This is a genomic window from Pseudomonas sp. FSL R10-1339, assembly GCF_009600545.1.
Lineage (GTDB): Bacteria > Pseudomonadota > Gammaproteobacteria > Pseudomonadales > Pseudomonadaceae > Aquipseudomonas > Aquipseudomonas bubulae.
In genome coordinates, this window is sequence record NZ_WIVQ01000029.1 from 1 (window position 1) to 54,365 (window position 54,365).

Here is a 54,365-nt window from a genome sequence, read left to right on the forward strand (position 1 = left end):
GTTCGCGGGTGTTCGACGCACCGATCTCGGAAAGTGGCATCGTCGGTACCGCCGTGGGCATGGGCGCCTATGGCCTGCGCCGCAAGATCGCCCAACGCATGCAGGACGCCAAGCGCCGTGCCGCACACTTCAGCTATGTCGAGGAAGTGGACGTCACCGCCCTGGAAGAACTGCGTGCCCAGCTCAACCAAAAATGGGGGGACAGCCGCGGCAAACTGACCCTGTTGCCGTTTCTACTGCGGGCCATGGTCGTGGCCTTGCGGGACTTCCCGCAGATCAACGTGCGCTACGACGACGAAGCGCAAATCATCACCCGCTTTGGCGCCGCCCATATCGGCGTCGCCGCGCAAAGCGACGGTGGTTTGATGGTGCCTGTGGTGCGCCATGCCGAGACCCTCAACCTGTGGGGCGCCGCCGATGAAATCGCCCGCCTGGCCAACGCCGTACGCACCGGCAAGGCTACCCGCGAGGAACTCACCGGCTCGACCATCACCCTGACCAGCCTGGGAGCCTTGGGCGGAATTGTCAGCACACCGGTGGTCAACCTGCCCGAAGTGGCGATCATTGGCGTCAACCGCATCGTCGAGCGCCCGGTGGTGGTCAAAGGCCAGATCGTGGTGCGCAAAATGATGAACCTCTCCAGCTCCTTCGACCATCGTGTGGTCGACGGCATGGACGCGGCGCAATTTATCCAGGCCATGCGTGGCTTGCTCGAACAACCTGCCACCCTGTTTGTGGAGTGAACATGCAGCCAACCCAACACACCACGCTGCTGATTATCGGCGGCGGCCCCGGCGGCTATGTGGCAGCGATCCGCGCCGGCCAGCTGGGCATTCCGACGGTCCTGATCGAAGGCCAGTCGCTGGGCGGTACCTGCCTGAACGTCGGCTGCATCCCGTCCAAGGCCCTGATCCACGTTGCCGAACAGTTCCATGCCACCCAGCGCTACAGCACCGGTACTTCACCGCTGGGGATCAAGACCCAGGCCCCGACCCTGGACATCGGCCAGAGCGTGCAATGGAAAAACACCATTGTTGATCGCCTGACCAGCGGCGTCGGCGCTCTGCTGAAAAAGAACAACGTCAAGGTCATTCACGGCTGGGCCAAAATCCTCGACGGCAAGGCGGTTGAAGTCGGCGGCCAGCGCATCGAATGCGAACATCTGTTGCTGGCCACCGGCTCGCAAACGGTCGACCTGCCGATCCTGCCCATTGGCGGGGCGATCATTTCGTCCACCGAAGCCCTGCAGCCCACCACCATTCCCCGACGCCTGACCGTGGTTGGCGCTGGCTATATCGGCCTGGAACTGGGGATCGCCTACCGCAAGCTGGGGGCCGAAGTCACGGTGGTTGAAGCCCGTGACCGTATCCTGCCAACTTACGACAAGGACCTGACCTTGCCCGTGGCAGAATCCCTCAAGGCACTGGGGATTACCCTGTATCTGGAGCACAGCGTCGAAGGTTTCCAGGCCAGCAGCAAAACCCTGTCGATGCGTGACCGCATGGGCCAGAGCCAGACCCTGGAAACCGATCAGGTGCTGGTGGCGGTGGGTCGTCGGCCGCGTACACAAGGCTTCAACCTTGAAGCGCTGGCGCTGACCATGAACGGCCCGGCGATTCGCGTCGACAACCGTTGCCACACCAGCATGCGCAATGTCTGGGCGATTGGTGACCTGACCGGCGAGCCGATGCTGGCCCACCGGGCCATGGCCCAGGGTGAGATGGTTGCTGAAATCATTGCCGGCAAACAGCGCGAGTTCAGCCCTGCTGCGATTGCCGCGGTGTGTTTTACCGATCCCGAAATCGTCGTGGTGGGCAAAACCCCGGTTGAGGCGCAAGAGGCCGGTCTGGACTGCATCAGCGCCAGCTTTCCGTTCTCTGCCAATGGCCGGGCCATGACCCTGGAAGCCAAAACCGGCTTTGTGCGGGTTGTGGCGCGCCGGGACAATCACCTGATTGTCGGTTGGCAAGCCGTGGGGGTCGGTGTTTCGGAGTTGTCGACGGCCTTTGCCCAGTCATTGGAAATGGGCGCCTGCCTGGAAGACATCGCCGGCACCATCCACGCGCACCCGACCCTGGGCGAAGCCGTCCAGGAAGCCGCGTTGCGCGCGCTGGGGCATGCGTTGCACCTGTAATCCCCCCCTTACTGTGAGAGCGGGCTTGCTCGCGATGCAGGCGACGCGGTTTATCTGATAGACCGAGTGGCTGCTATCGCGAGCAAGCCCGCTCCCACAGCAAGTCAGGCCCTGCGCAATCCAGCACTGGGCGTAATGGCTCAACACCAGTAGAATCGCGCTCTTTTTTCCAGGGCGCTCGCCATGACCTCTCTTAAAACCCCGCTCGAAACCGAGTCCCAAACCAGCGAGCTGGTCTTAGGTCTTGAAGACCGTCCCAAGCCGTGGATCGCCTTTCTGGCCGCCCTGCAGCACCTGCTGGCCATTATTGTGCCGATCGTCACCCCCGGCCTGCTGATCTGCCAGGCCCTGGGTGTGTCCAGCCGTGATACCAACCTGATTGTCTCCATGTCGCTGGTGATCTCCGGTATCGCTACCTTTGTTCAGTGCAAACGCTTTGGCCCCTTTGGCGCCGGGCTGCTGATCGTCCAGGGCACCAGTTTCAACTTTGTCGGCCCGCTGATTGCCGGCGGCGCACTGATGGTCAAGCAAGGCACGCCGGTTGAAGGCGTGATGGCGGCGATCTTTGGCGTGGTGATTGCCGGCTCGTTTGTCGAAATGGGTATCTCGCGCATCCTGCCTTTTGTAAAACGCATGATCACCCCGCTGGTCACCGGCATCGTGGTGCTGATGATCGGCCTGACCCTGATCAAGGTCGGCCTGATCAGCATGGGCGGCGGCTTCACGGCCATGGGCAACGGTACCTTCGCCAACGGCGAAAACCTGATGCTCTCGGGTGTGGTGCTGGCCATTATCGTGATCCTTAACCGCATCCCGCTGGTGTGGATGCGCAGTTGCGCCATTGTTATCGCCCTGGCCGTGGGCTACGCCCTGGCAGGCTACCTGGGCCGCCTGGACTTCACCGGCATGCACCAGGCCGAGCTGTTCCAGGTGCCAATGCCCTTGCATTTCGGCCTGGGGTTTTCCTGGGCGCTGTTTATTCCCATGCTGGTGATCTACCTGGTCACGTCGCTGGAAGCCATCGGTGACGTCACAGCCACCAGCAAGGTGTCGCGCCAGCCGGTCGAAGGCCCGGTGTGGATGCAGCGCATCAAGGGCGGCGTGCTGGTCAACGGCGCCAACTCGTTTCTGGCGGGTATCTTCAACACCTTCCCGAGTTCGGTATTTGCCCAGAACAACGGTGTCATCCAGCTCACCGGTATCGCCAGCCGCCATATCGGTGTGTGGATTGCCAGCATGCTGATCCTGCTGGGCCTGTTCCCCAGCGTTGCCGGTGCGATTCAGGCAGTGCCTGAGCCGGTACTGGGCGGTGCGGCCATGGTGATGTTCGGCGCCGTTGCCGCTTCGGGCATCAATATTCTGGCCAGCATTACCCTGGACCGCCGCGCCCTGCTGATCATTGCCGTGTCCCTGGCGCTGGGCCTGGGCGTATCGCAAGTGCCTGAGTTCCTGGCGCATATGCCTGCAGCTCTGCGTAACGTACTGGAGTCAGGTGTGGCTACAGGCGGTATCTGTGCCCTGCTGTTGAACTGGTTCCTGCCGGAAACAGAGAAAAAACCGACGTTGTAAGCGACGCAGCCAGGCAGGAGTGCCTTTTGCCCTCCTGCTTGTGCTTACAAAAACGGGTCGTTATTCACCGCCCATCTTTCCCAATTTCTTCATTTGGCCTACTATTTTTTCAAACCCTTTATGCCTGACATAGGCGATGTTTATGAACACATACGGTGAGCGACTCAAACATGAGCGTTTGCGCCTGAAACTGACACAGGCACAACTGGCGGATGCGGGGGGTATAGGGCGCCATGCACAAAGCTACTATGAGCGCGATATCACCTTGCCCCGCGCCGACTATCTGGCGGCCATTACTCTGCTCGGTATTGATGTGGTGTTCATCATCACTGGCAAACACACCCTGCCTGTTTACGAGGAAATCAGTTGTGACCGAACCCGGCACCCGGCATCAAAAAGCACTTGATCGCTTTCTCAGTGACCACCCTGAACTGGTCGTGGCGCTTGAGACATTGAACCCATTGGCCGCCCGCGCTATCGGCCAATCGATAAAGGAATATCGCCAGGAACGCTTGAACGAAGCCTTTGAGGCCGAGGCTGAGCGTCTGGGTTTTTTCGCCTGGGAGCTGACCCTGCAATTGACCAGCGCAAGCCCGCAAGAATTCGAGGCCCAGCGCCTTGAAGTGCATCGCGAAGTGGCGCAAATGGCCGGCATGGAATGGGTTGAATACTGCGAACTGCATGGTCCGCTCCGTAGCAGTTGACGAGCCGTGCGAGGCTAGGGCAGCCAGATACTCGAACATACCTTCTGCAACAACGCCTTGTTGTGACTGAACACAATCATCCCCAGCTCCCGACGCCTGGTCTCTTCGAGCAAGACTTGCCACACCTGCGCCTGTACATGCGCATCCAGTTGCGCCGTCACTTCATCGGCAATCAGGTAGCGGGTGCGCGGATCCAGCGCCCTGAGCAAAGCGATACGCGCCAGTTCTCCGCCAGACAATTCGTCCGGGCGACGGGCCAACCACCCGGGGTTCACCGCCAGGCGTGCCAGCCAGGCGGCATCTGGCGACCAGGCATCACGCAGGCTCTCGCCCGTTGTGCGATAAGGGTTGAAGGTCTGTTCAGGATGCTGCGGCACCAGCTGCACCGGGCAATAGCCCTTTTTCGCAAGCGCTTTGCCATCCACGGTGATGCTGCCCGAGGTTGCTGACTGCCATTGCGCCAGCACCCGGCCCAGGGTGGTTTTGCCATAACCGCTGGGCGCCGAGATGCCCTGACGCTCCCCCGGCCGCACCTGAAACGACACACAGTCCCAGAGCTGCCGGCCATCCTGGACAATGCTTAATTGCTGGACCTCAAGCATATTCCGGCACCCGCCGGGCAAAAAACTGTTGTTCCGGCAAGGCTGCCCACAACGACTGCAACCAGGGGCTGCCGCCGTTTTCGCGCAGTTCCAGGGCACTCAGGGTTTCGTGCAGCTCGCCCTGATGCAACACAGCGATCCTGTCGGCAAAGCGCGCCGCCAGGGCCAGATCATGGGTCACCCACAAAATCCCCCGACCTTGCAGGCAAAAGCCCTTGAGATGGGTCAACAGTTGGCAGGCATGTTCGTCATCCAGCCATGAGGTGATCTCGTCAGCGAGGATATAACGCGCAGGAGTCAAGGCCGCGCAACTGGCCAGAACGCGCTTGGCCATGCCCCCTGACAACATGCGCGGGAATTCGTCCACCAGTTCTGGCTTGAGGTTGTAGTGCGTGAGCTGCTCGGCCACATCGCCAAGCCCCAGCCTGACCCCGCTCAAGTGCGCAGCACGCTGCAATTGCGGCCCGACCTTGATCAGCGGGTTCAGGGCGTTGACACCCTGGGGTACATAGCACAGGGCTTTGCCCCGCTGATTGACCTTGCCTGCCTCCCCCAGCACCTGCCCGTCGAGCACTATTTCGCCGCGACAGCGCATATTTTCCGGGAGCAAGCCCAAGGCACTTTGCAGCAGCAGGCTTTTGCCTTCGCCGCTGGAGCCCACCAGCGCCGTCAATTCTCCGGGGCGTACTTCAAGGGAGATATTGCTCAGCAGCGGATGCCAGGTTTTATGGCCCAACCAATGATAGTGCGCAACGTCGATCGCAAACCGGTCGAATTTCAGCATCAGGTAATCCTTATCCAGAGCTGCTGCAATGCCCGTGCAAACTGGTCAAAAACCAGTACCAGGCCCACCAGAATCAAACCCGGAAAAAACGCCAGCCACCAGGCACCACTGCTCAAGTACCTTAGCGCATCGGCCAGCAACAGGCCCAATGACGGATCATGGGGCGCCAGGCCGAAGCCCAGGAAACTCAACGCCGCCGAATGCAGAACTGCGTGGGGGAACATCAACAGGGTACCGACGATCCACTGCGGCATCAGCAACGGCAACAAGTGATGACGCCAGCGATAGAAGCTGCTGTTGCCCAGGCGATGGGAGAGCATCACAAAATCGGTCTCGCGGATACGCAGGATCTCGCCGCGCAGGATCAGGGCCAGGCGTGGCCAGTGGGTCAGCGCCACGGCCAGGATGACCCCCTGCTTGCCACCGCCCAAGGTGAAGCAAATCAATACCAGCAGCAACAAATGCGGCAACGCCAGCATGCTGTCGATCAGCCCGCGAATCAGGTAATCCAGGGTTTTGTTCAGCGCACACAAACTGGCCGCCAGCATCGCCAGAAAACCGCTGCTGAACGCTGCAGTCAGGCCGATCTGCAGGCTGGTGGTCATCCCCTGAAAACACCGCAGCCACAGATCACGGCCCAGGCTGTCAGTGCCAAACCAGTACTCGGCAGACGGTGGCAGGCGCCGTGCCAGCAGATCCATGGAGACATCAATATTGATGATTGAGATACCGTAGGCGATCAATCCCAGCAGCATCAGCAACGAGAGGCAGAGCCTTAGCAAGGCGCGATTGGGGTTGTAGGTCATACCTGGCGCGCCGCCCCGCGGTTAAGGCGCAGTAACAGCGCGTTGGCAATGCTGTTGCCGGTGAATACCAGCACCGCACAGAACATCACGATCCCCATCAACAATGGAATATCGCCGCGTAATCCGGCATCGATCGTGGCCTGCCCCAGGCCTGGATAAGCGAACACTTTTTCAGCCAGCAACGAACCGCCGATCAACTCCCCCACCGAGGCAAATTGCAGGCACAAGGCCGGGGTGATGGCATGGCGCAGGATATGAAAGTTGATCAGCGGCCAGCCTTTGTCGCCCTGGGCATGGGCGAAACGAATAAATTCGCTGTTCATCACTTCAGCCACCCGCGAGCGGGTATGCAGGGCGATATTGCCCACGCCCAGTACACCCAGGGCCAGCATGGGCAGGATCAAGTGTCGCAACTTGTCGCCCCAGGTTGCGGTTTCGGCATTGCTGCCGGGGGTCCAGGCGCAGCAGATCGGCGCCCAGTTGAGCGTCACGGCAAACAGTGACAGCAACAGCAGGCCAATCCAGAACGTCGGCATGGATGCCAGCACATAGGACAGCGTCGAAATAAGGCGGTCAGGCCAACGGTTCAAATAACGCCCGGCCGTCAGCCCCATGGCCAGGCCGACGATGCCGGAAAACAGCCAGGCCGAAAACAGCAGTGCAAAGGAGGTGGCAAAACGCTCTCCAATCACCTGCGAGACCGGCGCGTTATAGAGCATTGAGTAGCCGAAATCGCCTTGCAGCATTTGCCCGAACCAGCGCAAAAAGCGCTCCCATAACGGCAGATCGAGCCCCCAGCGCGCCGCAATCAATGGATATTGCTCGGGCGGTACATGCAACAGATCGTTACCTATATAGGCCCGGATCGGGTCTACCGGAGAAAAACTGAGCAAGGCAAAGGTGCCCGCTGCCGTTACCAGCAGCAGGCCCAGCAAACGCAGCACAAACAGCGATAGGCCGCGGATCACCGGCAGGTCCACTTCCAGTGATCAACGCTGTTGAGCAGCGACCAGGAACCGTGGATTTCCGGGGCGCCCTTACCCAGATCGATGCACTCATCGGTGAGGTAAGTGTGCTGAACATTGAGCAACCAGGCCCAGGCGGCATCTCCTTTAACGCCGACGCCGGTTTTGCCGTCCCACTCCACTTGCTGCCAGAACGGCACCGCCTGCTGCCAGGTCGGCGCATCGAGGGCTTGCTGCAGATGCTGATCGACAACCGGGTTCTGGTAATAACCGGGGTTGTAGTATTCCACGCCTGCCGCCTTGCTGCTGTAGTGATGGTAAAGCTCCATCGGGTCGAGGCTGCCCCAGCCAAACAGGGTCGGGTTGGCGTGCATGTTGCGCTCAACGGTTTCCCAACTGCCGGACTTCAGGTCTACGTCGATGCCCACGGGCTTGAGCATTGAGCGCACGGCCTGGGCCAGATCCCGGCGAGTGGCATCGCCACTGGCGTACCACAGGGTGATTTTGGCCGGCAGGCCGTTTTTTTCACGGATGCCATGGGCGTTTTCAATCCAGCCTGCGTCTTCCAGTATCTGCCGGGCTTTGTCGGTATCGCCATCCTTGAACAGCGCATCCGGGTTATCCCACGGTAAACCCTGCACGCCGGTGTAGGCCGGGATCGCGTGGCCTTCGAGGATCTGATCGGCAAGCAGTTGGCGATTGATGGCGTAGTTGATGGCTTTGCGGATGGCCACATCAGCCGTCACATCATTGCCAATCGGGTAGCCTTGGGCATCTTTTTTACCGGACGCGAGGGTTGGCATCACGATGCCACGGTTTTCCACACTGGGGCGAACCCACAGTTTCATGCCCGCGGCAGGCGTCACGGCCAGCGCAGGGGCGATGCGCACAATACCCAGCTGCTTGCTTTGGGCGGCAGCGAAAGCGCTGTCTTCATCCAGGAACACAAACACCAGTTTGTTGAAATCGTTCTTCTGCCCTGCGTAGTACGGGTTGGCCTCAACGATCAACTGCTGACCCGGCTGGTAGCTGACCAACCGATAAGGCCCGGCGCCAATCGGCTTTTGCGCGTAGGTTTTGGCGTCGTATTGGTCTGCCGAGACAATCCCCAGCGAACCGAGCACATTGACGAACGTGCTTTGCGGCGCCTTGAGCTCAATACGCACCGTGAGCGGATCAACCGCCTCGGCCTTGAGGAAGTTGCCCATATCGACCTTGCCACCACTGGCCGCCGCATTGTTGTAGGTGTAAGCCACGTCCTTGGCGGTCAGTGGCGAGCCGTCGGAGAACTTGAGGTCGGGCTTGAGCTTGAGGGTCCAGGTCTTGCCATCCGCGCTGGCCTGATAATCGCTGAGGAGAAAACCGCTCCAGGACAAATCATCGTTTTGCTTGAGCAAAGGGCTGTGCAACAGCAGATAACTGCCGTGGCTCCAGCCCAGCATCGGATCAAAGCCTTCGGTCGGCTCATCACCAATGGCCAGTTGCAGGGTGCGGTCCTGCGCTGAGACAACAGGCGCTGCCAACACACTCAACAAGGCCGCAGCCACCAGGGTGTTACGCATCCATGCGGGTTTTGACATCTATCCTCCTGATATGAAATGGCCTTGCCCAAACGGGCCGTACGCAGTTTATCGCGCCCCACAGTAATAGCAGGCTGATTTTAAATAGCCAGTTATGCATCTGATTTTTTAGGGGTTTTCCAGGCGATACGTCTTACCATGTAACAATTGCCACAGGTCAGGTTCCCCGGGCATGACTGTGCTATACCAATGGGTACGCTTATTCAGTCACGCCATACAGACACAGCTGACAGAGGTTCGCATGTTCAAAGGATTAGCCGGTCACCTCACAGAAAAAAACGTTCACTCGATCAACACCTTGCCGTCCAACAATATCGAATTGTTCGACTGCTATGCCGGTTTGATCCTGGGCCACCTGTACCGTAACTTCCCCTTGCCCATCACCCTGACTGCCGAGCGCTTTATCGACTACAAAGGCCTGGCGGACAGCAACCGCGAGGCGCTGGAAAAAGAAGAGAACCTGTTCCTGGCCACGGTCAAATGGCTGGCCGACATTGGCTACATCCACTTCGACGGCATGTCGGGCGTAGCCTTTTACGAAGTGGTTCTGACCAACAGCGGGCTGCTGATCCTGCGCGCTTACCCGGAAGGCACCGACACTGCGCCGACCCTGGGCGAAAAACTGGCGCAGTGCGTCAACAACGAAAACACCGCCGATATGAGAGCGCTGGTAACCCAGGCACTGAGTCTGGGCGTGCGCATGATCAGCCCGATGAGTCGGTCGGGGATTTAAGCCAGGCCCATCAATGCACTTGGCCATGAACGCTCACCGTGACCAAGTGCATTTAAACAGCCATTATCCTCCACTCACTACCCGCCGCCCTCCCACCCGCCACCCCAGCTGAATCCCGGCTGCCGCGATTAAAATCGCCGCCACACCCACCCATTGCAGCGGTTCCAGGCGATGGCCAAAGGCAAACCAGTCCACAAATATCGCTGCAATGGGGTAGATAAAGCTCAGTGCTCCGATCAATGCCGTGGGCAGTTTCTGGATTGCTCCGTAGAGCAGTACATACATCAAGCCGGTATGGACTACGCCAAGCGTCAGTAAGGCGCCCCACGCCTGTGCGCCAGCAGGCAGCTCAGTGACGTTGGCCAGGGTTGCCAGCAGCAGTGCGCCGGTGCTGACCTGGATCAGCGCGATCAGGTGCGGGGGGATCCCGCGCAGGCGTTTGATGATCAGCACGGCCACGGCGTACATCAAGGCCGCACTCAGCGCCAGGGCAATCCCCAGCAAGTACTCACTGCCGCTCTCCCCTTGCCCGTGGTGGGCGCTGACGATCGCCAACATGCCCACAAACGACACCACCAGCCAGGCCAGTTTGTGCAGGGTTATTCTTTCACCCAGGAACAACGCTGCCAGACCGAGCAGGATAAATGGCTGAACGTTGTAGACCGCCGTACCAATGGCGATTGAGGCCCTGGAGTAGGACGCGAACAACAACACCCAGTTGGCAACGATGGCCACGCCGCTCAAAACAACCAGCGCAAAGGTAGTGCGGTTCAGCAGACCGCGGCGTAAAAAACCCATCCGCGCACAGATCAGCAGCAACGTCACCGCGCCAAACACACAGCGCCAGAACACCACATCCAGCACTGCTTGCCCGCTTAGCAGGACAAGCCAGCCAATGGTGCCGGAGATAAGCATGGCTGCGACCATTTCCAGCGAACCGCGTTGCGTGGTTTTGTCCATATTTGCCTCCCTCAAAGTAGGAAACAGTATGGCAATCGCGATTCATGCAGCGCCATAATCCAGAAAAGGCAATTCGTCATTTTTGCCTTTAGTGTTAAGGCATTCTGCCAATTTGGCCTAAGGAGCAAAGATGAGCGACGAGATAGATCAGCTGTTGATCAGCGCACTGATGCAAGACTCACGCAGCTCCCTGAAAACACTGGCCAGCCTCAGCGGCCTGTCGTCACCCAGCGTCGCCGAGCGCATTCGCAAGCTCGAAGAGCGCGAAGTGATCAAGGGTTATACCGTGGAAGTCGATCCCAAAGCCTTTGGCTATCAACTCCAGGCCATCATCCGCATTCGACCGCTACCGGGGCAGTTGCAGGAAGTGGAGCGTCAGATCCAGAACATCCCCCAGTTCACCGAGTGCGACAAGGTGACGGGCGATGACTGTTTTATTGCCCGTCTGCATGTGCGTTCAATCGAGCAATTGGACAGCCTGCTTGATGGCCTCAATGCCTACGCCGAAACCAATACGTCGATCATCAAAAAAAGCCCGGTCAAACGCCGGTTGCCGCCCATGGCCTGAGTACGGCCACCCCTAGGCATGGGCCTGAACCACCCACTTCACTTTCGCCAGGCCCTCACGCAGGGCCGTCATGCCCACCGAGCCCAGCGCCAGCCTTATCGCATGGGGCACATGGGCCGAAGTTGCAAAGGGCTGCGCGGTCGACACCGAGACCTGCTCACGCGCCAACGCCGCAACAACCTGGTCCGCCCGGGCGTCCTCTGACAGAGGCAACCAGACAAAGTAGGACGAAGGATGGCGGATCCTGTGCAACCCCGCCAACTGCTCATCAGCAATGAGCTGCCTTGCCTGTGCGTCTTTGCGCTTTTGCGACTCCAGCCGGGTCACGGTGCCATCGTCGAGCCAGGCACTGGTGATAGCGGTCATCACACCGGGAGCATTCCAGGCAGTCACTCGGATTATCCGCTCAAGGACACTGACCTTTTCTGCGGGCGCGACGATAAAGCCCACGCGTAAACCCGCTGCGACACTTTTGGAAAACCCAGACACGTAAACGGTTCTTTCCGGCGCCAAGTCAGCCAAAGACGTCGGCGGGTTATCGACCAGAAAAGCGTAGGCCGCATCTTCGATGATATGCAGATCATGTGCCCGGGCGATCGCGACCAAGTGTTGGCGCTGCTCCAGGCTCATCACCCACCCCAACGGATTGTGCAACGTCGGCATGCTGTAGACAGCACGCACAGAGCGACGGCGACACAGCCTGGCGAGGGCATCCAGATCCGGCCCGCTTTCCGTGCTCGGGATGGGCAGCAATTCAAGGTGCAGGGCCAGCGCCAGTGCCTTGAAACCCGGGTAGGTCAAGGCGTCCACCGCGATCACGTCACCAGGCTGGAGCAGTGCCATCAGCACCACGCTCAACCCGTGTTGTGCGCCGTTGACGATCAACACCTGTTCGGCGGGCACATTCAACCCGCTCCTGGCCAGGTGCCTCGCGACCGAGGCGCGCTCATGCAGGCGCCCGCCATGGGGCTGGTAGCGCAACAACGATTCCAGATCGCCAGACAACGCCAACTGCCGCAGCGCAGTACGCAACAGTTCGGCCTGGCCCGGCAAGGAGGGATAGTTGTAATTGAGATCCAGCATCCCCGCGATCACGTCGGGCTGGTCTATACCGTGGCCTGGTGGTAGCGAGGTTTCCCGGACAAAAGTGCCACGCCCGGTTTCGCCACTGACCAGCCCCATGGCCTCTAGCTCGGCATACACGCGACTGGCCGTGACCAGCGCCAGCCCTTCGCTGGCTGCGAGCTGGCGATGGGTAGGCAAACGCGTGCCCGGCGGCAAACGGCCTGAGCGGATATCGTCGGCAAACGCGTCTACCAGCAGCTTGTAGCGGGAACGGGACATCGGGCTTTGTATCCATGACAATTTTTTGATTGTCATTAATCATCAGCCATAGGATGGACTGTATGCAATCCCGCGATTGGCCTTGAGCGTGAGACTCGATGGAACGTACTTCCAACTTGCAAATCCCCACCACTGAAAAAAACCTGAGCGGCTGGATAAACGGGTTTATCGGCGTGGTCATTTTCAGCGCTTCATTGCCTGCGACCAAGGTGGCCGTGCTGGAACTTGACCCGGTTTTTCTGACCCTGGCCCGTGCCACCATCGCCGGTGTGCTTGCCCTGGCCATGCTCGGGCTACTCAAGGCACGACGGCCGCAGTTCAGCCAACTGGTGCCCCTGCTGCTGGTGGCAACCGGGGTGGTGGTGGGGTTTCCGCTGCTGACCGCGCTGGCTTTGCAGCATGTGACTTCGGCCCATACCATTGTCTTTCTGGGCCTGCTGCCGCTGTCTACCGCAGCCTTCGCCGTGGTGCGCGGGGGTGAAAGGCCACGGCCAGCGTTCTGGCTGTTCTCGATCCTGGGCAGCGCGTGCGTCGTGGCCTATGCCCTGGCGCAGGGCCTGAGCGCAGCGCCCGAGGGTGACATCCTGATGCTTCTGGCTGTATTGATCTGCGGTCTTGGCTATGCCGAAGGGGCCAGGTTGTCGCGTACGCTGGGCGGCTGGCAGGTCATTTCATGGGCACTGGTGCTGTCACTGCCATTGATGGCTCCGCTGGCATGGTTGTGGGCCCCCGCTTCGTTCAAAGGCATTAGCGTACCTGCCTGGCTCGGCCTGGCTTACATCTCGATCTTCAGCATGCTGATAGGCTTTGTATTCTGGTACCGGGGGCTGGCCCAGGGCGGGATTGCCGCCGTTGGGCAGTTGCAGCTGCTGCAACCATTTTTTGGCCTGGCACTGGCTGCCACCTTGCTGCACGAGACTGTCAGCATGGGCATGTTTGGTGTTACAGCGGCGGTGATCCTGTGCGTTGCCGGGGCCAAAAAGTTCGCCCGGTAGCCTGTAGCCCCCGTGCTTGACCTCTGAGAAGTCGGTACTGACTATGCCGATGACACTTTTGGAGCGAATCGTTTCAGCCGCTGCCTCGATAATCACTCCTTACTGAGGACAGGTCGAGGTGCAGCATGACAAGCGTATCCATAGAGCAGGTCAGCCCTGAAACGCTGAGAAAAGTGATTGTCGCCGCCGCCATCGGTAATTTCGTCGAATGGTTCGACTTCGCCGTCTACGGCTTTCTGGCCACCACCATCGCTCAGCAGTTTTTCCCCAGTGGCGATGCCAGTGCCGCATTGCTCAAGACCTTTGCTGTGTTTGCGGTGGCCTTTGCCTTTCGCCCCCTTGGCGGGATTTTTTTCGGCATGCTGGGGGACAGGATAGGCCGCAAGCGTACCCTTGCCATGACCATTTTGCTGATGGCCGGGGCCACTACCTTGATCGGTATATTGCCCACTTATGCTGCAATCGGGGTTATGGCGCCGATCCTGCTCACCCTGATTCGTTGCGCCCAGGGCTTTTCTGCAGGCGGTGAATACGCCGGGGCCTGTGCCTATTTGATGGAGCACGCCCCCAGCGATAAAAGAGCCTGGTACGGCAGCTTTGTGCCGGTTTCGACATTTTCCGCTTTTGCCGCTGCGGCCGTAGTGGCCTACGCCCTTGAGGCTTCGTTATCCGCTGAAAGCATGGGCAGTTGGGGCTGGCGCCTGCCGTTCCTGATTGCTGCGCCACTGGGCCTGGTAGGGCTTTATTTGCGCTGGAAGCTGGATGAAACCCCGGCCTTCCAGGCCGTGAAGGAGGAGCATGCGGTCGCCCACTCCCCACTCAAGGACACCTTGCGCAACCATGGCGCAGCGATCTGCTGCCTGGGCGCCTTTGTGTCGCTGACGGCACTGTCCTTCTACATGTTCACCACTTACTTCGCGACCTACTTGCAGGTCGCGGGCGGCTTGAGCCGGGCAACCGCTTTGCTGGTGTCGCTGATCGCCCTGCTCTTCGCCGCCGCCATCTGCCCTCTGGCCGGGCTGTATTCGGACCGGGTCGGGCGGCGGGCGACCGTGGTGACCGCGTGCGTTCTACTGATGGTCGCGGTGTATCCGTCGTTCCTGATGGCCAGCTCGGGCGGGTTCGCAGCGTCCATCGTCGGTGTCATGCTGCTGGCAATTGGCGCGGTGTTGTGTGGCGTGGTGACCGCAGCTTTGCTCTCGGAGACGTTTCCGACCCGCACTCGCTATACCGCTTCGGCCATCACCTACAACATGGCTTACACCCTTTTTGGCGGCACCGCACCGCTGGTGGCGACATGGCTGATCAGCACCACCGGCAGCAATATGTCGCCCGCGTTTTATCTGATTGCAGTTGCACTGCTCGCCCTGGCTGGCGGCCTGGCATTGCCTGAGACCTCACGGATTTCCTTGCATGATGTGGCGACACCCGAAAATGCGGCGCAAGCCGTCGCTGCGGTCTGAGGGGCCAAGAGGCTGAGAGTGCCGGGGTGCCCGGCACTCTCTGCAGAAGATCATTCACCCTGCCCCCTTGAGCACCGGCAACACAACCCTCACCGCCAACCCGCCACCCGTGCGGTTGCTCAGGGTTAGCGAGCCGCCGTGTTCCAGCACAATCGCTCTGGCTGCCGACAGTCCGAGCCCCACTCCGCCGGTGCTTTTGTTGCGCGATTCTTCAAGCCGATAAAAAGGCACAAACACCTGCTCATGACTTTGGACAGGAATGCCCGGCCCCCGGTCAAGAACGAAAACAGTGACCTGCTCATCGTCCCGACTCAGCTCGATGGCCGGCTCGCCTGCGTACTTGATAGCGTTATCCAGCAGGTTGGTCATCACCCGTTTCAGGCCAAGCGGCCGGCCCAAATACACCAGGTGCTCAGGACCGTTGAAGGCAATGTCAATGGACTGGTCGCGGTAGTCATCAATCAGGGTTTGCAACAACCCTGCCAGGTCAAATTGCGTGGCCTGCTCGAGCCGGGCATCGTCGCGAAAGAACTCCAGGCTGGAGTTGATCATGGCCTGCATCTCGTCTACATCGCGAAACAGACGCTGTTGTTGGTCCGGGTCGTCAATAAACTCACCGCGCAGTCGCATGCGTGTCAGCGGGGTGCGCAAGTCATGGGAAATGGCCGCGAGCATCTGGGTACGGTCTTTTATGAAGTGTTGCAACTGCGCCTGCATGGCGTTGAACGCAAGAATGGCCTGTCGGATCTCCCGAGGGCCAACCGGCTCAATGGGCGGCGCACGAAAATCGACACCAAAACGCCGGGCGCCCTCGGCGAACTGCTGCAAAGGCCTGGCCAGATGGCGAGTGGCGATCAGCGCCACAAGCACCGTGGACAACAACACCAGCAGGATCAAAATCAGATTGCGCTGCCATTGGCCCAGGCCCCAGCTGCGCGATGCGATGCTGAACATAAGCCATGAGCCATCCTCCAGTTGCACCAGCAGGGCGTAATGCCCGTTGTGCTGTGGCCAGTCGTCGGGCTGATAGGCTTCGAGGCGTCGCTCAGGGCTATTGAACAGCCGCTGCGCCAGCGGCGTGGCAGTGCGACTGGCCGCTTCGGCCACCTGCGGCAAATCCAGGCCGGCACGGCTGGCATGCCAACTGATGCTCAGGGCGCTGTCAGTGGCTGCCGCAGCCAGACGTTGGCGCTGTGGCGCCGGCGAAGCTTCGATCAGCTTGGTCGTCAGGGAAATCTTTTCCAGCAGCCCGATTTCACTCAGCGGCGGGTAAGCCCAAACACCCGCCAACTGAGTAAACAGCGCATTGAATGCCAGCGCCGTAAGCATCGCGACAATGGTGGTCAAGGCAATCCAGCGTGCGATGGTGTTGCGTGAGCGCAGGCGCCAGCCTGAAATCCAGCCCGTCACTGACAGGTCACCCCGGGCGTGAACAGGTAACCGACATTGCGCACGGTGCGAATCATCTCGACCCCTTTGCTGTCGAACTCCAGCTTGCGCCGCAAACGGCTGACCTGTACGTCGATGCTGCGATCGAACGCGTCATGGCCAGCGCCACGAGCCAGATCCAGCAACAGTTCGCGAGTCAGAATGCGCTGGGGATGCTCAACAAACACCAGCAACAAATCGAACTCTCCAGCAGACAAGGGGATCATCACCTGATCCGGTGAGCGCAGTTCGCGACGGGTAAGGTCCAGTTGCCAGCCCGCAAACTTCATCAGTGGCCGCGGCACCTGCCCGACCGAGGGCTGGCCCTGCCCTGCCCGGCGCAACACGGCACGCACCCTGGCCAACAGTTCCCGGGCATCAAACGGTTTGCTCAGATAATCATCGGCACCCATTTCAAGACCGACGACCCGATCACTCAGCTCGCCCATGGCCGTCAGCATGATGACCGGCGTGGGGTATTGCTGACGCAAACGCTGACACAGCATCAGGCCGTTTTCGCCAGGCAGCATCAAGTCGAGAATGATCAGGTCCGGTGGTTGCAGCGCCATCGCCGCCCACAGTGACGTGCCATCGGTGGCCACCTCCACCGAATATCCGTGTTGTACAAAAAACTTCTTCAGAAGCGCGAGGACCTCCAGGTCATCGTCTACGATCAAAAGGCTGCTCACCGGCGCATTCCACTTAAGGTATGTAAAGGCTTCCATCTAAAACTATTCGTCCCGCTGCGTCATATATTTCAACTTGGTAACAAAGTTGCGGCCAGGCAAAAAAGCAGACATATCCAGGCAAACCGCGAATGCGAGGATCAGACCTCTTTCCTGCCAAGAACGCGTGTACCCATGCCTTGCGAAAACCCGGCCATGATCCTGGAACAGCGACTGGTAAAGCGTGCCAACGCCGCCCTGCACTGTCGCGAAACAAGCCTGCGCCTGTCGAGCGATCGCGACACGCTGGTACTCAGCCGCTATATCGAGCATTACAGCCATGAAGGTGTTCAGTGGGTCGAGAGCACCCATACAGTGCCGGTGAGGGCTTTGCTGAAATGGATGATCAGCCACGGCGAACCGCAAACCCTGAGCCAGGATAAAGACCTGTAGCCATCTGGTGACCCCGGCGCAATAGACTTAGCATGGTGCTCCCTATCCCCAGCCAGAGGAACGGCCATGCCCCTGATCAAATCCGATGCGGCACTGATCATCATCGATATGCAAAAAGGGATAAGCCTTCCCGGGCTTGGTCGCAGAAACAACCCGCACACCGAGCTCAACGTACAGCGCCTGCTGGAAACCTGGCGGCATGTACAGCGTCCGGTAGTCCATGTCCGGCATATATCCCGATCGCCTGCCTCGGTATTCTGGCCCGGCCAGCCTGGCTGCGAGTTTCAGGAGGGGCTGGCCCCGCTCGATAGTGAGCACGTGGTTGAAAAGAACGTACCCGATGCATTTACCAACACAGGCCTGGAACGCTGGTTGCGCACGCGCGGGATTGAGCAGTTGGTCATCGTCGGCGTGATCACCAATAATTCCGTAGAGAGCACGGTTCGCTCAGCAGGTTGCCTGGGGTTCAATGTGATTGTGGGATCGGATGCCTGCTATACATTCGATCAGATAGACCTGAATGGACGCCTGTGGCCTGCCGAGGATGTACATGCACTGTCGCTTGCCAGCATGGCAATGGATTACGCCAGGGTCCGGGACGTCAACCAGATACTTGAACAGCAGGGTTAGGAAGGAAGCCGCCGAACTTGCGTTCGGCGGCAGCCGGGGTCAGGAGACCGCGTCCAGCGCGGTTTTTTCCGCCTTGGCCAGCGAGCGACTGCGCAGCCAGCTGAAGCAAATGGCGAGGATCAGCGCAAAGCCTACGTAGCCCAGCAGCGGATACACGGTGCCCACCAACTTGCTGAAACCACCCAGGCTCAAAGCCAGACCGACACAAACGGTCACTGCACTAAACAACTTGAAACGGCCCGATTCCGGCTTGGCAAAGCGTGCACTGAAGGCAAAGAACATCCCAACCGCAGTGCTGTAGACCATGCACACCAGTGCGATGGACATCACCACCGAGAGCAGTGGCGAGATGCGCCCGGCCAGTGCCAGGGACGGCATTTCAATACCCTGCAGCTGGTTGATGTTGGCAAACAGGCCGATGTTCAACAACAGGATCAGGGCGCCCAAACCAAGCCCGCCGAGCACACCGCCGAGAGCGGCCGCCTTGGGTTGTTTGGTCATGCCACCGATCACTGCCAGCATCGGGAAACCTACCGCGATATTGAACGAAGCGTAGAGCAAGGCGCCGACAAACCAGTTGCCAGTGACCGTCTCGTTGTTTTCACGCGCCACAGCATCCAGGGTCTCGATTGGAGCGTTGTAGCTGAAAATCGAGTAGGTCGTGATGATTAGCACCATCGCCAGCAGAAAAGGCATGACCGCGCTGATCAGATCAATGATGCGCTTGACGTTCATGCACAGCGTGGCGATCACCAGCACGGTCATCAATACACCGCCAAACAATGGGGGCAGATCGTACTGCTGGGCAAAAATCGAACCGCTACCGGCCAGCATCACCACACCAACCCCATAGAGGAAGAATGACAGCACCACATCGACGACCCAGCCCAGACGTGCGCCGAACAGGGCGTAGAGTACTTCCTTGTGCGAGTTGGCCTGCATCTTCGAACTCATGCGGGCGATCTGCATACCGAGGAAGGCAAACATCAAACCGCTTACCAGGGTGCCCAGGATACCGATAAGCCCATAGCCGGTGAAAAACTGCAGCACCTCCTGCCCGGAGGCAAAGCCACCACCGATAACTACGGACATGTACGCAAGCGCAATCTGGATCGACTGTTTATTCATTACACTTTTTCTCATTCTTAGACTTATTAGCTGCAGGAAACAAGACGACGCGGACACCACCTCATTTACGCAGGGTGGCTATCGCCATAGCAGTTCGATCACTCATCGTGATTGGCTGAACTGTACAGGTACGTAGACACCGCGGGCAGTATAGGAAGTGTTGCGCAGGTAATTTCACCATATACACAACAAAATTCAGCTAAAACGTCATGCTGGAGAGGTTTTGCCCTATCAATTATCTCGCAAGCGGCATTATTGACCGCAAAACCATCAGAAACATTTAGATACATGCTTGTTTTTATAAATCAGTCACTTAGCTTATTTCTGTGCTGGCCTCTGCGCATTTTTGCACGCCCCCGGGAACAGCCAATGACCACAAGAAAATGATGGAATGAACGAACAACATAATAACGACACACTAAAAAAACATGACACACATTAAATTTCGCACAAATATGAAAAGAAATGAACCACACAAGTAACAGAAAAAAACTACATACCTTAGCGAGCCCAAAAATCTATTGTTTTTACGCGATAAACTTAAAACATGAACACCTACAAACGTCTGACTCGCACAGCCAATCAAGCGTCATAAACCGGAAATCAAATAATGAAAGGCACGCCCCCAGCCATATTTATGTTGAGTGCCGTCCTCTGGGCGGGAGCTGCCATCGCAGACATGCCAACACCCGCAAAGTCTGACGTGTTGCAACGAATCGACATGCCTGATACCCACTATCAAATGGGCTTGCAAAAAGCAGTACTCGCCCCGAACGAAGTCAAGGCTCGCCACATACATACAGGACCAGAAGTCGCCTATGTGCTTGAAGGCGAGGTCATCATTACAATGGATGGGCAGCCTGAAAAGCGAATAAAGGCCGGTGACAGTTTTCAACACCTGGCGCACGAACCCCACATCAGCAAAGCGGGCCCACAGGGCGCTACCGTTCTTGCCACCTGGGTAGTGGAGAAAGGCAAGAGCTTTTCTGTCCCTGCACCCTGATCCAGCGACTGCGCATCACACCGGGCAGCATCTTGCATTGCTAACATGAGGTAAATCATGGGGGAGGATATACTGCTTCTTTTGGCATGGTCACTGAAGACATTACAATGGATCCGTACTCTCATTGATGACCCCCCTGATGTTTAATCCGTTTCAATCAGCAGGCACAAAGTCCGCGACCTTTAACTTGGAACGCACATCCAAAAACCAACGACTCAGTTGCGAATCGAAACCCTGAGCAATCCGGTCTGCAGCATGGAGTGCCTCATCAGCGCTTCCCCTATTGCCCAGCCCTTGGCAAGCTTTAGACACTTGAAGCAGCAAGAATGCCCTGTCCACCTCCTCCACCCCGTTCGATTCGATAATGACCAGTGCCTTGCCAGCACTATCCAGAGCACTCTGCCACTGCCCGAACCGGTTAAAAGTCAACGCACATAAATAAAGGCTTCGCTCATGGTTCAACCAGGTTCCAAACTGCATCCAGAGCCGCTCACACACAACAGCCGCATCCATGATGACGTTTCGATGGGACAGCTCGTCACCCTGAAGGCGGGGGTTATCCACAGAACCTTGCAAACTTTGTACGCATAGCAAACCAACATGCGCCTTGGCCTCTATTAAAGAAGCGCCTGTAAGTTCGGCATATTCAAATTCGGCAGCAAACGCATTATTTCAGTGCATACCTTGCATAAGACTTTGGCCTATTCACGTCTATAGCGAGGTTATTTCGGTGCCGCGAGCGCACCAAAAACCATCCCGGGCTTCTGGTGCACTCAGTTGGGGCTTGCTGTTACTTATCCAGGCTCACCCCGTAGAACGGTGTCAGCCCAAAGGGGCTGATTTTGAAATCAGTCACTTCCTTGCGCAGGGGCTGGAAAACCGTCGAGTTCGCAATGGGTGTAATCGGAACTTGCTCCTTGAGGATCTTCTGCGCCTCTTGATACAACTTGATGCGTTGTTCGCGGTCGCTGCTGAGCTTGGCTTGCTGCACCAGCTTGTCATAGTCTGGGTTGCACCATTTGGCGTAGTTGCTGCCCTTGACCGCCGCGCAGCTGTAGAGCACGCCGAGCCAGTTATCCGGGTCGCCGTTGTCGCCCGTCCAGCCGTAAATCATCACGTCGTGCTCGCCGTTCTTGGCGCGCTTGATGTACTCGCCCCACTCGTAGCTAACGATATTGGCCTTGATGCCGACCTTGGCCCAATCCTGCTGGATGATTTGTGCCGACATACGCGCGTTCGGGTTGGAGGCACGTTGAACGGTCATCGCCCACAGGTTGATAGTGGTCCCTGGTGCAACCCCTGCTTCTTTTAAAAGCTGCCGGGCCTTGACCGGGTCGTAGGGGGCATCCTTGATTGTCGGGTCATAAGACCACTGCGCAGGTGGCAAGGCGTTCTGCGCCAATTGCCCTGCGCTCTGGTACACGGCCTTGATGATTGCCGGCTTGTCGATGGCCATGTCCAGGGCCTGACGCACCTTGAGTTGGTCCAGCGGCGGATGTGTCACGTTGTAAGCCAGAAATCCCAGGTTGAACCCGGCTTGCTGCAGCACTCGCAAGTTGGGATCCTGCTTCATCACTTCGATATCCGCCGGTCGCGGGTAACCGCTGACCTGGCACTCCCCGGCTTTGAGTTTCTGCAGGCGCGACGCCGCGTCAGGGGTGATGGCAAAAACCAGATTGTCGAGTTTCACATCCTCGGGCTTCCAGTACTGTTTGTTGCCGACGTAACGAATCTGCGAGTCCTTCTGGTAACGCTTGAACACAAACGGCCCGGTGCCCACCGGTTTCTGATTGATCTCTTCAGCCTTGCCCTGCTTGAGCAGTTGGGCTCCGTATTCGGCGGACTGCACCGAGGCGAAGCTCATGGCCAGGTTTTGCACAAAGGCGGCATCAACGTTATTGAGGTTGAAACGCACGGTGCGGTCGTCGAGCTTGTCGACGCTCTTGATCGTGGTGTTCAAGCCCATATCGGTGAAATAGGGCGATTCGGACGGGTAAGCCTTGCGGAACGGACTCTGGGCATCCAGCAGGCGATCGAAAGTAAACAACACGTCATCCGCGTTGAAATTCCGGGTCGGGGTGAAGAAATCGGTGGTATGGAACTTGACGCCATCGCGCAGGTGGAAGGTGTAGGTCAGGCCGTCATTGGAGACATCCCAGCGGGTGGCCAGGCCAGGTTCGACTTCAGTACTACCCCGTTTGAACTGGATCAGGCGGTTGAATACGGTTTCGGCGGAGGCATCAAAATCGGTACCGCTGGTGTACTGGCTGGGGTCAAAGCCGGCGGGGCTGGCTTCGGAGCAGTAAACCAGCGTGCTGGCGGCGTGGGCCATTGGCATGAACGCCAGGAGGCCGGCGACGAGAAGGAGCGGTTTGAAGGCGATTCTATCCATGGAGACCCTTGAAGTTGCAGACATAAATAAGCGCCTAAACGAAACCGGCACCCACCGAGATTAACGTCGTTGCCGAACATCAGATAGCGGAAACCTGAATTATTGGAAAACGGACGGCATACACGCCTGCAGAACTTCGAAATCAAGGGCGATAGAGTCGCCTCAGCGCCCTGGACACCTACAGCCCCGAAAAGACAGCGGCCAGGCTCATTTCGCTGTATGTACAGCGCAGGAGCCTTGAGTGGGCGGGAAGTTGGCGCACCCGGCTTTCGGCCCCTTATTTTATTTCGTACCTGATGCTTCCTTGCCACAGGCTTTCAGCGCGATCAGGCTGATCATTGGTTGAGCATGCGCTCGGTCAAGTCGGGCTCTATGGACACCCTAAATCACACCGCCGGCGAGGCGGGTGACTTGTAATAAATAAACCCCTCGAACTGTTTCATTCGTGCACTTTCAAGCGTAGGAATTCCTCTGAATAATCCACCATCGGACTGCGCACCCTCATGACCGCTTAGACCTGAACATGCCGATACCAGCGCTTGTATCCCCCTGCATACTTTAGACAGACGCCGCACAGGCCACTGCTTAGCGATGGCGCTGAGTGTTCTGTATCGCAAATCGTACAGGACACAATTAACAGCGGGCGCGGCAAAGTGCAGACAATCAACACCTTTATTCTGCAAGTGTGCCGCCTCCACTTGAATAGTGACCCCTCGAAACTTAATACATATTTGTCAAGACCACACCCGTAAAGTAATTACATCCGCCGCCGGACTCATCAAGAAGAGACACTTGCTGGCCTGTCAGCTTCGACAGGGACAGCATATTAAGCAGTGCATAACCTGTGGGATCATTCAGATTGCGCTCCCCATGAACTGCCCACCAGCGCGTTCCGGTCGAAGTTAACATTACGCTGATCCCATTGCCGCTGTCGTAGTTACCTGCCCCTATATGTATTTGCTTCACCGTGCCCTGCGCGCACTTTATATCCCGACTCACACCCATCAAGCCAGGCTCTTCGGCAAAAGCATTGACACTCAACACCAACAACAAGGCTGCAAGACGCATGCTCATACTCCTCAACGTTTATAGCTCATCATGGTTAATAATGGAGGTACTGCTGTTATAAACAGACTCCAGGGTAAACATTATTGCTGGAATATCTTGCTTCAGATCCGAACGCGACGCAGCCAGGCACGCCCCGACCATCGGGATCATGCCCAACCAGGTAGGCCTTCTTTCTCGTGGGGCTTCACCGTTGAAATAGGGCCTGTTCGTGGCTCGGGTATTATCGGCCACATAACGGGGGTTAACCTGAGCAGTTGAAACTTGCAACTCACCGTCGACAACAATATAGGACTCCACATCCCTGATATTTTGAGTAGGAATGAGGGTCGGCGTTATATATTCATTGGCTGCCCGTGAGGGATGGTAGTTCAAGGGGGTGATCGGGACTTGCGGGTTGTTGTCATGCAATGTCCGCAATGAGGCCTCGGCATTGAAGAAGTTGCTGTCCGGCCTGACGCGATAAAGATAAATACGCTGACCGGGTTGGGCAAAAGCCCTGGCAGCTGCGGCAGTGCGAATGAACTGAAAGTTTGCCGCGGTTGAGACAAAGCCTGAATCTCGCTGCCCCTGTTGCCTGTTGACGCATGACTCGCCGGTCACATGGTCATGAACATTAAAGTTACTACCCCAGGCCTGGAAACCAGCGTGAAATATCAGCTGTTCCGGCCGGGTATCCATTCGCCATACCGTACCTGGTGGCTCGGCCCATGAATAAGGAGCCTTTAATATAACTGTCACAAAAACCCATAGCAAAACCCCCAGCGTCTTCATGATCCCGCCCCCCGATAATTAAAGAAATGCCTGCAAAGCACACGCACTTAATTAATTTTACCGAAAAACAAATTACCCGCTATTCATTATGAGCCCCCACAGAACCATAATAAACTCAAAATATTGCATGACTGACCCCATACTTTTAATTACCCCCCACGCAGCACCTCGGCGTACAGAATCTCTATGACTGTTTCGTTAAAGTAGCAGGGCTACGTTCAATATTTAATTTAAAGCACAGACTGTGCGTGCTGGAACTCAAGCTCAAGACACCGCAGTACGTCGATGACCGCTGCAAACTACCCTTTTGCCTTGTGCTCATGCCCAAGAAGACGAGGCTCCCACCAACAACATCTCGTATCACCACAGCGCGTGTAGGTTGCGCTGGACGACCTTTAGTCTGAGTTTGATTGGCCGCGGCTTCCAAGAAGCATATGGGTATATGGCTGGCCAGCTCGAAGTCATGACGCTTCCTGCTCCTGCTTGCCAACCCGCTGATACGCAGCTACTGTCAGCTCCATGAATCAATTACGAGTTGCCTTGACCACGACTACCACGACCGCCGAAGGCGGGTCGTGAGAGGTATCGTGAGTCCATAACGCACGAACTTCAAAGGCCCGCCAGTGATGGTAAGGGCCTTTTCTTTTGCCCTTGTGTCACTGGCCAAAACGCAAGGAAAAGCCCCATGTATGCACTGTTGATTCTTGATATGCAGGTAGGATTGGTGCATGGCCCGGACAAGCCATGGGCTGGCGAGGCCCTGTTGGACACATTGATCACGTTGCTGGATAAAGCCCGGAGCGCAGGTGCCCCGGTCTTTCTCGCCCGTCATGTCGGCCCTACCGGTTCACCGATTGAACCGGGAAGCCCGTTGACCCAACTGATACCGGAACTGGTGCTACAGGGCAGCGAAGTGATTTTCGAGAAAAACCGCCCCAACGCCTTTGCCAGGACAAACCTGGCCGACCAGCTACAGGCTCTTGGTGTTGAGGGTGTGGTCATCACGGGCATGAAAACCCAATATTGTGTCGACAGCACCTGCCGCGCGGCACGAGACCTTGGGTTCGACGCAGTACTGATTGCCGATGGCCATACCTGCAGTGACACCCCTGCGTTGAAGGCACAGCAGATTATCGCTCATCACAATGCAACCCTGGCGGGGCCATTCTGTCGTGTCATCAACGCTGAGGACTGGGGGTTTTAGTCTCGGTCGACAGATCAGGCTGATCCAGGCTGATCTGTTGCTAAAACAATGAGGCACAGAGGTAAAAATCGAGCGCTAATACCTGTCGAGGCCGGCTGCTTTCAAGACTTCTATGGAGAAATACAGCACGTGGCCTGTAGGCCACATGCTATGCGGGAGTATTTTTCTTCTAGGCTGGTGTTTTTTTCAACTAAAAATCTATGGGGCAGTTGAATCAAGATCGAATTATAGACTCTCTCGATGTGCCAGGAATGGAGAAGTCTATTATTCTCCCCACAACAGATATCGGCCAAGCTCTAATGGCATATTCATGCTCCTTATGAATCAATCCAGACTTTATATTATTCATCGAACTCCCTACTCATACAAATTTATAAAGTCACAACATATGTTCAGACCGAAATTTTAGTGACGAGGTTTTTGGTACGCATAATACTAAATGGCGCCTTCATGAGTTCATGACAATAACGGCTCTCAAGTATATTGAATACTTTGCTTTCGTAGGCAAAACGAAAGCAGGTGAGGTACACGGGTATGCAGGTAGCGGCGACTGTTTACATACGGGTTGTGAAAATTGTGAAAGCTACCTGTTAAATCGGCGAAAAGTGCACAGCTAAAAAGCACTTTCCCTCCGACTCAAACACAGGCGTTAAAAACGCTGGATCGGGCTCTAAAATTGCCCCAGATGCGGACACGGTCTGAGGCTATGCGAAAACGACGAGCTCGGTGCAGCGCCCTTCCCCACCCCCCAGAAACGACAAAGCCCGCCAAAAGGCGGGCTCTGCGGTGTAGCAATATGGCGGAGGCGATGGGATTCGAACTCATGGACCTGTTACAGTCGACGGTTTTCAAGACCGTTGCCTTAAACCACTCGGCCACACCTCCTATACGTTGTTTCGGGCGCCATAATACCTGAATGAAACACGTTGTCAAACTCTCTTGATCGCTTGTTTCAGAGCCTCTGCTATGATCTTTGCTACTTAACATTTCTAAACACAGGAGTATCGCCATGCGCGAACAGGATTACGCAGTTAATAGCAGCGTGCAGGCCGAGCAGCTAGAGGTTAGCCGCGTCCTGCGCAATACGTACGGTTTGCTGGCCCTCACCCTGGCTTTCAGCGGTGTGATGGCTTATGTCTCGCAGCAGCTGCGGGTCGGCTATCCCAATATTTTCGTTGTGCTGATCGGGTTCTACGGCCTGTTTTTCCTGACCAACAAGTTGCGTGACTCCGCGTGGGGCCTGGTTTCTGCCTTTGCCCTTACCGGTTTCATGGGCTTCTTGCTGGGCCCTATTCTCAACCGTTACCTGGGCATGCAGGGCGGCGCCGAGGTGGTCAGTTCTGCCTTTGCCATGACGGCTCTGGTATTTGGCGGCCTGTCTGCCTATGTATTGATCACTCGCAAGGACATGAGCTTCCTCGGCGGTTTCATCACTGCCGGTTTCTTTGTTCTGCTGGGCGCTACGCTGGCGAGCTTCTTCTTCCAGATCAGCGGCCTGCAGTTGGCTATCAGCGCCGGTTTTGTACTGTTCTCGTCGGTCTGCATTCTGTTCCAGACCAGCGCCATCATTCATGGCGGCGAGCGCAACTACATCATGGCTACCATCAGCCTGTATGTATCGATCTACAACCTGTTTATCAGCCTGCTGCAAATTTTCGGCATCATGAGCCGCGACGACTGATCAACAACCGCTATACAAAAGCCCGCTTCGGCGGGCTTTTTGTTGTCTGCCACAAGCATCTTTGGGCATCTGGCTTTATCATTGCCCCAGATTTGCCGACAGAGCCCACCATGAAATTCGCCATTGCCCTTTATTCAGCGGCCCATGCCCCCTCCTCCCGTCGAGCCTTGCGCTTTGCCGAGGCAGCGCTGGCAGGCGGCCATGAAATTGTCCGTTTGTTCTTCTATCAGGACGGTGTTCATATTGCCTCGAGCAATATCGTCACGCCGCAAGACGAGCAGGACCTTGCGCAACAATGGGCAACTTTTGTCAGCCAGCACCAACTCGATGGTGTGGTCTGTATTGCCGCTGCCTTGCGCCGCGGTGTACTCAATGAAGACGAGTCCGCACGCTATCAGCGGCCCGGGGTCAATGTTCATGCACCCTGGGAGTTGTCCGGACTGGGCCAATTGCACGATGCCATTCAATCGGCCGATCGATTGATCTGTTTCGGGGGACCTTGAAATGCCCAAGTCACTATTGATTATCAGCCGTCAGGCACCGTGGTCGGGGCCCGGCGCCAAAGAAGCACTGGATATCGTGCTGGCAGGCGGTGCATTTGATTTGCCGATTGCCCTGCTGTTTATGGATGACGGTATTTTTCAGCTGCTGGCGACTCAAAATGCCGCAGCCATCCAGCAGAAGAATCTAACGGCCAATCTGCAGGCCCTGTCCATGTTCGGCGTTGACGATCTGTTTGCCTGCAACCACAGCCTTGACGAACGCGGCATCTCAACCGAGGGGCTTGCGGCAATTGATGTGCAGCCCTTGTCGACTGAAGCTGTCCGCGCTCTTATTGACCGTTATGACCAAGTGATCACCCTCTGATGTCGACTCTACATGTTGTGAGCCACTCACCATTTTCTGACATACGCCTGAGCAGCTGTCTTCGCGTGTTAGGCAGCGACGATGCCCTTTTGCTCTGTGGCGACGCGGTGTATGCCCTGCAGCTTCAAAGCACTGCTCTCACAGCCCTGACTGGAAAAACCGTATTTATCCTTGAAGAGGACTTGCAGGCACGCAACCTGGAATGTCCGCCATGGGCGGCCTGCGTTGATTACCCGGCTTTCGTCGAGCTGTCGATTCGTTACGACAAGGTCAACGGCTGGCTATGAATACGCTCACCCTCAACGGTAAAAATATCGAGCTGGACAAGGACGGTTATCTGCTCGATCTCAACGATTGGTCCGCTGATGTTGCTCAGGCACTGGCGGCGCAGGCAGGTATTGAGTTGAGCGCCGAACACTGGGAAATCCTCGAGTTGTTGCGCAGCTTTTATCAGGAGTTCGAGCTATCGCCTGCCACTCGCCCTCTGATCAAGTACACGGCACTCAAATTGGGTCCAGAAAAGGGCAATAGCCTGCATCTCAACCGACTGTTTAACGGCACCCCTGCCAAACTCGCCGCCAAGCTGGCGGGCCTGCCCAAACCGACCAATTGCCTATGAACACTCCCGCTGCGCTGACACTTGAAACTCCCGCCGAACACCCTTTTGCGCAATTTGTACGCATCCTGGGCAAAGGCAAACGGGGTGCCCGCAACCTGACTCGGGAAGAAGCCCGCGAAGCCATGGGCATGCTGCTTGACGACAAGGCAGAAGACACGCAACTGGGCGCCTTCCTCATGTTGCTGCGGCATAAAGAAGAAAGCGCAGAGGAAATGGCCGGTTTTACCGAAGCCGTCAGGGAGCGACTGACACCTCCCGCGATCAAGGTCGACATTGACTGGCCGACTTACGCCGGTAAAAAACGCCACCTGCCCTGGTACTTGCTGGCAGCCAAGTGCCTGGCACAGCACGGTGTACGCATTTTCATGCATGGCGGCGGCGCCCATACGGCGGGCCGAATGTACAGCGAGCAGCTTCTCGACGCGCTGGCCATTCCACTGTGTCGCAACTGGCAAAGTGTCAACGAGGCCCTGGATGCGGGGAATCCGGCCTTTATGCCGCTGCAGGACTGGGCGCCACAATTGCAACGCATGATCGATCTGCGCAACACCCTCGGGCTGCGCTCGCCGATTCATTCATTGGCTCGCATACTCAACCCGCTGGGTGCGCGCTGCGGCCTGCAAAGCATCTTCCATCCGGGCTATCAAAGCGTGCATCGCGAAGCCAGCGGCTTGCTGGGTGACACCAGTATTGTGGTCAAGGGTGATGGCGGCGAAGTCGAAATCAACCCCGATAGCGCAAGCCATCTTTACGGCACTACAGCTGGTGTTGACTGGGATGAAGAATGGCCAGCACTGTCTTCACAGCGCCATGTCAAACCAGCGTCACTAGACCCTGAACACCTCAAGGCATTGTGGCGTGGAGAAGTCCAGGACAGCTACCCGCAACTGGCCTTGCTGTCGACCATGGCCCTGGCATTGCGCGGTCTGGGCACACCCCGGGCGCAAGCTTTTGAACTGGCTCAGCATTACTGGGACAACCGCAACAAGGCGATTTAAGCCCAAGGCCAACCACCTCAACACGCTTGCTTACGAGAGCCCAAGATGCTTATCCCCTACGACCAGCTTGAACCTGACACCCTCACCCGCCTGATCGAGGACTTTGTGAGTCGCGACGGCACGGACAACGGCGATGACACTCCCCAGGAAACCCGTGTACTGCGGGTTCGACATGCATTGAGCAAAGGCCAGGCAGTAATTTTCTTCGATCTGGAAAGCCAGCAATGCCAACTGATGCCCAGGCACGCGGTACCGAAGGAATTTTTTGATTAAACCTTGGCCGAAGATCCGGTTGCCTGCTGCCCGACGGGCTGGTTTTTTATCCGCTCATAAATTTCCGAGCGATGCACGCTGATATGCCTGGGAGCTTCAATCCCCAGGCGCACGTTGTTGCCGTTAACGGCGATGACAAACAGCGTTATATCTTCCCCGATTGAAAAATGCTCTCCGACGGTTCGACTCAGTATCTGCATGGCTCTCATCCTCAAGGGTGGGGAGCCACAAAGACTGCACGGCATAAAAACCGGCTTCAATACTTACAAGTTAATTCAGTTACAACCTACTGCATACAAGGCTTATTCCTACGTACTCCCTACGGAATTTTCCCTTTACGAAGGGGTAAAACGCGGTCCCAGCAAGATGATGGTCGCGCCAATCACGCACAGTCCTACCCCGAGCCAATCTGAGCCCAGTGGCCGGATACGTTCCACCACTGCCAGCCAGGCAATGGATGTCACGATGTAAATCCCGCCATAGGCCGCATAGGCCCGCCCGGCATAGGCTGCCTCAACCTTGGTCAGCAGCAGGGCAAACAGCACCAGGCTCAGAATAGCGGGCAAAGCCCACCAGGCACTTTTGCCCTGACGAAGCCACATCCAGAACCCGTAGCAGCCTGCAATTTCAAACAGAGCAGCCAAAAAAAACCAAACGTAATTGAGCATGTGCAGTGTTTCCAGGTGGGCAGCGCGCCACCCTACCTGCGCACCTGCCACCGATCAAGGCAGAACTGTTTTTGAGTACGGCATGAAAAAAGTTGAATTATTCATCGAGCTGGAGAGTCGGATTTTATAAGCACTGCCCATCCTTGTTCCTGAAGCGGCGCCCCGTAAAACTGAACGTTGGCGGAACACCACAAAAAGGAAATGCTCATGACCACAATTCTTCTGATCGTCCTGATTCTGCTGTTAATCGGCGGATTACCTGTGTTTCCGCACTCCAAAAGCTGGGGCTATGGCCCCTCAGGGATTATCGGTACCGTACTGGTTGTACTGTTGATATTACTGTTGCTCGGCAAGATTTGACCCAATAAAAAAGAGGCCCTGAGGCCTCTTTTTTATTTAACTGGCTGATTATTTCGGATCAGCCACACCTGCGGTGTTGTCCAGCAGGCTCTTGGTCGCGGTCTGCAGGAAGGATTCGAGCTTTTTCTTCAGCTCGGTCGCTTCAGGCGAGTCAGTGACCACTGTCGCTTCAGGGTTGGCACCCAATTTGTACTGCCAAACCTTGGCCGGCATGTCTTTAGGCTGCACCAGCAAGTGGTCGTCACTGATGATCGCCACGGTCTGGTCACTGCCAGACGGCTTGATCACACCACTGCCTTTGTCACCCTCAGGCAGAGTCAGCAGGTCACGGCCCCAGCATTGCTGACGGAACTCACCACCCAGACGCCCCATGATGGTTGGCACGATGTCGACCTGAGTGCCCACGATATCAGTGCGTGTACCAAACTTCTCCTGGATACCAGGGCCGATCAGCAGCAACGGCACGTTGAAACGCCCCAGGTCCATCTCGGAAATCTGCTGCTCGTTACCGAAACCGTGGTCGCCCACGATCACAAACAGGGTTTCCTTGAAGTAGGGTTCTTTGCGCGCTTTTTCGAAGAACTGCCCCAGCGCCCAGTCGGAATAACGCATCGCCGTCAAATGCTCGTTGAGCGAACCGCGATCGGTTACCGGCTCGACCGGCAATGGCGTAGGCAAGGCATACGGCGTGTGGTTGGACAGGGTTTGCAGCAGCGCATAGAAAGGTTCTTTGCCTTCACGCTTTTTCAGCTCTTCCAGGCCGCGGTTGAACATGTCCTGGTCGGACACACCCCAGGTAGGATCAGAGAACACCGGGTCAACGAAATCGTTACGACCTACAAAAGTGGTCATGCCCTGGTTACTGAAGAAACCAGACTGGTTGTCCCAGGCAAAGTCGCCGTTGTAGACATACACGTCATCGAACTTGCGAGCGCTGAGCAGTTCCGGCAAGCCGGACAGCTTGTGGCTGCCTTCCGGGGTCTGCATCAGGTATTCAAAACCCGGCAGGTTCGGGAAGCACGCCATGGTGGCGAACATGCCCTGGTGGGTATGGGTGCCATTGGAGAAGAAGCGCTCGAACAGCAAGCCTTGCTTGGACAGCTCATCGAAGTACGGGGTGATATTGCCCGGACGACCCAGCGCACCCACCGAGTGACCGGCGAAGCTTTCCATCAGGATTACGACGACGTTCTTGATAGGCAGGGTTTTTTCCGCAGGCGGCGTGGTATCGCGACGCACAGGAGCGGTATCAGGATCAACCAGCTTGTCATTTTCAGTCAGCAGCATGTCGCGCACGGTCTGCGTCGCTACGGGCTGCTCAAGGGTAGCCTTCCAGATATTGGTGCGATCGTCACCGAAGCGGCTTTTCGCAGCGGCAATCAATGACAGAGAGCCGTTGAGCCCCAACTGATTGGCGAAGTTGGAGTCGGTTGTGTAGGCATCACCCCAACGCAGCGGAGGACCCTGACGCAATGTGCCACGGGCCAGGACCACACACACCAGCAGCAGCACGACAAATACCGCTGCACGGCCGTACCAGGGCGCCACCGCACGCGAAGTGCCAGCAGCCGCGCGGGTAGCGCTGGAACGGGTCACGCGGTCGGCGCCGCGGAAGGCAAAGTACAAAATGACAGTGCCGACAGCCCAGGACAGCAGGTAACGCACCACCGGGAAGCCATACCAAAGCATGCTCATCACGGTTTTCGGGTCTTCCTTCACATACTGGAAAACCAGACCGTTAAGACGCTGATGGAACTCACGGTAGAAGTCCATCTCCATCAGGCCCAAAAACAGCGCCAGGCTGGATGCTGCAGTCAGCCAGAAACGCAGCACACCGCGCATGGCCATGGCCTTGACACTGAGCACCGCCAGCAGCAGCGGAATACTGAAGTACACGACAATCCGGGCGTCAAAGCGCAGACCGTTGCCGAAGGCTTCAAGGAACGTCGATGCCGGGGTGTCGAGGATCATTTCCCGGTTGTAAACCAGCAATGCCACCCGCAACAGGGTGAACATCACCATCATGATCAAGGCACAGAGCAGCGTAAACGCCAGATGCGATTTGACGGTCGGTTGCAACACACGCGTGGCCGCGTGCTGTTGGCTTGGGGCGTCCGGGTTTGCCATGTCGTTTTAGGACCCATTGGTTCAAGTTGAAGTGGCTTTATCACCGGTGGCTTGCCACGGGTGCATCGCTCTTTAATTACACAGATTTTGGCCCGAGACCCACCAGAAACGCCTGAACTGAGGCGTTTACGAGTAGACAGGCAAAATTTTGCGTGCGAATTGTCTTAAAGGTACCGTGAAAATTTCGTGCAGAGCACATCTTGAAACATAAGAAAGGGCGCTCATTCCCTGTGGGAGCGGCTTGTTAGCGATTGCAGCAACGCGGTCCAACTTTAAACCGCGTCGCCTGCATCGCGGGCAAGCCCGCTCCCACAGTTCTACAACTGACGCCCTGCCTTGCTACTGCACAGCCTCAGTCGTTGCTTGGCTTGTTGATAGCCTGCAAAACATATTGCGGCAAGGCGAAAGCACCGATATGAACTTCCGGATTGTAGTAGCGGGTCACGATACCGCTACCGGCAAAACGTTGACGCAGGGTCTCAAGCGGCAACTTGCGATAGCTCGCATCAGTCGAACCCCAGGCGAAGGTCATGGAGCCGCCGATATAGGTAGGCACGGCAGCCTGGTAGAAATGCCAGTCAGCAAACAGGCTGCGCATGCGCCCGGCGGTGGTCTGCACTTCCTGCAACTGCATAAATGGCGTGCCGTTCTGGGTGACCAGTACACCCCCTTCATTCAGGCAACGGTGGCAAGCCTGGTAGAAGTTCTCGGAGAACAGCACTTCGCCCGGCCCGATCGGGTCGGTGGAATCCGAGATGATCACGTCGAATTTTTCTTCGGTGGTGGCGACAAAGCGCATGCCGTCGTCGATCACCAGGTTCAGGCGTGGATCGTCGTACGCACCCTTGGAGTGGTTGGGCAGGAACTCTTTGCACATGTCCACCACGGTGCCGTCGATCTCGACCATGGTGATGTGCTCAATGCCAATGTGCTTGGTGACTTCGCGCAACATGCCGCCATCACCACCGCCAATGATCAGCACGCGCTTGACCGCACCGTGGGCCAGGATCGGCACATGGGTAAGCATTTCGTGGTAGATGAACTCGTCCGCTTCAGTGGTCTGGATCACGCCGTCCAGAGCCATTACGCGGCCCATGACCGGGTTTTCGAAGATCACCAGATGCTGGTGATCGGTTCGCACTTCATGGAGCAGCTTGTCCATGCGAAAGCGTTGGCCATAGCCTTCGTAAAGGGTTTCGAGATAGTGGTTGTCAAGCGATTCGGCCATGGGTAGTCCCCTTGAATGCTGGTGGCAACGGACGGTCACCCGCCCATGATCGACAGCCAAACCTCATACCGCTATCGCGACACGGGTCCAACTGCCCAAGAAAGGCGCGCATTCTACGTCGAGGAACATGACAGGTCGAACCTTGACGCCGACAATCTAAGCGGGCAACCACGATTTACCGTCGCTGCCCGCTGGCAAGCAGCTCAAATACGCACATTGCCCCGCGGCCCGGCGATGGCCCAAATCACCAGCCCCAGTACCGGCAGGAACAGAATCAGCAGCACCCAAAGCACTTTCGCGCCCGTCCCGGCGCCGCTTTTGATTACGTTGATGATGGCCCAAATATCCAGGGCCAGAATAATCAGACCGATCAGACCATTAAACGTTGAACCCATGATGACGCTCCCGATTGAGTACTTGTGCTCATAGGATAGTCACCCACGGCCAGGGTTCCGTTTTTTATTGCAGCAGCCAGGGTTTCAGACGTGGACGGCAACCTTGAGAGCTTCCAGCGATGGCGCAGCGGCGATGCCGACTTCGGCACACAGTTCCAGCACGCGCGGCACGTCATTGCCGTAAACCAGCACCACCTGGATTTCGTCGTCCAGCGGCTGGCTCAGGTTGACCAGCACATAACCGCCCTGCTCCGGGCTCATGCTGCCCATCTGGATCTGGATGCGGTTGAGCGCGGTCAGCGCTTCGGTCTTGGCCAATTGCTTTGGCTTGATATTGAACGCTACATCAGGACCGAAAGAGGCGACGATCTGGGCAAACAGGTCCATCCAGGTATCGGCCTGGAACAACACCGTTTCCGGCAAGCTGCCCACCACAACCCATTCACCCAGCGGGATCGGGAAGCTGTCGTCGTAGTTGATGTCCGGGTTGGCAAGCAGAAATGCTGCCTGATCGGCGTAGGCTTGAGCCGCCTCGTCCGCGATGGAGGCGATTTCGTCGTCGCCCATGCACCCAGAGCTGATTTTGCTGATGAGTTCAACGAGAGTGGTTTTCATGGGCGAGGCCTGTCACAAGGAAAATTAAGGGCGCGCAGGATATATCAATTGCGCCCTTCAAGGGGCGATCAGCCCAACAGCTTCTCAAGTTGCGCCACGGTTTCGGCTGCGCCCATGGTCCTGGCGGCATCCAGGGCGGTGATGCCATTGGCGTCCTTGGCTTTTGGATCGGCGCCCTTGCTGATCAGGTAATCGATGATTTCCCCACGATTGAACATGGCGGCCATCATCAGCGCTGTACGGCCATCAAATGATGCGCCTTCAACTTGTGCGCCACCTTCAACCAGGGTCTTGACCATTTCCAGGTCGCCCTTGAAGGCAGCACCTGCAATCGGGCTCTGGCCATTGTCATTGCGGATCTCGGGGTCGGCATTGTGCTCAAGCAGCACCTTCACCGCTTCAACGTGGCCGTGATAGCTGGCCAGCATCAACAGGGTATCACCCTTGTGGTTGCGCAAATTGGCCGGCAAGCCCTTGCTCAGCAAGGCTGCCAGCATTGCAGCATCACCATCCCGTGCCTTGTTGAACACCTGCTCGGCAAAGTCGGCGGCCTCTTCCGGGGTCATCTGGCGGCTCTGGTCTGCTGGCTTGTTCTCTGACATGTAAGGTTCCACCCTGGCTACAAAAAAACCCTAGTTTCCTGAGACGCAGACACGGTGTCACCCCTTTTTTGCTCAATGCACCCATAGGAACAATCAATCAGCTGTCTGAGCCTGATACCGACTGGGCAAAATGCAGGATGCACGATGGCCACTCATGCAAAATGCACGACAAATGCTTTTTGCATAAATTATAAGCCGTTGATTTATATGGGTTTTTTAAAAAAAGAATAGTGGCACAATCACTGCAATCTCTACTCCATACAAGCATTCAAGCGCTAATGGAGCTGAACATATGAGCCTGATCCAGGAAAAATTCGCATCGTTGTTCTCCAACCACACTGTCACCGTAAAACCCCGCCCGGATGGCGGCGTGCTGCTGACATTGTGTGACAACGAAGGCAAACAGACCCAGCGCACACTTTCTTACACGCAACTGCATACCGCCGAGGAACTGACCTGGGCCATCAGCGCGATTCGTCGTGACCTGGCAGGCACTGCCAGTGAATTGCCGACCATTTCGCTGCTGCAAAGCCAGCATCGTTTTGCCCTGCCGACCTATCACACCCGCTGAACCCAAGGGTAGTGCAAAGCAGTCCGCGATAGATAACGGCATGACTGTGGGAGCGAGCAGGCTCACTCCCACAGCAGTGTTATTCAAACTGCGGCAGGATCAATCTCGGCAAAACTGCTCACGGTTTTATGTCCCGCCAGTTCCCCACCCTCACGGGCCAGGCCGCAGGTCAGCATGCCGGCCGCCTGTGCAGCATCGAGTTCTTCAACGATATCCGACAAAAACAGGATCTTCCCGGCCGGGCAGCCTATGGCCTCGGTAATGTGGCGATATGATTGCGCCTCACGCTTGGGCCCGGAGGTGGTGTCAAAGTAGCCATTGAACAGTGGCGTCAGGTCACCCGCCTCGGAACAGCCAAAAATCAGCTTTTGCGCCTGTATCGAACCTGACGAGTAGACATACAGGTCATACCCTTTGGCATGCCACTCGCGCAGCGCTTCGACCGCGTCCGGGTAAACATGGCCCTTAAGCTCACCCGCGGCGTATCCCTGCTTCCAGATCATCCCTTGCAAGGCCTTGAGTGGTGTGGCCTTGCGGTCTTCGGCCAGCCATTGCTGGAGGATCTCGATGACCCGCTCGACATCGGCCTCAGGCTCGCCGCTATCCAGGCGTACTGCGCCCAGCTGCATGGCCACTTCAGGGTCTTCGGCATGCTCGCGCACAAACCCGGGCAGGTGTTTGGCCGCATACGGAAACAACACGTCAAATACGAAGCTGACAGCGCTGGTGGTGCCTTCGATATCGGTCAGGATGGCTTTGATCGGCATGGGAGATCCTTAGTCTTCGAGGCGCGGGAAGCGTTCAGCGATGTCTTCGCCGGTAAAGTTGGCAACCCAGCCTTCCGGGTTGTTGAACAGGCGGATGGCGACAAAATGCGGATGCTCACCCATGTCGAACCAGTGCGGCGTGCCTGCGGGTACAGAAATTAGATCGTTCTTTTCGCACAACACCGCATACACATAGTCGCCAATATGTAGCGTAAACAACCCACGACCGGCGACGAAAAAACGCACTTCATCTTCGCCATGGCGGTGCTCGTCGAGGAATTTGGCGCGTAATTCGGTTTTTTGCGGGTGATCGCTGTTGAGACTGATCACGTCCACGGTGACATAGCCACCCTCGCTCATCAGCCGGTCAATCTGCACGCGATAGGCGTTGATCACTTCATCCTGACTGGCCCCCGGCTGGATCTGCGTGGCGGCCTGCCAGCGGTCAAAGCGCACGCCCTGCTCAGCCAGTGTTGAAGCGATATCATCAAAATGGGTGAGCACCTTGTTGGGGAGTTCCGGGCTCGATACGTGATAAACGGACAAACTGCTCATGGGGCGTGGTTCCTCGGCTTCGGCGCGCATTCGGCTTTTACAGGCCGTTCAGGCAGACCGTTCAAATCAGGGTGTGAGCTTCTTCACGGTGAAGTCAGCGTTAACGATTGAGTATTGCGCGAGCTTTCAGTTCGCATTCAAACAAAAACTCGAAGGCTTCGATCTGGCGCAAGGCGTCGCTCATGCGCGCGCCCCACGTGTAAAGGCCATGCCCGCGAATCAGATAGCCCACACAGTCCGGGTGGGCTTCAAGCCATGGCTGAACCTTGGCCGCCAGCCGCGCGATGTCTTGATCATTGTCAAAAATCGGCACCAGCACACTGGACTCATGGGTCGAGACGCCACTGAAAGCCTTTTGCAGTTCGTAGTCTTCAAATTCAATGCTGTCGCCCGGCGTCAGGCGCGACAGCACCGTGGCATTGACCGAATGGGTGTGCAGCACCGCGCCAATTTCGGGGCGCCAGCTGTACAACTGGGTATGCAGCAGGGTTTCAGCGGAGGGTTTCTTGCCTGGTTCCAGGCTGTTGCCTGCCAGGTCAGTGGCAAGCACATCATCAGGTCCCAGCTGGCCCTTGTGCTTGCCCGACACCGTCATCAGCGCCTGGCTGGCCGACAGCCGGGTGGAATAGTTGCTGCTGGTAGCCGGTGACCAGCCACGCGCATATAAAAAGCGCCCGGCTTCAATGATTTCCAGGCTCAGGTGTTCACGGGTAAGGCTCATGGCCTGTCCTCTTGCAGTCGGGTGGCAATGATAACGGCTGCAGCCAGCGCTGCGACGCTCGCCATACTAAAGGTGAAAGCGGGGCCCAGGGTGTTCCAGCTGTAACCGGAGTACAGCGCCCCCACGGCGCCACCGATACCGGCCAGCGTGGCGTACAGGGCCTGGCCCTGGCCTTGCTGGCCGGGACCGAAACTGCGTTGCACAAAGGTCATGGCCGAGGCATGAAAACTGCCAAAGGTGGCGGCGTGCAGCAGCTGCGCCAACAGCAACACCCACAGGTGCTCGGCAAAAGACCCCAGCAACAGCCAGCGCAAGGCAGCGAGGATAAAACTGAACATCAGCACCCGGCGCACGGAAAATTTCAGCAGGATACGGCGCATGGCCAAAAACATCAGCACTTCGGCCACCACTCCCAGGGCCCAGAGCAAGCCGATCACACCACGGCTATAGCCGAGGTGTTCCAGATGCAGAGTCAGAAATGTGTAGTACGGGCCGTGGCTCATTTGCATCAGCGCCACACAGGCATAGAACGCCAGCACGCCCGGGCTGAACAGTTGCTTCAAGAACCCGCCTTCCACCTGCTTGCGGCCCAGGCTGGAGGGCTGCGCATTGGGCACCCACAGGCTGCACAGCACAATGCCAGCCATGATCACGAGCAGCGCCACCGGGTAGATATCCAGGCTCAGCCATTCGAACAGGCGACCCAGGATCACCACGGCAAGGATAAAACCGATCGAGCCCCACAAACGAATCTGACTGTAACGTTCAGGCTGCTCACGCAAGTGGGCAAAGGTAATGACTTCAAACTGCGGCAACACCGCATGCCAGAAGAACGCATGCAGCGCCATCACCAGCGCCAGCCAGGCATAGCTCTGGCTGACAAAGATCAGGGCAAAACTGCACAAGGTGCAGAGCGCACCCAGACGCACGATCAGCAGACGCTGACCGCTGTAGTCCCCCAGCCAGCCCCACAGGTTGGGCGCAACGCAGCGCATCAGCATCGGGATGGCCACCAGTTCGCCAATGCGCGCACTGGAAAACCCCAGGTGATTGAAGTACAGCGCCAGAAACGGCGCTGTGGCACCCAGCAAGGCGAAATAGAAAAGATAGAAGCCTGACAGACGCCAGTAAGGAAGTGTCGCCACGGCCGTCAGACCGTGACGCTCAACAATCCTTGCATTACAACTGGCCCAGTACGGGCGTGCTGACGCGTACGTCGGCGTTCTGGCCGCGATGACGCAACAGGTGATCCATCAGCACAATGGCCATCATGGCTTCGGCAATCGGCGTGGCACGGATACCCACGCACGGGTCATGACGACCCTTGGTAATCACGTCCACCGGATTGCCATGCACATCGATCGAGCGGCCCGGGGTGGTGATGCTCGAGGTTGGCTTGAGCGCCAGGTGGGCAACGATCGGCTGGCCAGACGAAATACCGCCCAGGATGCCGCCGGCGTTGTTGCTCAGGAAACCTTCAGGGGTCATCTCGTCGCGATGCTCGGTGCCGCGCTGGGCAACACTGGCAAAACCGGCGCCGATTTCAATACCTTTTACGGCATTAATGCTCATCAGCGCATGGGCCAGCTCGGCATCCAGACGGTCGAAAATCGGCTCGCCCAACCCCGGGATCACGCCTTCGGCGACCACGGTGATTTTGGCGCCAACCGAGTCCTGGTCACGGCGCAGTTGATCCATATAGGCCTCAAGCTCCGGCACTTTGTCCGGGTCAGGGCTGAAAAAGGCGTTTTGTTCAACCGAGTCCCAGGTCTTGAACGGGATTTCAATCGGGCCCAGCTGGCTCATATAACCGCGAATCACGATGCCTTGGGTGGCCAGGTACTTTTTCGCGATGGCACCGGCGGCCACACGCATGGCCGTTTCACGCGCCGAACTGCGCCCGCCGCCGCGGTAATCGCGCTCGCCGTACTTGTGGTGATAGGTGTAATCAGCGTGGGCCGGGCGGAACAGATCCTTGATCGCCGAGTAATCCTTGGACTTCTGGTCAGTGTTACGGATCAGCAGGCCAATGGCGCAGCCAGTGGTGCGGCCTTCAAACACCCCGGAGAGGATTTCAACTTCGTCGGCCTCCTGACGCTGGGTGGTGTGGCGGCTGGTGCCGGGCTTGCGTCGATCCAGATCACGTTGCAAATCTTCAAGGGACAGCTCCAGCCCTGGCGGGCAGCCATCAACAATGGCGACCAACGCCGGACCATGGCTTTCGCCAGCGGTGGTGACAGTGAACAGCTTGCCGTAGGTATTGCCGGACATGCAGGGCGCTCCGCGAAAATCAGCCGATAAATTTCAGCCCGGGATCAGTTCAAGTCTTGTTGCAACACAACAGATGTTGAACAGATCCCAGATAACCAAAAGCGCCAGTATACGCAGGCTACCTCTGTAGTTCATCCTCGAACCTTACTCATCCGGGTTTGTCCAACCGGCACACTAGACAATGATGGCGCTATGATGCTGCGAATACTTTTATTAGCACTGACCCTGTTTGGCTTTGGCACCCAGGCCCTGGCGGCCCCGCCCTCCAATGTCTTGCTGCGGCCCATTGAGCTCGATACCGGCTCCGGCACGCTGTATGGCTCGCTGGTTTTGCCCAAGAGCGACAAGCCCGTACCCGTGGTGCTGATTATTGCCGGTTCCGGCCCGACTGACCGCGACGGCAACAACCCTATCGGCGGGCGCAATGACGCCCTGAAAAAACTGGCCTGGCGCCTGGCCCAGAGCAATATTGCCAGCGTCCGCTTCGACAAGCGCGGCATCGCCCAGAGCCAGCCTGCCGGGCCTGACGAGCAAAAGCTCAACTTCGATCAGTATGTGTCCGACGCCGTGGCCTGGGGCGAGAAACTCAAAAGCGACCCGCGCTTTGGCAAGGTGTTTGTGCTCGGGCACAGTGAAGGCGCAATGATCGCCAGCCTGGCAGCCCCACAAATCGGTGCTGCCGGCGTGGTTTCGATTGCCGGTACAGGGCGCCCGGTGGGCGTGCTGTTGCGCGAGCAACTGCAACGCAATCACCTGCCGCCTGCCCTGCTCAAGCGCAGTTTTGAGCTGATCAGCAGCCTGGAAGCCGGCAAGACCGACGACAAGGTGCCCAAGGATCTGCAAGTGATCTTCCGCCCCAGCGTGCAGCCGTACATGATCAGCCTGCTGCGCCATGACCCGGCAGCCGCTTTCGCCGCACTGAAAATGCCGGCCATGATCATTCAGGGCACCCACGACATTCAGGTAGAGGTCAAGGATGCCCGCCTGCTCAAGGCCGCCAAGCCCGATGCCGTACTGACACTGATCAATGGCATGAACCACGTGATGCGCATCGTGCCAATGGACATGAAGCGCCAGGTGCAGTCCTATAACGACCCCAATCAGCGTTTGGCAGGCGAACTGGGCGATCGAACTGTGCGCTTTATCACGAAAGTCAATGCGGGCCAGCCCTACAGTACTGCGCATAACGGCCGATAAACCGGTGTCGGCCGTCTTTGCTTGGCTGACATCCAGCACAGGATCGAGCCGTTATGAGCGACACCCCAACACAACCCGCCGGGCCCGAGGCACCGGAAGTGCCCGAGGCCCCGCCGCTGCCTTGGGCCGATGTGCAGCCCGAGCATTTGCGCATGCTGCGCCTCGCCCCCCTGCCCACTGACCGCAACACCGGGGCACGGTCGTTACGCTTTGTGCAGTTCGGCCACGCCACACGCCACAGCAAAGACCTCAGCCTGCTGCGCATGACCATCACCCTGCCCGGCCAGCGCGTGCGCAGCGAACAGAACCAGCTTGACCTGTGGGTCGACCATAGCACCCACCGCGTGCGTTTCAGCCCTGAGCGCGGTTTGCAAGTTGAACCGGCGAACCGCGGGATCGGCCGCTTTCTGCTGGCTCAGGCCGCGTTGTGGGCGCAGAAAAAATGGTCGCACTACCGCGTTGACGGCACCGACCTGGCCAGCCGGGACGCCCTGAATGAAGACAGCCGCCTGCGCCGCGATCATGTTTTGCGGGTACAGGGCTTTGATGTGGTGTATGCCGACGCCCAGTTTCTCAAGGCACGGATCGAAGACGTGCAAGTGGGCGAGTTGCTGGACAGCTGGAATGGCGAAAAGCTTCAGTTCCTCGACATTCTTGAGACTGCGCAAATGCTCCAGCAAGCCGAACAGAACTTGCAGGAACAAGAGGTAAAACTGCGGGAAAAAGAAGAAAAACTCGGCAGGTACCAGCGCGAAGAAATGGGCCTGCGCTTTACCATCACCTGCCTGGTAGCCTTTTCGGTGTTCCAGGCAGGGTTGTTGATCTGGATTGCGACGCACCGCTGATGGTACCCACCCGCTGCACAGGGTCACTATGGGTTACGGATAGCCAAGACCTGTTCCCCTGGGGTAGCGCAACGCCCCCGGCTGGCTGCCATCGGCCAGGGCAAAAATATCAACCGGCAAACGCCCCACGGGGACGCTCCGCCCCAGCATGACATCCACAGCAGCCGGCAAGGCTGGCCCCAGCAGACCTCGGTCATACCCCCTGGACGAGTAGGTCGCCAATGTGGCGCCGGCGATATCGTCAAATTCCACCACATCGTAGGGCGAGTTCATCGTCAGATGAATAGCCAGCTTGCCGCGGGACGTGGCGTATTCCATGGCACAGCGCAGCCATTGCAAACTGCTCTGCACGGTTGCTCCTGACAACAACTGATCGGCATGCGCATTTCGCACGACAGCACTGACACCGATTGAAGAGGTACCGAGAATCACCGTTTCTGCGGCGTTGATCGCCCGCTTTATCTCAACCCAGCCAACGCCTCTCAGCGCCTTGCCTGTCAACAGGAGCGCAGGATAGCCGGCCTCCTCGAACCTGCGGCGCAAGGCTTCGGCCTGCTCATTCCTCGGGGTCAGGATCAAGATCCGCGCGCACTGGTTCTTCAGAGGCAACGCGGCGCACTGATTACGAATCAATGTAATGGATTGCGCGGTAATACGTTGCTCGAGCGCACGATGTGCCGGGCTGCCAATTATATTCAACTCAGGTCGAGGCCTGGCGCCCTGCTCGGCGGTAATCCCGTTGCGCAACTTCATTCGCACAATCCGCAATACCGACTGATCCAGTTCCTGTCGATCAATATCGCCCGCCTCGACAGCCGCTACCACCTGATCAACCAACCCGGACAGGAGCCCGGCCTGGCGAGCGGTACGAAATTCAATGGGCATCAGGGCGATATCCACATCCGCCTGAAAAGCCTTTATCACGGCGTCGGCCTGACCGAAAAAACCGGCAATGGCCTTCATATCCATCGCATCCGTGATGCTCACGCCCTGAAAGCCAAGCTCACCCCGTAGAATATTGTGCTGAATTTTCCGCGACATGGTCGCAGGTGCAATAATCGGTTCACCGGTGCGCGTCTGAACCAGGGTGCTATCGAGCGCAGGATATTGAATATGGGCGGTCATGACCATTTCTGGCGCTTCACCCGCTTCAATGGCCAAACGATAGGGCGCCAGATCAATTGCCCAGGCATCTTCACGGGACTTGTTCACCACCGGCAGCCCGATATGCGAGTCCGTTTCCGTATCCCCATGCCCCGGGAAATGCTTGTACGCCGCGATCACGCCCTGTGCAGCCATACCTTGCATCATGCGTCGGGCCAACAGGCTGACCGTGCGTACATCATCACCAAAAGCGCGCACATTGATGACGGGGTTGAACGGGTTGCTGTTGACGTCCACCACCGGGGCAAAATTCAAGTTAAACCCCAGAGCCGCAATCTCGGCGGCCAACACCACACCCTGGTCATAAGCCATCCGCTCGTCACCACCGCCGTGCCAGGCCGCAGCCAATGCCATGTTGCCCGGGAAAACCGTGGCCGCCCTGCGCGGCAGGCGAAACACTGACCCCCCCTCCTCGTCCACCCCCAGCAACAGGCCGAGTTCACCCGCGACCGGGGGCACAGCGCGCAGATCATCCAGAAGGGTTCTGCCCTGCTCAAGCGAACTCAAATTGTTACCAAACAAAATCACCCCGCCAATGGCGTTGTTACGCAGGGCATCGCCCATGGCGGAATTGAACCGGGTGGTACTCAGGGTGCACGCTGGCTGGTCGTCAGGACACCAATAACGAAAGGCCACGAGCAACTTCTGCCCGATTTTTTCGCGCAGGGTCAAGCCCTCAAGGAGGCATCGGGCGCGCGTGTCGAGATCAGTGTCGCTGGGAGCCAAAGGAAACCGGGACGCTTGTGTCATGCTTTGATCCTCGTATACAAACCAATACGGGCATCAAGCAGGCAGCCACTTCAGGGAGATGCGTGCCAAAACCGCTTCGCTTGATGCCCAGCCGTTGTCGAATGTATCGAGTTGCGGACGAACAAAAAGCGAAGAGGTATTGCAGCGTTTGTAATGCTCTTGCCTGATCAGATTCGAGAAGCAAACAGCCCCTGATGGGCACGGCACTGTTCGGCGGTCAACATGAATACACCGTGCCCCCCGCGCTCAAAATCAAGCCAGGCGAAGTCGACTTCCGGGTACAGCGACTCAACGTGTATCTGGCTGTTGCCTACCTCAACGATCAGCAAGCCTTTTTCGGTCAGATGATCAGCCGCTTCGGCCAGCATCCGGCGTACCAGGTTCAGGCCGTCGTCACCGCAGGCCAGCCCCAATTCCGGCTCGTGCTGATACTCGGCCGGCATGTCGGCGAAATCTTCGGCATCCACATACGGCGGGTTGGACACAATCAGGTCGAAACGCTGCCCCGGCAAGCCATCAAAGCCGTCGCCCTGCACGGTGTAAACCCGTGCGTCGACACCGTGGCGCTCGATGTTCTGGTTGGCCACTTCAAGGGCCTCAAAGGACAGGTCAGCCAGTACCACTTCGGCGTTCTGGAACTCGTAGGCACAGGCGATGCCGATACAGCCCGAACCGGTACACAGGTCAAGAATGCGTGCAGGTTCAGCACCCAGCCACGGTTCAAAACGCTTTTCAATCAGCTCACCGATCGGCGAGCGCGGGATCAGCACGCGCTCATCGACGATAAACGACATGCCGCAGAACCAGGCCTCACCCAACAGATAGGCCGTGGGCACGCGCTCTTCGATACGGCGCTTGAGCAGATGTTGCAGGTTGACCAGCTCATCGTCTTCAAGGCGGCAGTCGAGATAGCTATCGGCAATTTCCCACGGCAGGTTCAGCGCACCCAGCACCAGTTGACGGGCTTCATCCCAGGCATTGTCGGTACCATGACCAAAGAACAGATCTTCCCCATGAAAGTGGCTAACGGCCCAGCGAATATGGTCGCGCAAAGTGCGCAGGCGGGAAGTGATCAATGGTCTTACTCCTCAAAATCGATTGGCGATTCTAACAGCCAAACTCCAACGCGCCAAAGGTGAGCCGGACGACTACACGTGACGGCGTTTCAAAAAGTAAGACCGTGTACAATAAAAAACTGAAATCGCTCCATTTTGTACATTTTATGGCTACAACATATTTGCTTGACATCGCTACAGGCCAGCAACCACAAGGCCTGCACGACTAGTCATTCACATAAACGCTCCGCCAGTGGAGAATGTCGCAAAAGCCCCATTCAAAGGAGCCCCCGAATGCCCGCTTTAAAGACGATGTTTCAACTCACAGGACGTGGCTATGCCGCAGCCAATCTGAGCAACGCCAGCCTGCTGATCATCGATGCGCAAAATGAGTACTTGAGCGGGCCATTGGCCCTTTCCGGCATGGACGCGGCCACCGCCAACATTGCCCGTCTGCTTGAAGCTGCCCGCAAGGCAAAGCGCCCGGTCATCCATATCCGTCACCTGGGCACCGTTGGCGGTATGTTCGACCCTCAGGGCGAGCGTGGCGCCTTCATCAAGGGCCTGGAACCACAGGGTGATGAGCAGATTATCGAGAAGCGCATGCCCAACGCATTCAACGACACCGGGCTGCAAAAGGCCCTGGAAAACCTCGGCTCGCTGGATGTGATCGTCTGCGGCTTCATGAGCCACTCCAGCGTCAGCACTACCGTGCGTGCGGCCAAGGACTACGGCTTGCGCTGCACCCTGGTGGAAGACGCCTGCGCCACCCGCGACCTGCCGACCGCGGACGGCATTATCAGCGCCGAGCAAGTGCAAAAAGCCGAAATGGCCATCATGAACGACAACTTTGCCACCCTGACGTTGACCCAAAACCTGATTTGATCTGAACCGGACGTTGACGGGCGGCCCCTGCAACCGCCCATCCCGGACCAGCTCCAGCCTGCGGGCGCTTTCCTATTTCACTACACTCAGGAACAACCTGACGAAGTCCCTGTCGAAGGGCCGATACCCTTTAAGGAAAGATCGGAATGAAGATCTCCGATGGTTTTGATGCTCGGCGTTTGCGCCCCAAGGCTCATCGCGACTGGCGCTCGCGCCTGGTACTGATGTTTGCAGCGCTGCTGGCACTGCTTGGCATGCTGTTGCTGTTGGCGGGTGCCGCCAGCCTGATTGGCCATCCAACGGCACTGGGCGAGCTCAATGCCAGCCCCGCAGGTGCAACACTGGTGTTGGTGTCCGGCCTGTTGGTGTGCTGGCTAGGGGTATGGATGTGGCGTCGACGCCGGCGCCTGATGCGCAAGCCATTTGGCCTGAACATGGCCCCGCACCTGATGAAAAAACACGACTGACGCATATCCGCCGCCCGATTGTCGTCGACTTGGGTAAACTGGCAGCCCTTCGCGGAGGCTGACATGCAAGACGACGATTTTTCCCTGTTCAAAAACGAGATTCGCGGTGTCAAACCGATCAAGCATGATCGTGCCGACACCGGCAAACCCAAGGCTGACCGTGCGCAGCTGGCCAAGTTGCGCCAGAACGCCATTGTGCGCACCAACGCGACCATCATCGACGGCCTGTCAGACCAGTTTGTGATTGATGTTGGCCCCGAGGACCAGCTGAGCTGGGCCCGTGACGGCGTGCAGGAAAGCCAGATGCGCAAGCTCAAGCTGGGGCAGATCGCCTTTGAAGGCAGCCTTGACCTGCACGGCATGACCGTTGAAAAGGCCCGCGAAACCCTTTGGGAATTCCTCGGTGAAGCCGTGCGCCTTGAAGTACGTTGCGTGCGCGTTACCCACGGCAAGGCCGTGCGTCTGGACGGCAAGCGCCCGATGATCAAAAGCCACGTCAACACCTGGCTGCGCCAGCACTCACAGGTACTGGGCTTCTGCTCCTGCCAGGCCAGGCATGGCGGCGCCGGCGCGGTCTATGTGATGCTCAAGCGCACCATGATGGAGGGGCGTGACGAGTAACAGCGTGTCATCACGCTTGCAGCGTCGTGTCAGCCCCCGTACCCTTACTCTTTGCGAAAAATCCCACAGGTAGATTAATGTCCCTGGAACAAAACTACACCGCGATCCTCGGTCAACTCGGCGAAGACGTTTCCCGTGAAGGCCTGCTGGATACGCCAAAGCGTGCCGCCAAGGCCATGCAGTACCTTTGCCGCGGCTATGAACAAACCCTGGAAGAAGTCACCAACGGTGCCTTGTTCAGCTCAGACAACAGCGAAATGGTGCTGGTCAAGGACATCGAGTTGTACTCGCTGTGCGAACACCACCTGCTGCCGTTTATCGGCAAGGCCCATGTCGCCTACATTCCGAGCGGCAAAGTGCTGGGCCTGTCGAAAGTGGCGCGTATTGTCGATATGTATGCCCGTCGCCTGCAGATCCAGGAAAATCTCAGTCGCCAGATCGCCGACGCCGTGATGCAAGTCACCGGCGCCCTGGGCGTGGCCGTTGTGATCGAGGCCAAGCACATGTGCATGATGATGCGCGGTGTCGAGAAGCAGAACTCGTCGATGATCACTTCGGTGATGCTGGGTGAGTTCCGCGAAAACGCCGCCACGCGCAGCGAGTTTCTCAGCCTGATCAAGTAACTGCGGCACAGAAAAAACCGGCGTTTATCGCCGGTTTTTTTTCGCCTGCACAATTTCAGGTAAGCTGCGTCCCTTCTTAATTTGCCCATGAGGCTTTTACTGTGTTTATCAAAGCGCTTCGCGTAGGCCTGGGTCAGCTCATCATCGCTGGCGATTTCGTGACACGTCCAAGCAAAAAGCAGCGCCCTGCCGCCGCTCAGGCGCAGGTCGACCAGGCTGCCAAGGGCCTGACCCTGTTTCAGTTCCACGCCTGCCCTTTCTGTGTAAAAACGCGCCGCACCCTGCGCCGCCTGAATGTGCCAGTGGCCCTGCGTGACGCGAAGAACAACGAGCAGGATCGCCAGACCCTGCTGGAGCAAGGGGGCAAGATCAAAGTGCCTTGCCTGCGCATCGAAGAAGGCGGCAAAACCACCTGGATGTATGAGTCCAAGGTGATCATTGACTACCTGAACCAGCGCTTTGCCAACGTTTAAGGCCATCCCCCGGTCTACCCTCTCTGTGGGAGCGAGCCTGCTCGCGAACGACCTTCGCGAGCAGGCTCGCTCCCACAGTTGAAGTTTCCTTCAGACCTCGTCAGCGGCTACAGAATGTGCGCACAAAAAAACCGGCACTTGGCCGGTTTTTTTAAAGGGGCGATTTGCTCAATCGAGCATTCCCACATGCCGCGGATGGCTGGCCACCCGCGCCAGCCAGGCCTGAATACCCGGGTAGCCGCTCAGGTCAAACCCGCCCTGATGGGCCACATGGGTATAGGCATACAGCGTCACGTCGGCGATCGAGTATTGCTCACCCACCAGATACGGCGTGCGTGTGAGCTGTTGCTCCATCACGTCCAGCGCCTTGTAGCCACGCTTTTGCAGCTTGCGGTATTCCTCAAGGCGCTCTTCGGGTAGCCCCAGGTAAAACTGGATAAAGCGCGCCACCGCAATATAAGGCTCATGACTGTACTGCTCGAAAAACTGCCATTGCAGCACTTGCGTGCGCAAACGCGGTTCGGTCGGCAAAAACTCGCTGCCGTCGGCCAGGTAGTTGAGAATCGCGTTGGACTCCCACAGGCACGTACCGTCTTCCAGCTCCAGCACCGGCACTTTGCCGTTGGGGTTTTTCGCCAGAAACTCCGGGGTCTCGGTTTCACCCTTGAGAATGTCCACGGCAAACCACTGATACTCAAGCCCCAGCAAATGCAGCATCAGCTTGATCTTGTAGCAGTTGCCCGAGTTGTAATCGCCATAAACCTTGAGCATTGCGCCTCCTTCAGGCCGCCTGGGCAGCCTGGGCCTGACGAATCACGTTGGCCAGACGCTTGAGGCCTTCATGCAGACGCGCCGGATCGATGTGGCTGAAGTTCAGGCGCAGGCTGCCCACGTTCTGGTCCGGGTTGGCGAAGAACGGCTCGCCCGGCATAAAGGCCACGTTCTGTTCCAGCGCAGGCTTGAGCAAAGTGCGGGTATCGAACGGTTGCTTGAGGGTCAGCCAGAAGAACAAACCGCCCTGGGGCACATGCCAGTCAGCCAGATCCGAGAAATGCTCTTCCAGCGCCAGCTGAAAACCGTCACGGCGCACGCGGTAGAAATCACGCAGCTCGGCCAGGTGATTACTCATTTTCTCGGTGCCGATCCACTGCAAGGCTTGCCACTGGCCAACGCGGTTGGTGTGCAGGTCAGCCGATTGCTTGAGGCGCAGCAAGTGCGGGTACAGGTCAGGGCTGGCAATCAGGAAACCGACGCGCAGGCCCGGCAACAGGGTCTTGGACACAGTGCCGGTATAGATCCAGCTGGCTTTTTTCAGGCGGCTGACGATCGGTGTGGCGCTGCCACCGTCGAAGTTCAGCTCGCGGTACGGCTCGTCTTCGATCAGGGTCACGCCGAACTCGTCGAGCAAGGCAGCAACCGCGTCGCGCTTGGTTTCGCTGTAACGCACAGCAGACGGATTCTGGAACGTCGGGATCAGGTAGATGAACGCCGGGCTGTGTTTTTCCAGCTGCACGCGCAACGCAGCCAGATCAGGGCCATCAGCTTGCAGCGGGAACGTCAGGCATTCGGCGCCGAACAATTGGAAGATTTGCAGCGCCGCCAGGTAGGTCGGTGCTTCGAGCATGATTTCGGTGCCCTTGTCGATATACAGCTTGGCTGCCAGATCCAGCGCCTGCTGCGAACCGCTCAACACCATCACCTGGCTGGCATCGCAATCAACCCCCAGTGCGCGAGCCTCTGCAGCCAGTACTTCACGCAGTGCCGGCTCACCTTCGCTCATGCCGTACTGACCCATCGAGGCAGGCATATCGGTCCAGTCGACCTTGGGCAGCATGGCCTCGGCCGGTAGCCCGCCAGCGAAAGACATGACTTCCGGACGTTGGGCCGCAGCCAGAATTTCACGAATCAAGGAGCTTTTCAGGCGGGAAACACGTTCGGAGAAGGCCATACAGATCACCGGTAGCGGAAGTAATTGGAAATAAGTCAAACTGTTTGACCGAAACTACGCCGCGAACCCTAGATACGTCAATATGCTTGACCTTAAAAATCCGACCACTCAGCGCGCCGCCATGGAAGCCTTCTTCTTTGGCTATCAAGCATTTACCGCCAAAGCGGATGAAATGCTGGCACGTCGTGGGCTGAGTCGGGTGCATCAGCGTATTGTTTTTTTTATCGCCCACCACCCCGGTGTCAGCGTCAAGGAACTGCTGACCTTACTGGGCGTGAGCAAGCAGGCCCTGAATACGCCATTACGCCAGTTGATCGAGATGGCCCTGGTGCGCAGCGTCGCGCCCGAGACCGACAAGCGCAAACGCCTGCTGGAACTGACTGCCGACGGTGTGGCCTTCGAAAAGAGCCTGCGCCGCGAACAGGTCAAGCTGCTGCAAAGGGTATTTGCTCAGGCAGGTGAAGACGCGGTGAATGGCTGGCTGGCGGTCAATCATGCCCTGGGACAAAGCCGCCAGCTCTAGAGCAGGGTTCCTGTGGAAGGTGGCTTGTTCTGTGAGCGGGCTTGCCCGCGATGCAGGCGCCGCAGTACTCCAGTTGTACCGCAGCGATCCAATCGCGAGCAAACTCGCTCCCACAGAAAACAGACACCCACCCATCACTTTCTGATCACAATATGAAAAACATTATTTGCTTTTTTTGTATACAAAAGCATAATTCACTTCGCCTGCGTTTCTGACCCGAAAGTCAGAAAAACATCTCCCGCCACACCCAGTGCCCTTAAAAATAATAAAAGCCTGAGGAAATCACCGTGGACAGCCAAAAGTCAGAAATACCCGTTGTCGAACTTGCCACGCCCGCCGCCCGCAGCTGGCTGGAACGCCTGTTCAAACTGTCACTGCATGGCACCACGGTCAAAACCGAGCTGATTGCCGGGCTGACCACCTTCATCACCATGGCCTACATCATCTTCGTCAACCCCAACATCATGGCCGATGCTGGGATCGATCATGGTGCAGCCTTCGTCGCCACCTGCATTGCCGCCGCTCTCGGCAGCCTGTTGATGGGGCTTTACGCCAACTGGCCAGTAGGCCTGGCGCCAGGTATGGGACTGAATGCGTTTTTTACTTACACCGTGGTCGGAACCATGGGTTACAGCTGGGAAACAGCATTGGGTGCCGTGTTTGTCTCCGGTGTGCTGTTCCTGATTCTGACCCTGTCGCGGGTGCGTGAATGGCTGCTCAACAGCATTCCCGTCAGCTTGCGGTACGCGATGGGTGCTGGGGTGGGGTTGTTCCTGGGGATTATCGGCCTGAAAACCTCGGGCATTATCGTCGACAGCCCGGCCACCCTGATCAAGCTCGGTTCATTGCGCGACCCTGCCCCGCTGCTGGCAGCGGTGTGCTTTTTGATGATTGCGATTCTGAGCTATCACCGCGTCTTCGGCGCCATCCTGATCAGCATTATCGCCGTGACCCTCGCCGGCTGGGGCCTGGACCTGGTGCATTACAACGGCATCATGTCGGCACCGCCAAGCCTTGCACCGACCTGGATGGCCATGGACCTCAAGGGCGTTTTCAACATCAGCATGATCAGCGTGGTGCTGGCCTTTCTGTTTGTACACATGTTCGATACGGCCGGCACCCTGATGGGCGTGGCCCAGCGTGCCGGGCTGGTGAAGGCCGATGGCAGGATCGAAAACCTGTCCCGGGCCCTCAAGGCCGACAGCGCCTCCAGCGTGTTCGGTGCGGTGGTCGGCGTGCCACCCGTGACCAGCTACGTGGAAAGCGCCGCAGGCGTTGCGGCAGGCGGACGTACCGGGCTTACTGCCGTCACCGTGGGCGTGTTGTTTGTGGCCGCCATGTTCTTTGCCCCTCTGGCTGGCATGATCCCCGCTTATGCCACGGCAGGCGCTCTGATTTATGTGGCCATGCTGATGATGGGCGGCATGCAGCACATCAACTGGGACGAACCCACTGACTGCATCCCGGCCATAGTGACCGTGATCATGATGCCTTTGACCTTCTCGGTCGCCGACGGGATTGCCCTGGGCTTTATCAGCTTTGTCGCACTCAAGGCAGGCACCGGCAAATACCGGGAAATTTCCGTCAGCCTGTGGGTGCTCTGCGCTATTTTCATCGCCAAGTTTATTTACCTGTAAACCTGGCGGTATCAATCGGCCCCGCAATGACGCGGGGCCTTTGTTGTTTGGGAGGAAGTGATGAGTCTGGAAACCTGGCTGCTGTTCAGCAGCGCGGCATTGGTGGTAATCCTGATTCCAGGGCCGCTGTCGTTATTGATGATCAGCAACAGTCTGAACTACGGCTTGCGCCGTTCGTACCCGGCTTTTCTGGGAGGTGTATTTGCCTCGATCTGCCTGCTCAGCGCTTCGGCACTGGGTTTGGGCGCCTTGCTGCTGGCCTCGGAAAAACTCTTCAGCGCCCTGAAGATCGTGGGCGCGCTGTACCTGTTTTACCTGGCCTGGCAAAGCTGGAAACAATCGCGTCAGCCGGCCACCGTCACCAATGTGCCCGAAGCCGCACCAATACCGCGCTTTAGCGCCCTGTTTGGGCGCGCGTTCGTGCTGGGGGCCAGCAATCCTAAGGACATTCTGTTCTTTGCTGCCTTTTTGCCGCAGTTTCTCAACCCCGATCTACCGTTCCTCAACCAGTTACTGGTGATGATCGCCACCTGGACCGTGCTCGACCTGCTGTGCAAGCTGGCCTACGGCCTGGGTGCCCACGGTGCGGCGGGGTACCTGCGCAGCGGCAAGGGCCAGAGCTGGTTCAACCGGGTCAGTGCCGGGCTGTTCAGCGTGGCAGGCACGGCGTCGTTGTTGAGCCGCTGATTGCACACAAGCCCGTAGCAGCTGCCGAAGGAACGAGGCTGCGTTCGATTGCGAAGCAATCGTAAGACCTGAGTTCGCGATTTATCTGATGGACAGCGGATTCAGGTTCTACGACGGCTACGCCGCCGAACGCAGCCTCGTTCCTTCGGCAGCTTGTGTCTAAAGAAAGGAATAAAGTCTGGGGTGAGAGCGGTGAATGGCAGGTTGTTCGGCAGCAGTGTTA

At 57.6% G+C, this 54,365-nt stretch carries 62 protein-coding genes and 1 tRNA gene; 32 read left to right on the forward strand and 31 right to left on the reverse strand.

Annotated features, from left to right (window positions below; genetic code table 11):
• From GHO03_RS11165 to GHO03_RS11185, 5 genes are all read left to right on the forward strand, one after another.
• A partial coding sequence (locus GHO03_RS11165) for a dihydrolipoamide acetyltransferase family protein (RefSeq protein WP_256668507.1) occupies nt 1-743 on the forward strand: 743 nt, incomplete at its 5' end.
• Between the two features lie 2 nt (nt 744-745).
• Entirely contained in the window at nt 746-2,134 is a 1,389-nt protein-coding gene (lpdA, locus tag GHO03_RS11170) for a dihydrolipoyl dehydrogenase (RefSeq protein ID WP_095001997.1), read from the forward strand.
• Nucleotides 2,135-2,317: 183 nt separating this feature from the next.
• Complete coding sequence (locus GHO03_RS11175; protein WP_153379459.1) at nt 2,318-3,703, forward strand: nucleobase:cation symporter-2 family protein; 1,386 nt, start codon at nt 2,318-2,320, stop codon at nt 3,701-3,703.
• Between the two features lie 142 nt (nt 3,704-3,845).
• Nucleotides 3,846-4,109, forward strand: a complete 264-nt coding sequence (locus GHO03_RS11180) for a helix-turn-helix domain-containing protein (protein WP_095018565.1) — start codon at nt 3,846-3,848, stop codon at nt 4,107-4,109.
• Nucleotides 4,072-4,407 carry a DUF6388 family protein gene (locus GHO03_RS11185; RefSeq protein WP_095002000.1) on the forward strand — a complete coding sequence of 112 codons (336 nt, stop codon included), beginning with the start codon at nt 4,072-4,074 and terminating at the stop codon, nt 4,405-4,407. Before GHO03_RS11180 ends, GHO03_RS11185 begins: the two co-directional genes overlap by 38 nt.
• A 14-nt stretch (nt 4,408-4,421) precedes the next feature.
• Here the strand turns inward: GHO03_RS11185 and GHO03_RS11190 are convergent, their stop codons facing one another.
• From GHO03_RS11190 to GHO03_RS11210, 5 genes are read right to left on the reverse strand one after another with little or no spacing between them, the layout of a single operon-like run.
• Nucleotides 4,422-5,009, reverse strand: a complete 588-nt coding sequence (locus tag GHO03_RS11190; protein WP_095002001.1) for an ATP-binding cassette domain-containing protein — start codon at nt 5,007-5,009, stop codon at nt 4,422-4,424.
• Nucleotides 5,002-5,793 (reverse strand): ATP-binding cassette domain-containing protein, encoded by a 792-nt coding sequence (locus GHO03_RS11195; protein ID WP_095002002.1) that lies wholly within the window; start codon nt 5,791-5,793, stop codon nt 5,002-5,004. Before GHO03_RS11195 ends, GHO03_RS11190 begins: the two co-directional genes overlap by 8 nt.
• Nucleotides 5,793-6,599: an ABC transporter permease gene (locus GHO03_RS11200; RefSeq protein WP_095002003.1), complete on the reverse strand. Its 807-nt coding sequence runs from the start codon at nt 6,597-6,599 to the stop codon at nt 5,793-5,795. The genes GHO03_RS11195 and GHO03_RS11200 overlap by 1 nt, the downstream gene beginning before the upstream one ends.
• On the reverse strand, nt 6,596-7,567 hold the full coding sequence (locus GHO03_RS11205; RefSeq protein ID WP_232527677.1) for an ABC transporter permease: 972 nt from the start codon (nt 7,565-7,567) through the stop codon (nt 6,596-6,598). Before GHO03_RS11205 ends, GHO03_RS11200 begins: the two co-directional genes overlap by 4 nt.
• Nucleotides 7,564-9,144, reverse strand: a complete 1,581-nt coding sequence (locus GHO03_RS11210) for an ABC transporter substrate-binding protein (RefSeq protein ID WP_150628895.1) — start codon at nt 9,142-9,144, stop codon at nt 7,564-7,566. Before GHO03_RS11210 ends, GHO03_RS11205 begins: the two co-directional genes overlap by 4 nt.
• A 241-nt stretch (nt 9,145-9,385) precedes the next feature.
• On the opposite strand from GHO03_RS11210, the gene GHO03_RS11215 reads away from it, so the two are divergent.
• Nucleotides 9,386-9,877, forward strand: a complete 492-nt coding sequence (locus tag GHO03_RS11215; RefSeq protein WP_095002005.1) for a hypothetical protein — start codon at nt 9,386-9,388, stop codon at nt 9,875-9,877.
• Between the two features lie 63 nt (nt 9,878-9,940).
• Here GHO03_RS11215 and GHO03_RS11220 read toward each other — a convergent pair whose 3' ends face one another.
• On the reverse strand, nt 9,941-10,837 hold the full coding sequence (locus GHO03_RS11220; protein ID WP_133144982.1) for a DMT family transporter: 897 nt from the start codon (nt 10,835-10,837) through the stop codon (nt 9,941-9,943).
• Nucleotides 10,838-10,967: 130 nt separating this feature from the next.
• Between GHO03_RS11220 and GHO03_RS11225 the strand changes: the two genes are divergently transcribed.
• Complete coding sequence (locus GHO03_RS11225) at nt 10,968-11,405, forward strand: Lrp/AsnC family transcriptional regulator (RefSeq protein WP_095002007.1); 438 nt, start codon at nt 10,968-10,970, stop codon at nt 11,403-11,405.
• A gap of 12 nt (nt 11,406-11,417) precedes the next feature.
• On the opposite strand, the gene GHO03_RS11230 is transcribed toward GHO03_RS11225, so the two are convergent.
• Nucleotides 11,418-12,749 carry a PLP-dependent aminotransferase family protein gene (locus tag GHO03_RS11230; protein ID WP_095019512.1) on the reverse strand — a complete coding sequence of 444 codons (1,332 nt, stop codon included), beginning with the start codon at nt 12,747-12,749 and terminating at the stop codon, nt 11,418-11,420.
• A 98-nt stretch (nt 12,750-12,847) separates the two neighbouring features.
• On the opposite strand from GHO03_RS11230, the gene GHO03_RS11235 reads away from it, so the two are divergent.
• Together GHO03_RS11235 and GHO03_RS11240 are read left to right on the forward strand one after the other, a co-directional pair.
• On the forward strand, nt 12,848-13,744 hold the full coding sequence (locus GHO03_RS11235) for a DMT family transporter (RefSeq protein WP_153379455.1): 897 nt from the start codon (nt 12,848-12,850) through the stop codon (nt 13,742-13,744).
• Nucleotides 13,745-13,869: 125 nt separating this feature from the next.
• Entirely contained in the window at nt 13,870-15,207 is a 1,338-nt protein-coding gene (locus tag GHO03_RS11240; RefSeq protein WP_095002010.1) for an MFS transporter, read from the forward strand.
• A gap of 54 nt (nt 15,208-15,261) precedes the next feature.
• Here GHO03_RS11240 and GHO03_RS11245 read toward each other — a convergent pair whose 3' ends face one another.
• Nucleotides 15,262-16,617 (reverse strand): cell wall metabolism sensor histidine kinase WalK, encoded by a 1,356-nt coding sequence (locus tag GHO03_RS11245; RefSeq protein WP_095027264.1) that lies wholly within the window; start codon nt 16,615-16,617, stop codon nt 15,262-15,264.
• Complete coding sequence (locus tag GHO03_RS11250; protein WP_095002098.1) at nt 16,614-17,324, reverse strand: response regulator; 711 nt, start codon at nt 17,322-17,324, stop codon at nt 16,614-16,616. The genes GHO03_RS11245 and GHO03_RS11250 overlap by 4 nt, the downstream gene beginning before the upstream one ends.
• Before the next feature lie 171 nt (nt 17,325-17,495).
• Between GHO03_RS11250 and GHO03_RS11255 the strand changes: the two genes are divergently transcribed.
• Nucleotides 17,496-17,753 (forward strand): hypothetical protein, encoded by a 258-nt coding sequence (locus GHO03_RS11255; protein WP_095002012.1) that lies wholly within the window; start codon nt 17,496-17,498, stop codon nt 17,751-17,753.
• 66 nt (nt 17,754-17,819) lie between these two features.
• Nucleotides 17,820-18,383 carry a cysteine hydrolase family protein gene (locus GHO03_RS11260; RefSeq protein ID WP_153379448.1) on the forward strand — a complete coding sequence of 188 codons (564 nt, stop codon included), beginning with the start codon at nt 17,820-17,822 and terminating at the stop codon, nt 18,381-18,383.
• 39 nt (nt 18,384-18,422) lie between these two features.
• Here GHO03_RS11260 and GHO03_RS11265 read toward each other — a convergent pair whose 3' ends face one another.
• Nucleotides 18,423-19,511 (reverse strand): hypothetical protein, encoded by a 1,089-nt coding sequence (locus GHO03_RS11265; RefSeq protein WP_095002014.1) that lies wholly within the window; start codon nt 19,509-19,511, stop codon nt 18,423-18,425.
• Between the two features lie 610 nt (nt 19,512-20,121).
• On the opposite strand from GHO03_RS11265, the gene GHO03_RS11270 reads away from it, so the two are divergent.
• Nucleotides 20,122-20,514: a cupin domain-containing protein gene (locus GHO03_RS11270; protein WP_095025816.1), complete on the forward strand. Its 393-nt coding sequence runs from the start codon at nt 20,122-20,124 to the stop codon at nt 20,512-20,514.
• A gap of 153 nt (nt 20,515-20,667) precedes the next feature.
• On the opposite strand, the gene GHO03_RS11275 is transcribed toward GHO03_RS11270, so the two are convergent.
• The 4 genes from GHO03_RS11275 to GHO03_RS11290 all read right to left on the reverse strand — a co-directional run bounded on the left by GHO03_RS11275 (nt 20,668) and on the right by GHO03_RS11290 (nt 24,745).
• Nucleotides 20,668-21,027 (reverse strand): hypothetical protein, encoded by a 360-nt coding sequence (locus tag GHO03_RS11275; protein ID WP_095019516.1) that lies wholly within the window; start codon nt 21,025-21,027, stop codon nt 20,668-20,670.
• Nucleotides 21,028-21,304: 277 nt separating this feature from the next.
• Nucleotides 21,305-22,906, reverse strand: coding sequence for an ABC transporter substrate-binding protein (locus tag GHO03_RS11280; RefSeq protein WP_095002017.1), 1,602 nt, complete (start codon nt 22,904-22,906; stop codon nt 21,305-21,307).
• 720 nt (nt 22,907-23,626) lie between these two features.
• Entirely contained in the window at nt 23,627-23,974 is a 348-nt protein-coding gene (locus tag GHO03_RS11285) for a hypothetical protein (protein ID WP_095002018.1), read from the reverse strand.
• A gap of 18 nt (nt 23,975-23,992) precedes the next feature.
• On the reverse strand, nt 23,993-24,745 hold the full coding sequence (locus GHO03_RS11290; protein ID WP_095002019.1) for a hypothetical protein: 753 nt from the start codon (nt 24,743-24,745) through the stop codon (nt 23,993-23,995).
• Nucleotides 24,746-25,430: 685 nt separating this feature from the next.
• On the opposite strand from GHO03_RS11290, the gene GHO03_RS11295 reads away from it, so the two are divergent.
• Entirely contained in the window at nt 25,431-25,949 is a 519-nt protein-coding gene (locus tag GHO03_RS11295; RefSeq protein ID WP_153381052.1) for a cysteine hydrolase family protein, read from the forward strand.
• Nucleotides 25,950-26,746: 797 nt separating this feature from the next.
• Here the strand turns inward: GHO03_RS11295 and GHO03_RS11300 are convergent.
• Nucleotides 26,747-26,834 (reverse strand) — tRNA-Ser (locus tag GHO03_RS11300).
• A 124-nt stretch (nt 26,835-26,958) separates the two neighbouring features.
• On the opposite strand from GHO03_RS11300, the gene GHO03_RS11305 reads away from it, so the two are divergent.
• From GHO03_RS11305 to GHO03_RS11335, 7 genes are all read left to right on the forward strand, one after another.
• Nucleotides 26,959-27,630 (forward strand): Bax inhibitor-1/YccA family protein, encoded by a 672-nt coding sequence (locus GHO03_RS11305; protein WP_095002022.1) that lies wholly within the window; start codon nt 26,959-26,961, stop codon nt 27,628-27,630.
• 110 nt (nt 27,631-27,740) lie between these two features.
• Nucleotides 27,741-28,133 carry a sulfurtransferase complex subunit TusD gene (gene tusD, locus GHO03_RS11310; RefSeq protein WP_095019560.1) on the forward strand — a complete coding sequence of 131 codons (393 nt, stop codon included), beginning with the start codon at nt 27,741-27,743 and terminating at the stop codon, nt 28,131-28,133.
• Nucleotide 28,134: 1 nt separating this feature from the next.
• Nucleotides 28,135-28,497 carry a sulfurtransferase complex subunit TusC gene (tusC, locus tag GHO03_RS11315; RefSeq protein WP_095002024.1) on the forward strand — a complete coding sequence of 121 codons (363 nt, stop codon included), beginning with the start codon at nt 28,135-28,137 and terminating at the stop codon, nt 28,495-28,497.
• Nucleotides 28,497-28,784, forward strand: a complete 288-nt coding sequence (gene tusB / locus GHO03_RS11320) for a sulfurtransferase complex subunit TusB (RefSeq protein ID WP_153381054.1) — start codon at nt 28,497-28,499, stop codon at nt 28,782-28,784. The genes tusC and tusB overlap by 1 nt, the downstream gene beginning before the upstream one ends.
• A complete protein-coding gene (locus GHO03_RS11325; RefSeq protein WP_095002026.1) occupies nt 28,781-29,116 on the forward strand; it encodes a TusE/DsrC/DsvC family sulfur relay protein in 336 nt (111 codons plus the stop codon). Before tusB ends, GHO03_RS11325 begins: the two co-directional genes overlap by 4 nt.
• Nucleotides 29,113-30,114: a glycosyl transferase family protein gene (locus GHO03_RS11330; RefSeq protein ID WP_095021346.1), complete on the forward strand. Its 1,002-nt coding sequence runs from the start codon at nt 29,113-29,115 to the stop codon at nt 30,112-30,114. The genes GHO03_RS11325 and GHO03_RS11330 overlap by 4 nt, the downstream gene beginning before the upstream one ends.
• Before the next feature lie 45 nt (nt 30,115-30,159).
• Nucleotides 30,160-30,387, forward strand: a complete 228-nt coding sequence (locus GHO03_RS11335) for a YheU family protein (RefSeq protein ID WP_095002028.1) — start codon at nt 30,160-30,162, stop codon at nt 30,385-30,387.
• On the opposite strand, the gene csrA is transcribed toward GHO03_RS11335, so the two are convergent.
• Nucleotides 30,384-30,587: a carbon storage regulator CsrA gene (csrA, locus tag GHO03_RS11340; RefSeq protein ID WP_095019562.1), complete on the reverse strand. Its 204-nt coding sequence runs from the start codon at nt 30,585-30,587 to the stop codon at nt 30,384-30,386. The two genes, GHO03_RS11335 and csrA, sit on opposite strands and share 4 nt — an antisense overlap.
• A 135-nt stretch (nt 30,588-30,722) precedes the next feature.
• On the reverse strand, nt 30,723-31,055 hold the full coding sequence (locus GHO03_RS11345; protein WP_095002030.1) for a YnfA family protein: 333 nt from the start codon (nt 31,053-31,055) through the stop codon (nt 30,723-30,725).
• Nucleotides 31,056-31,256: 201 nt separating this feature from the next.
• Between GHO03_RS11345 and GHO03_RS11350 the strand changes: the two genes are divergently transcribed.
• Nucleotides 31,257-31,415, forward strand: coding sequence for a DUF3309 family protein (locus GHO03_RS11350; RefSeq protein ID WP_095002031.1), 159 nt, complete (start codon nt 31,257-31,259; stop codon nt 31,413-31,415).
• Between the two features lie 48 nt (nt 31,416-31,463).
• Here the strand turns inward: GHO03_RS11350 and GHO03_RS11355 are convergent, their stop codons facing one another.
• The 5 genes from GHO03_RS11355 to GHO03_RS11375 all read right to left on the reverse strand — a co-directional run bounded on the left by GHO03_RS11355 (nt 31,464) and on the right by GHO03_RS11375 (nt 36,382).
• On the reverse strand, nt 31,464-33,542 hold the full coding sequence (locus GHO03_RS11355) for an LTA synthase family protein (RefSeq protein WP_095019563.1): 2,079 nt from the start codon (nt 33,540-33,542) through the stop codon (nt 31,464-31,466).
• 352 nt (nt 33,543-33,894) lie between these two features.
• Nucleotides 33,895-34,770: a polyamine aminopropyltransferase gene (gene speE, locus GHO03_RS11360; RefSeq protein ID WP_095019564.1), complete on the reverse strand. Its 876-nt coding sequence runs from the start codon at nt 34,768-34,770 to the stop codon at nt 33,895-33,897.
• Between the two features lie 203 nt (nt 34,771-34,973).
• Entirely contained in the window at nt 34,974-35,165 is a 192-nt protein-coding gene (locus GHO03_RS11365; RefSeq protein ID WP_016781476.1) for a PLDc N-terminal domain-containing protein, read from the reverse strand.
• Nucleotides 35,166-35,249: 84 nt separating this feature from the next.
• Nucleotides 35,250-35,780, reverse strand: a complete 531-nt coding sequence (locus tag GHO03_RS11370; protein WP_095019565.1) for a hypothetical protein — start codon at nt 35,778-35,780, stop codon at nt 35,250-35,252.
• 68 nt (nt 35,781-35,848) lie between these two features.
• Complete coding sequence (locus GHO03_RS11375) at nt 35,849-36,382, reverse strand: ankyrin repeat domain-containing protein (protein WP_095002035.1); 534 nt, start codon at nt 36,380-36,382, stop codon at nt 35,849-35,851.
• Between the two features lie 292 nt (nt 36,383-36,674).
• Here GHO03_RS11375 and GHO03_RS11380 point away from each other — a divergent pair, with 292 nt between their 5' ends.
• Nucleotides 36,675-36,953 (forward strand): DUF3509 domain-containing protein, encoded by a 279-nt coding sequence (locus GHO03_RS11380; RefSeq protein WP_095002036.1) that lies wholly within the window; start codon nt 36,675-36,677, stop codon nt 36,951-36,953.
• An 83-nt stretch (nt 36,954-37,036) separates the two neighbouring features.
• Here GHO03_RS11380 and mtnC read toward each other — a convergent pair whose 3' ends face one another.
• The 5 genes from mtnC to aroC form a co-directional block, all read right to left on the reverse strand.
• Nucleotides 37,037-37,720: an acireductone synthase gene (gene mtnC, locus GHO03_RS11385; protein ID WP_095002037.1), complete on the reverse strand. Its 684-nt coding sequence runs from the start codon at nt 37,718-37,720 to the stop codon at nt 37,037-37,039.
• Nucleotides 37,721-37,729: 9 nt separating this feature from the next.
• Nucleotides 37,730-38,275, reverse strand: coding sequence for an acireductone dioxygenase (locus tag GHO03_RS11390; RefSeq protein WP_133144973.1), 546 nt, complete (start codon nt 38,273-38,275; stop codon nt 37,730-37,732).
• A 100-nt stretch (nt 38,276-38,375) separates the two neighbouring features.
• Complete coding sequence (locus GHO03_RS11395; RefSeq protein WP_153399838.1) at nt 38,376-38,996, reverse strand: methylthioribulose 1-phosphate dehydratase; 621 nt, start codon at nt 38,994-38,996, stop codon at nt 38,376-38,378.
• Entirely contained in the window at nt 38,993-40,141 is a 1,149-nt protein-coding gene (locus GHO03_RS11400) for an MFS transporter (RefSeq protein WP_095039358.1), read from the reverse strand. Before GHO03_RS11400 ends, GHO03_RS11395 begins: the two co-directional genes overlap by 4 nt.
• Nucleotides 40,142-40,175: 34 nt before the next feature.
• Nucleotides 40,176-41,267: a chorismate synthase gene (aroC, locus tag GHO03_RS11405; protein WP_095019567.1), complete on the reverse strand. Its 1,092-nt coding sequence runs from the start codon at nt 41,265-41,267 to the stop codon at nt 40,176-40,178.
• Nucleotides 41,268-41,459: 192 nt separating this feature from the next.
• Here aroC and GHO03_RS11410 point away from each other — a divergent pair, with 192 nt between their 5' ends.
• Together GHO03_RS11410 and GHO03_RS11415 are read left to right on the forward strand one after the other, a co-directional pair.
• Entirely contained in the window at nt 41,460-42,464 is a 1,005-nt protein-coding gene (locus GHO03_RS11410; protein WP_095002042.1) for an alpha/beta hydrolase, read from the forward strand.
• 53 nt (nt 42,465-42,517) lie between these two features.
• Entirely contained in the window at nt 42,518-43,309 is a 792-nt protein-coding gene (locus GHO03_RS11415) for a hypothetical protein (RefSeq protein ID WP_133143724.1), read from the forward strand.
• Between the two features lie 33 nt (nt 43,310-43,342).
• Here GHO03_RS11415 and GHO03_RS11420 read toward each other — a convergent pair whose 3' ends face one another.
• Nucleotides 43,343-45,223, reverse strand: a complete 1,881-nt coding sequence (locus GHO03_RS11420) for a glycoside hydrolase family 3 protein (RefSeq protein WP_095032290.1) — start codon at nt 45,221-45,223, stop codon at nt 43,343-43,345.
• 167 nt (nt 45,224-45,390) lie between these two features.
• Nucleotides 45,391-46,299, reverse strand: a complete 909-nt coding sequence (gene prmB / locus GHO03_RS11425; protein ID WP_153327667.1) for a 50S ribosomal protein L3 N(5)-glutamine methyltransferase — start codon at nt 46,297-46,299, stop codon at nt 45,391-45,393.
• A gap of 273 nt (nt 46,300-46,572) precedes the next feature.
• Here prmB and GHO03_RS11430 point away from each other — a divergent pair, with 273 nt between their 5' ends.
• From GHO03_RS11430 to GHO03_RS11450, 5 genes are all read left to right on the forward strand, one after another.
• Nucleotides 46,573-47,163 carry a cysteine hydrolase family protein gene (locus GHO03_RS11430; RefSeq protein WP_095002045.1) on the forward strand — a complete coding sequence of 197 codons (591 nt, stop codon included), beginning with the start codon at nt 46,573-46,575 and terminating at the stop codon, nt 47,161-47,163.
• 146 nt (nt 47,164-47,309) lie between these two features.
• Nucleotides 47,310-47,630, forward strand: coding sequence for a hypothetical protein (locus GHO03_RS11435; RefSeq protein WP_095002046.1), 321 nt, complete (start codon nt 47,310-47,312; stop codon nt 47,628-47,630).
• Between the two features lie 63 nt (nt 47,631-47,693).
• Nucleotides 47,694-48,251, forward strand: coding sequence for a Smr/MutS family protein (locus GHO03_RS11440; protein ID WP_095002047.1), 558 nt, complete (start codon nt 47,694-47,696; stop codon nt 48,249-48,251).
• Nucleotides 48,252-48,328: 77 nt separating this feature from the next.
• A complete protein-coding gene (folE, locus tag GHO03_RS11445; RefSeq protein ID WP_003442011.1) occupies nt 48,329-48,874 on the forward strand; it encodes a GTP cyclohydrolase I FolE in 546 nt (181 codons plus the stop codon).
• 101 nt (nt 48,875-48,975) lie between these two features.
• Nucleotides 48,976-49,347, forward strand: coding sequence for a glutathione S-transferase N-terminal domain-containing protein (locus GHO03_RS11450; RefSeq protein WP_095002048.1), 372 nt, complete (start codon nt 48,976-48,978; stop codon nt 49,345-49,347).
• A gap of 168 nt (nt 49,348-49,515) precedes the next feature.
• Here the strand turns inward: GHO03_RS11450 and GHO03_RS11455 are convergent, their stop codons facing one another.
• Entirely contained in the window at nt 49,516-50,118 is a 603-nt protein-coding gene (locus GHO03_RS11455) for a glutathione S-transferase family protein (RefSeq protein ID WP_095002049.1), read from the reverse strand.
• Nucleotides 50,119-50,128: 10 nt separating this feature from the next.
• Nucleotides 50,129-51,295 (reverse strand): PLP-dependent aminotransferase family protein, encoded by a 1,167-nt coding sequence (locus GHO03_RS11460; RefSeq protein ID WP_095019571.1) that lies wholly within the window; start codon nt 51,293-51,295, stop codon nt 50,129-50,131.
• Nucleotides 51,296-51,377: 82 nt separating this feature from the next.
• Between GHO03_RS11460 and GHO03_RS11465 the strand changes: the two genes are divergently transcribed.
• The 3 genes from GHO03_RS11465 to GHO03_RS11475 all read left to right on the forward strand — a co-directional run bounded on the left by GHO03_RS11465 (nt 51,378) and on the right by GHO03_RS11475 (nt 54,142).
• The gene (locus tag GHO03_RS11465) at nt 51,378-51,818 is read left to right on the forward strand and encodes a MarR family winged helix-turn-helix transcriptional regulator (protein ID WP_095002051.1); all 441 of its coding nucleotides are present in this window, start codon (nt 51,378-51,380) and stop codon (nt 51,816-51,818) included.
• Nucleotides 51,819-52,105: 287 nt separating this feature from the next.
• On the forward strand, nt 52,106-53,455 hold the full coding sequence (locus tag GHO03_RS11470; protein ID WP_095021340.1) for an NCS2 family permease: 1,350 nt from the start codon (nt 52,106-52,108) through the stop codon (nt 53,453-53,455).
• Between the two features lie 60 nt (nt 53,456-53,515).
• Complete coding sequence (locus tag GHO03_RS11475; RefSeq protein ID WP_095019573.1) at nt 53,516-54,142, forward strand: LysE family translocator; 627 nt, start codon at nt 53,516-53,518, stop codon at nt 54,140-54,142.
• Nucleotides 54,143-54,365: the final 223 nt, after the last annotated feature.

Bases quoted from the DNA above. Each gene is read 5' to 3' on its own strand.
- lpdA (WP_095001997.1), top strand. From the start codon at position 746: ATGCAGCCAACCCAACACACCACGCTGCTGATTATCGGCGGCGGCCCC.
- GHO03_RS11365 (WP_016781476.1), bottom strand. From the start codon at position 35,165: ATGGGTTCAACGTTTAATGGTCTGATCGGTCTGATTATTCTGGCCCTG.
- folE (WP_003442011.1), top strand. From the start codon at position 48,329: ATGTCCCTGGAACAAAACTACACCGCGATCCTCGGTCAACTCGGCGAA.
- GHO03_RS11465 (WP_095002051.1), top strand. From the start codon at position 51,378: ATGCTTGACCTTAAAAATCCGACCACTCAGCGCGCCGCCATGGAAGCC.
- GHO03_RS11260 (WP_153379448.1), top strand. From the start codon at position 17,820: ATGCCCCTGATCAAATCCGATGCGGCACTGATCATCATCGATATGCAA.
- GHO03_RS11430 (WP_095002045.1), top strand. From the start codon at position 46,573: ATGCCCGCTTTAAAGACGATGTTTCAACTCACAGGACGTGGCTATGCC.
- GHO03_RS11355 (WP_095019563.1), bottom strand. From the start codon at position 33,542: ATGGCAAACCCGGACGCCCCAAGCCAACAGCACGCGGCCACGCGTGTG.
- GHO03_RS11175 (WP_153379459.1), top strand. From the start codon at position 2,318: ATGACCTCTCTTAAAACCCCGCTCGAAACCGAGTCCCAAACCAGCGAG.
- GHO03_RS11275 (WP_095019516.1), bottom strand. From the start codon at position 21,027: ATGGATGCGGCTGTTGTGTGTGAGCGGCTCTGGATGCAGTTTGGAACC.
- GHO03_RS11395 (WP_153399838.1), bottom strand. From the start codon at position 38,996: ATGAGCCTTACCCGTGAACACCTGAGCCTGGAAATCATTGAAGCCGGG.
- tusD (WP_095019560.1), top strand. From the start codon at position 27,741: ATGAAATTCGCCATTGCCCTTTATTCAGCGGCCCATGCCCCCTCCTCC.
- GHO03_RS11210 (WP_150628895.1), bottom strand. From the start codon at position 9,144: ATGTCAAAACCCGCATGGATGCGTAACACCCTGGTGGCTGCGGCCTTG.
- GHO03_RS11350 (WP_095002031.1), top strand. From the start codon at position 31,257: ATGCTCATGACCACAATTCTTCTGATCGTCCTGATTCTGCTGTTAATC.
- GHO03_RS11295 (WP_153381052.1), top strand. From the start codon at position 25,431: ATGTATGCACTGTTGATTCTTGATATGCAGGTAGGATTGGTGCATGGC.
- GHO03_RS11290 (WP_095002019.1), bottom strand. From the start codon at position 24,745: ATGAAGACGCTGGGGGTTTTGCTATGGGTTTTTGTGACAGTTATATTA.
- GHO03_RS11345 (WP_095002030.1), bottom strand. From the start codon at position 31,055: ATGCTCAATTACGTTTGGTTTTTTTTGGCTGCTCTGTTTGAAATTGCA.
- GHO03_RS11390 (WP_133144973.1), bottom strand. From the start codon at position 38,275: ATGAGCAGTTTGTCCGTTTATCACGTATCGAGCCCGGAACTCCCCAAC.
- GHO03_RS11220 (WP_133144982.1), bottom strand. From the start codon at position 10,837: ATGGACAAAACCACGCAACGCGGTTCGCTGGAAATGGTCGCAGCCATG.
- mtnC (WP_095002037.1), bottom strand. From the start codon at position 37,720: ATGCCGATCAAAGCCATCCTGACCGATATCGAAGGCACCACCAGCGCT.
- tusB (WP_153381054.1), top strand. From the start codon at position 28,497: ATGTCGACTCTACATGTTGTGAGCCACTCACCATTTTCTGACATACGC.
- GHO03_RS11460 (WP_095019571.1), bottom strand. From the start codon at position 51,295: ATGGCCTTCTCCGAACGTGTTTCCCGCCTGAAAAGCTCCTTGATTCGT.
- GHO03_RS11180 (WP_095018565.1), top strand. From the start codon at position 3,846: ATGAACACATACGGTGAGCGACTCAAACATGAGCGTTTGCGCCTGAAA.
- GHO03_RS11270 (WP_095025816.1), top strand. From the start codon at position 20,122: ATGAAAGGCACGCCCCCAGCCATATTTATGTTGAGTGCCGTCCTCTGG.
- GHO03_RS11440 (WP_095002047.1), top strand. From the start codon at position 47,694: ATGCAAGACGACGATTTTTCCCTGTTCAAAAACGAGATTCGCGGTGTC.
- GHO03_RS11335 (WP_095002028.1), top strand. From the start codon at position 30,160: ATGCTTATCCCCTACGACCAGCTTGAACCTGACACCCTCACCCGCCTG.
- tusC (WP_095002024.1), top strand. From the start codon at position 28,135: ATGCCCAAGTCACTATTGATTATCAGCCGTCAGGCACCGTGGTCGGGG.
- GHO03_RS11280 (WP_095002017.1), bottom strand. From the start codon at position 22,906: ATGGATAGAATCGCCTTCAAACCGCTCCTTCTCGTCGCCGGCCTCCTG.
- GHO03_RS11225 (WP_095002007.1), top strand. From the start codon at position 10,968: ATGAGCGACGAGATAGATCAGCTGTTGATCAGCGCACTGATGCAAGAC.
- GHO03_RS11240 (WP_095002010.1), top strand. From the start codon at position 13,870: ATGACAAGCGTATCCATAGAGCAGGTCAGCCCTGAAACGCTGAGAAAA.
- GHO03_RS11420 (WP_095032290.1), bottom strand. From the start codon at position 45,223: ATGACACAAGCGTCCCGGTTTCCTTTGGCTCCCAGCGACACTGATCTC.
- GHO03_RS11435 (WP_095002046.1), top strand. From the start codon at position 47,310: ATGAAGATCTCCGATGGTTTTGATGCTCGGCGTTTGCGCCCCAAGGCT.
- GHO03_RS11195 (WP_095002002.1), bottom strand. From the start codon at position 5,793: ATGCTGAAATTCGACCGGTTTGCGATCGACGTTGCGCACTATCATTGG.
- GHO03_RS11330 (WP_095021346.1), top strand. From the start codon at position 29,113: ATGAACACTCCCGCTGCGCTGACACTTGAAACTCCCGCCGAACACCCT.
- csrA (WP_095019562.1), bottom strand. From the start codon at position 30,587: ATGCAGATACTGAGTCGAACCGTCGGAGAGCATTTTTCAATCGGGGAA.
- GHO03_RS11215 (WP_095002005.1), top strand. From the start codon at position 9,386: ATGTTCAAAGGATTAGCCGGTCACCTCACAGAAAAAAACGTTCACTCG.
- GHO03_RS11455 (WP_095002049.1), bottom strand. From the start codon at position 50,118: ATGCTCAAGGTTTATGGCGATTACAACTCGGGCAACTGCTACAAGATC.
- GHO03_RS11305 (WP_095002022.1), top strand. From the start codon at position 26,959: ATGCGCGAACAGGATTACGCAGTTAATAGCAGCGTGCAGGCCGAGCAG.
- speE (WP_095019564.1), bottom strand. From the start codon at position 34,770: ATGGCCGAATCGCTTGACAACCACTATCTCGAAACCCTTTACGAAGGC.
- GHO03_RS11285 (WP_095002018.1), bottom strand. From the start codon at position 23,974: ATGCGTCTTGCAGCCTTGTTGTTGGTGTTGAGTGTCAATGCTTTTGCC.
- GHO03_RS11380 (WP_095002036.1), top strand. From the start codon at position 36,675: ATGAGCCTGATCCAGGAAAAATTCGCATCGTTGTTCTCCAACCACACT.
- GHO03_RS11235 (WP_153379455.1), top strand. From the start codon at position 12,848: ATGGAACGTACTTCCAACTTGCAAATCCCCACCACTGAAAAAAACCTG.
- GHO03_RS11370 (WP_095019565.1), bottom strand. From the start codon at position 35,780: ATGAAAACCACTCTCGTTGAACTCATCAGCAAAATCAGCTCTGGGTGC.
- GHO03_RS11200 (WP_095002003.1), bottom strand. From the start codon at position 6,599: ATGACCTACAACCCCAATCGCGCCTTGCTAAGGCTCTGCCTCTCGTTG.
- GHO03_RS11375 (WP_095002035.1), bottom strand. From the start codon at position 36,382: ATGTCAGAGAACAAGCCAGCAGACCAGAGCCGCCAGATGACCCCGGAA.
- aroC (WP_095019567.1), bottom strand. From the start codon at position 41,267: ATGTCCGGCAATACCTACGGCAAGCTGTTCACTGTCACCACCGCTGGC.
- GHO03_RS11410 (WP_095002042.1), top strand. From the start codon at position 41,460: ATGATGCTGCGAATACTTTTATTAGCACTGACCCTGTTTGGCTTTGGC.
- GHO03_RS11415 (WP_133143724.1), top strand. From the start codon at position 42,518: ATGAGCGACACCCCAACACAACCCGCCGGGCCCGAGGCACCGGAAGTG.
- GHO03_RS11190 (WP_095002001.1), bottom strand. From the start codon at position 5,009: ATGCTTGAGGTCCAGCAATTAAGCATTGTCCAGGATGGCCGGCAGCTC.
- GHO03_RS11255 (WP_095002012.1), top strand. From the start codon at position 17,496: ATGCCTTGCGAAAACCCGGCCATGATCCTGGAACAGCGACTGGTAAAG.
- GHO03_RS11265 (WP_095002014.1), bottom strand. From the start codon at position 19,511: ATGAATAAACAGTCGATCCAGATTGCGCTTGCGTACATGTCCGTAGTT.
- GHO03_RS11325 (WP_095002026.1), top strand. From the start codon at position 28,781: ATGAATACGCTCACCCTCAACGGTAAAAATATCGAGCTGGACAAGGAC.
- GHO03_RS11475 (WP_095019573.1), top strand. From the start codon at position 53,516: ATGAGTCTGGAAACCTGGCTGCTGTTCAGCAGCGCGGCATTGGTGGTA.
- GHO03_RS11230 (WP_095019512.1), bottom strand. From the start codon at position 12,749: ATGTCCCGTTCCCGCTACAAGCTGCTGGTAGACGCGTTTGCCGACGAT.